Genomic DNA, 48,776 nt, shown 5'->3' on the forward strand with positions numbered 1-48,776 from the left:
AGCGGTATTCGAGCGGGAACATCAGCGGGAAGCCGCGGCGCGCGATGAACGCGCGGATCTCGCGCAGCGCATCGGCGCCGCGTTCGGCCGGCACCGACCATTCCATTTCGTTGAAGCGCACGCGGCGGCAGGGCGCGTGGTGTACGCCGGATCCGGCGTCAAGGCCTACGGGCCGCTCGTGATCCTGAAGCATGAGAACGGGCTCATCACGGCCTACGGACACAACGGCAAGCTGCTCGTCAACGAAGGCGACGCGGTGCGCCAGGGCCAGCCGGTCGCTGAAATGGGCACCGACGCGAGCGGCCGTTCGACTTTCGAGTTCGAAGTCCGCCAGAACGGCAAGGTCGTCGATCCGATGAACTTCCTGCCGCGCAACGGCGGCTGATCGTCCGCTTCATCCCGTGTGCGCCGGGCGGCGCACACGCTCCCGCCTTCATCCTTTCCTGAGCGTCACCGCACCGGATTGCCTCGCGTGATTGCCGAGCCAGCGAATACCCATTGCGAGCGCCACCGCGCCCAGCGCGATCAGCGAACACTGGATCGCGACCGGCAGATAGCCGTGCGGCCGCGGATCGACGAACGGGTAGGGATACCAGTTCTCGAATGAGCCGCGCACGAGCGTATAGCTGAGATAGACGATCGGGAAGCCGAGCCACGCGAACGCGCTGCGCCGCGGGATCGGCAGGCGCGGCTCCACATAGAGCCAGTCGCACAGCACGACGAGCGGCACGATCCGGTGCAGCACCCAGTTGTTGAACGCCGGCGTGACGTGGTGCAGCGCATCGAGCCGCGCGAGCAGGAGTTCGTAGACGATCGCGGTGATCAATACATACAGCACCGCGGCGCCGCGCATCGATTCGTAGCGGGCCGAGCCGGGGCGCGCGATGCGCCAGAGCCCGACGGCGAGCATCGCGGCCGCGTAGAGGCTGCTCAGTTGCGTGAAGTAGCTGAGATAGTTGCCGAGATGAAAGCCCGGCAGGTGCCAGTAGTCGGCGACGCTGTGCAGCGTGGTGGATACCGCGAGCAACGCGGCGGTCAGCCGATAGGCCGCAACGAAGAACGCCTTGCTCATGATGCCCGCGCGCCGTCGCACCAAAGCTTCATCGTGCCACAGCCGTTCTGGCGCGCGATGCGGACTTTCCATATGAAGCCCCGCTCGGCGCGCGCGGGCAATTCGTCGGATATTTGCGCGCGTCGTGCAAAACCGGGTGCCCGTGCGGCTACAATCGGGGCAGTTTTGCCGGGCGCCGGCCGGTGGCTGCATGCGTCCCTCCCCGCATACAACACGAGACGAAGCATGAGAAACATCCTCGCGAAACAGACGCGCTACAGCTCGCCCGCGATCTTCTTCCACTGGGCCGTCTTCCTGCTGGTGGCGCTGGCTTACCTGGCCATCGAGATCCGCGGGCCGAAAGGCAGCGACAGCCGGGTGTTCTGGATGAACGTGCATCTCACCGCGGGCACGCTCGTGCTCGTGCTGTCGGTGCTGCGCGTGCTGTGGCGAGCCGTCAGCCGGGTGCCGCAGGCCATTCCGCAAGCGGCGCTGCTGCGCTGGCTGTCGAAGCTCGCGCATGTCGCGCTCTACGTGTTCATCATCGCGCAGCCGCTGCTCGGCATCATGATGATCAACCTGGGCGGCAAGCCGGTGTCGCTCGACTGGCTCGGCATCTCGTTCACGCTGTTCGGCCCCGACAAGGCGCTGCGGCCGACGATCAAGGAAGCGCACGAGCTGATCGGCAACGCGTTCTACTTCGTGATCGGCCTGCACGCGCTGGCCGCGCTTTACCATCATTTCATCCGGCGCGACGACGTGCTGCGGCGCATGGCGCCCTGAACGGCACGTTCCGGAAGCATGCAGCAGGCGGGGGCGCATGGTTGTGTTGACAACCATGCGCCCCCGGTCCGTTTACCGTCATCCGCGCTGGCCATCGCGTTGAACATTCTGTAACATCTCGGCTGTTTTTACATTCCGCTTACTCGTTGCCGAGCATGCTGCACCGACATCGTCACCTGACCGCCTGGCTTGGCGTGCTCGCGATCTGGTTCGCGATCGCGGCGCCGCTGGTGTCGCAGTGGCGCGTCGCGCAGGCAGCCACGCCCGACGCAATCGTCTGCAGTACGGAGCATGGCGCGCACCCGTCGCCCGATGCGGGCCGCATGCACGACCATGCGCTGCATCTCGATGCGTGCGGCTACTGCGGTTTCTTCGCGCACAGCCCCGCGATCGGCGGGCCTGCCGCCGCGGCACTCGCTTCCGTTCCCGTCGTTGCCGTTTCCGCCGTCGCGCCGCCTGCCGTCGCGGCGCACGCCGACCGCTATCCGCGCGCGTACCCGCGCGCCCCGCCCGAGCGCGCCTGACGCGCTGTTTCCGTTCCATTCACCGCCGATATCCGTGCGGCCCGTCGAGGCCGCGTGGAGGGCGTCACTCGGGCTTTCGATCATGACCATTTTCCAGTTGCGTGCGCTGCGGGCGTCACGCAATGCCTGTGCGCGGCGCATGCCGCGCATGCTGAAACTCACCGTTCCCGCGCTCGCAGTCGGCGCATTGGCCGCGAGCGCCGCGGCTGCCGAAACGGCGCGCGCATCCGGCGCGCCGACCGGCGATACGGCCGCGCCGCTGCCGGCCATCGAAGTCGTCGCATCGCCGCTGTCGACGCCGCTCGTCGTCGTCACCGATCCGAAGACCCCGCGCCAGCCGCTGCCCGCCAGCGACGGCGCGGATTACCTGAAAACGATCCCCGGCTTCACGTCGATCCGCAGCGGCGGCACCAACGGCGACCTCGTGCTGCGCGGGATGTTCGGCTCGCGGCTGAACATCCTGGCGAACGGGATGTCGACGCTCGGCGCCTGTCCGGGCCGGATGGATGCGCCGACGTCGTATATCGCGCCGGAAAGCTATGACAAGGTCACCGTCGTGAAGGGGCCGCAGACGGTGCTGTACGGTCCCGGCGCGTCGGCCGGCACCGTGATGTTCGAGCGCGTGACGCCGCGCTTCGACAAGCCCGGCATGCGCTTCGACGGGAGCCTGGTCGGCGGGTCGTTCGGCCGCAACGACCAGAACGTCGACGTGACGGCCGGCACGCCGGACGTCTATGGCCGCGTGACCGCGAACCACGCGCATTCGCAGGACTACAAGGACGGCAACGGCAACACCGTGCCGTCGCAGTGGGACAAGTGGAATGCCGATGCGGCGCTCGGCTGGACGCCGGACGACCACACGCGCGTCGAGCTGACCGCCGGCACCGGCGACGGCTATGCGCGCTACGCGGGACGCGGGATGGACGGCGCGCATTTCCGCCGCGAGACGTTCGGCCTGTCGTTCGACAAGCAGCATCTCGGCGACGTGCTCGACCGGATCGAAGCGCGCGTGTACTACAACGAAGCCGATCACGTGATGGACAACTATACGTTGCGGCAACCGGACCCGACCAGCAGCATGCCGATGCGGATGGCGTCGGAAGTGCGGCGCCGCACGTTCGGCGCGCGCGCGGCCGCGACGTTCCGCTTCGCCGACGACTTCAAGCTCGTGACGGGCGTCGATGCGCAATCGAACCGGCTCGACTCGCGCTCGGCGATGGGGCGGCAGAACTACGGCGACGAGCCGTGGGATGCGCAGGCGACGATGTGGAACGCAGGCGTGTTCGGCGAGCTGACGTGGTACGCGAGCGACGTGTCGCGCGTGATCGGCGGCGCGCGTGTCGACTACGCGAGTGCACGCGACAAGCGTGCGACAACGAGCGGCATGATGATGAGCAAGCCGAACCCGACCTTCGACGACGATCGCACGCGCGTGCTGCCGAGCGGTTTCGTCCGCTACGAGCGCGATCTCGCGTCGCTGCCGGTCACGTGGTACGCGGGCGTCGGCCATACGGAACGCTATCCCGACTACTGGGAACTGTTTTCCGCGAAGCGCGGGCCGGCCGGTTCGGTCAACGCATTCTCGGCGGTGCAGCCGGAGAAGACCACGCAGCTCGACATCGGCGCGCAATACAAGAGCGAACGGCTCGATGCATGGGTGTCGGCGTATGCGGGTTACGTGCAGGACTTCATCCTGTTCAACTACGCGGCCGGCATGATGGGCCCGACCACGCAGGCAACCAACGTCAACGCGCAGATCATGGGTGGCGAAGCGGGCGTGTCGTGGAAACCGGTTTCGCCGCTGCGCGTCGAGACGTCGCTCGCGTATGCGTGGGGGCGCAACGTCGCAACCGGCGATCCGTTGCCGCAGATGCCGCCGCTCGAGGCGCGCATCGGGCTCGAATACACACGGGGCGCGTGGTCGGCAGGGGGGCTGTGGCGCATCGTTGCGCCGCAACATCGCTATGCCCTGAACGAGGGCAACGTGGTCGGCAAGGACTTCGGCCCGAGCGCCGGATTCGGTGTGCTCTCGCTGCATACGCAATACAACGTCAGCAAGACCGTGCAGATCTCGGTCGGCGTCGACAACGTGCTGAACAAGGCCTACACCGAGCACCTGAATCTCGCCGGCAACGCGGGCTTCGGCTATCCGGCGAACTCGCCGGTGATGGAGCCGGGCCGGACCGCATGGGTGCGTGTGAGTGCGAAGCTTTGACGCATCGCGCGTGTGCATTGCAGCATGCGCACGCATGAACGCGGCCCCGCCCGAACCGGTGGGCCGCGTCAACCGATTAGAGAACCGTGTCTAGTCAGGGCGCAAACGTTCGCGACTCGTGATTCACTCCCGCATTCGACGCACACGGTGGTCGCGATGTGGGCGACGCATAGTGCGTATCGATCCGGCTTCATTCGCACCGGCAGCACAATAATCAGGAGAACATGCATGGCCAATACGATGCGTTCCAGGGTGGTGGCAGGGGCAGTGGCATGCGCGATGAGCATCGCGCCGTTCGCGGGGACGACTGTGGCAATGACGCTCGCGACGACGCACGCGGCGATGGCGGCGACCGCGCCCGCCGACGGTTACGCGGCGACGCGTTATCCGATCATCCTCGTGCACGGGCTCACAGGTACCGACAAGTACGCCGGCGTGCTCGATTATTGGTACGGCATCCAGGAAGACCTGCAGCAGAACGGGGCGACCGTCTACGTCGCGAACCTGTCGGGTTTCCAGAGCGATGACGGCCCGAACGGGCGCGGCGAGCAGTTGCTCGCTTACGTGAAGACGGTGCTCGCGGCAACGGGCGCGACCAAGGTCAATCTCGTGGGCCACAGCCAGGGCGGCCTCTCGTCGCGCTACGTCGCGGCCGTCGCGCCCGATCTCGTCGCGTCGGTGACGACGATCGGTACGCCGCATCGCGGCTCCGAATTCGCCGACTTCGTGCAGAACGTGCTTGCGTACGATCCGACCGGACTTTCGTCATCGGTGATCGCCGCGTTCGTCAATGTGTTCGGCATCCTGACGAGCAGCACCCACAACACGAACCAGGACGCACTCGCCGCACTGCAGACGCTGACCACCGCACGGGCCGCCACGTACAACCAGAACTACCCGAGTGCGGGCCTGGGTGCGCCGGGCAGTTGCCAGACCGGCGCGCCGACCGAAACCGTCGGCGGCAACACGCACCTGCTGTATTCGTGGGCCGGCACGGCGATCCAGCCGACACTCTCCGTGTTGGGTGTCACGGGCGCCACGGACACGAGCACCATTCCGGTCGTCGATCCGGCGAACGCACTCGATCTGTCGACGCTCGCGCTGCTCGGCACGGGCACGGTGATGATCAACCGCGGCTCCGGGCAGAACGACGGGGTCGTGTCGAAGTGCAGCGCGCTGTACGGCAAGGTGCTGAGCACGAGCTACAAGTGGAACCATCTCGACGAGATCAACCAGCTGCTCGGCGTGCGCGGCGCGTATGCGGAAGATCCGGTCGCGGTGATCCGCACGCATGCGAACCGTCTGAAGCTGGCGGGCGTGTAATCGATGGCGGCACGTGAAGGACGCGCGCCGCTGGCGCGGCGCGCCGTGGTCTACGGTGTCGTGGGGCTGGCGGCGATTGCCGGTGTGGCGATGTGGAGCGGTGCGGGCTGGCACTGCGGGACAGGCGCCGGCGGCGAGTCGCCGGATGCGGCGGCGGTGGGTAGCGTGGCTGCTTCGCCGCCGCAGGCCGCCGTGCCGGCAAGCGCGGGCCTGCCGCCGTCGCTTGCCGGCTCCAGCGCGCCACGGCTGCCGCTCGATGCCGGCGGCCATCTCGCGAAGTTGCGTGCAGTGCGCGATTTCTTCGACTATTGCCTGACCGCGCAGAGCGACCTGAGCGCCGCCGCGCTCGATGCGTTCGTCGTGCGGGAGATTGCCGCGCAACTCGGCGGCACCGTGGCGCAGGCCGAGGCGCTCGACGTATGGCATCGCTATCGCACGTATCTCGATGCACTCGCGAAGCTGCGCGATGCCGGCGCGGTCGACAAGTCCGACCTCGGCGCGCTGCAGCTCGCGCTCGACCAGCGTGCGTCGATTGCATTTCGCACGCTCGGTGACTGGAGCGAGCCGTTTTTCGGTGCGGAGCAGTGGCGGCAGCGCTACGACCTCGCGCGGCTGAAGATCGCGCAGGATCGGACGCTGACGGATGCGCAGAAGGCAGAGCGGCTCGCGGCGCTCGAACAGCAGATACCGGCCGACGAACGCGCTGCGCAACAACGCATCGATCGGCAGCGTGCCGCGATCGACCAGATCGCGCAATTGCAGAAGAGCGGGGCGACGCCCGATGCGATGCGCGCGCAACTGACCCAGACGCTCGGTGCCGAAGCCGCCGCGCGCGTCGCACAGCTGCAGCAGGACGACGCATCGTGGCATAGCCGCTACACGGACTATGCGGCGCAGCGTGCGCAGATCGAGTCGGCGGGCCTGTCGCCGCAGGATCGCGACGCGCAGATCGCCGCACTGCGGCAGCGCGTGTTCACGAAGCCCGGCGAAGCCGTGCGCGCGGCATCGCTCGATCGCGGGGCGGGCAGCGCGCGGTAAGGTGAGAAGCGCGGGCGACGCGGCGCATGAGCGCCGCTATGCCGCGCGCGTGAGGTCCCGCGGCAGGTGTCGCTCGATGGTATTCGCGAGCGTGTCGAACGCGGGGCCGATGCCTTCGTGCGGGACGCACGCATAGCCGAGCAGCAGGCCGCGCCGCGCGGTGTCGAGGCTGCTGTAGTAGCTGGTGAGCGGGCGCACGATCACGCCGGCATCGAACGCGCTCTGCGTGACCGCGCGATCGTCGCAGGCGTCGGGCAGGCCGAGCACGAGATGCAGGCCTGCCTCATCGCCCATCACGGGCAGCGCGTCGCCGAAGCGCGCGCGGATCGCGTCGATCATCAGTTGCCGGCGCTCGCCGTACAGCGTGCGCATTCGTCTGACGTGCGAAGTCAGGTGGCCGTCCATGATGAATTCGGCGAGCACGGCCTGCTGCATCAGCTGGCCCTCGCGGTACAGCTCCGACAGCCCGGTGCGGAACGTGTCGACCAGATGCTCGGGCACGACCATGTAGCCCATCCGCAGCCCCGGGAACAGCATCTTGCCGAGGCTGCCGACGTAGATCACGCGGCCGCCGTCGTCGAGCCCCTGCAGCGATGCGAGCGGGCGGCTGCCGTAGCGGAACTCGCTGTCGTAGTCGTCCTCGATGATCCAGCAGCGGTGCTGGCGCGCGTATTCGAGCAGCATCCGGCGCCGCGCGAGGCTCATCACCATCCCGAGCGGGTACTGATGCGACGGCGTGACGAGCACGAGCCGCGGCGGATGCTGCATGTCGCTGGCACGCGGGTCGAGCCCTTCCTGGTCGACCGGCACCGGCGTCAGCGTGAGACCGGCCGCCTGCAATACGCTGCGCACGCCCCAGTAGCACGGCTCCTCGACCCATGCGCGATCGCCGATGTCGGACAGCAGCCGCACCGCGAGATCGATCGACTGGTGGATGCCCGTCGTGATGATCACCTGGTCCGGCGAGCATTTGACCGAGCGCGCAACGCGCAGGTAATCGGCAAGCGCCCGCCGCAATGGCCGGTAGCCGCCGCCCGGCGCATAGGTCAGCAACTCGGGATTCGCTTCCTTCCATAGCCGCGCCTGCAGGCGGCTCCACGTCCGGCTCGGGAATTCCGACACGTCCGGCACGCCCGGCATGAACGCGCCCCACTGGCGCCGCGACACGCCCGCATGCTCGATCAGTTGCCGGCCGCGCATCGACAGGCCGCCCTGCGCGTCCGGCAGCGGCGGTTCATCGGCGCTCGACGGCGGCGGCGCGGCGCCCGGCACGTGGATCGCGGCGGCGTCCGGCCGCGTGTCGGCCACATAGGTGCCGCTGCCGGTGGTCGTCAGCACGTAGCCTTCGGCCGTCAACTGGTCGTACACGTGCAGCACGGTATTGCGCGCGATCGACAGGTCGGCCGCGAGCGTGCGCGAACTCGGCAGCTTCGTTCCTGGCCCCAATTCCCCGGTCAGGATGGCCTGCTGCATCTGCTGCAGCAACTGCCGGTACATCGGCTCGGGCGAACCGCGGTCGAGGCGGGCGGAGAGCCAGTCGGCGAGGATCACGGTATCCAAAGTGGTCCTACTAGTAATATTGAAATGGTTCCCTATTGTAGAACCGTGGGCGCCGTATAGTGGCTCGCATCTCAAAATCAATTGTCGCGAAGCAAGGGGACAGCCACGATGAAGTCCGATGATGTGATCGTCAGCTTTCGCGGCGTGCGGAAGACCTACGACGGCGAAACGCTGGTCGTCAAATCGCTCGACCTCGATATCCACCGCGGGGAGTTCCTGACGCTGCTCGGGCCGTCGGGCTCGGGCAAGACCACCTGCCTGATGATGCTGGCCGGCTTCGAATTCCCGACCGGCGGCGAGATCCGCCTCGACGGCGAGCTGCTGAACAACGTGCCGCCGCACAAGCGCAACATCGGCATGGTGTTCCAGAACTACGCGCTGTTTCCGCACCTGACGGTCGAGCAGAACGTCGCGTATCCGCTGACCGTGCGCAAGCTGCCGGCGGCCGAGCGCGCGGAACGCGTCGCGCACGCGCTGAAGATGGTGCAGATGGAGCGCTTCGCGAAGCGCTACCCGGCGCAGTTGTCGGGCGGCCAGCAGCAGCGCATCGCACTGGCGCGCGCGCTCGTGTTCGAGCCGAAGCTGGTGCTGATGGACGAGCCGCTCGGCGCGCTCGACAAGCAGCTGCGCGAACACATGCAGTACGAACTGAAGGCGCTGCACGAAAAACTCGGCGTGACCTTCGTGTACGTGACGCACGACCAGGGCGAGGCGCTGACGATGTCCGATCGCGTCGCCGTGTTCGACAAGGGCATCGTGCAGCAGCTCGACACCGTCGACCGCCTGTACGAATCGCCGTGCAATGAATTCGTCGCGAACTTCATCGGCGACAGCAACCGGCTGCGCGGCACCATCGCGCGCGTCGACGGCGAATTCTGCGAATTCCGGCTCGACGACGGCACCAAGCTCGTCGGGCGCCGCATCGGCGATGCAGCCGAGGGGGCGCCGGCTGTCGCGTGCATCCGCCCCGAGCGCATGAGCCTCGCCGCGCACGGCGCGAACGGGCACGCGAACGGCGCGGCCGCCAACCAGCTGAGCGGCGAGGCGCGCAGCCTCATCTATTTCGGCGACCACGTGCGCATGCGCTGCGCGCTGCCCGGCCAGGACGAATGCTTCGTGAAGGTGCCGCTCGGCACCGGCGCGCTCGATGCGTTCTCGCCCGGCGCACCGGTCGCGCTCGCGTTCTCGCCCGAACACCTGCGCGTGTTCGCTTGAGCAGGGTTTCCCCGATTTTCCGTAGCACGTCGTCAACAACAACTGCCCACTTCCACCACGAGAGGAGAGGAACCACCATGAACCGAGCACGCATTACCGCACGGCGCACCGCGCTGGCACTGGCGCTCGCCGTCGTCGGCGCATCGGCATCGGCTGCCGAACTCACGGTCGTCAACTTCGGCGGCGCGAACGGCGACGCCCAGAAGGCCGCGTTCAACCAGCCGTTCGAGAAGGCGACCGGCAACAAGGTCACGGCCGTCGAATACAACGGCGAGCAGGCGAAAGTGAAGGCGATGGTCGAGGCGAAGCACGTCAACTGGGACGTGGTCGAAGTCGAATCGGGCGACCTGAACCGCGGCTGCGACGAAGGCCTGTACGAGAAGCTCGACTGGTCGAAGATCGCGAAGAAATCCGACCTGATTCCGGAAGCGCCGCAAGTGTGCGGCGTTGGCTTCTTCGTGTGGTCGACGGCGCTGTCGTACAACGCGGACAAGCTGAAATCGGCGCCGACCGGCTGGGCCGATTTCTGGAACGTGAAGAAATTCCCCGGCAAGCGCGGCATGCGCAAGGGCGCGCGCTACAACCTCGAATTCGCGCTGATGGCCGACGGCGTCGCGCCGAAGGACGTCTACAAGGTGCTCGGCACGAAGGCCGGCCAGGACCGCGCGTTCAAGAAGCTCGACGAGCTGAAGCCGAACATCCAGTGGTGGGAAGCGGGCGCGCAGCCGCCGCAGTTCCTCGTCGCCGGCGACGTCGTGATGTCGACCGCGTACAACGGCCGCATCGACGCCGCGCAGAAGGAAGGCAAGAACCTGAAGGTCGTGTGGAATGGCAGCATCTACGACCTCGACTACTGGGCAATTCCGAAGGGCTCGCCGAACAAGGCGCTGGCCGAGCAGTACATCGCGTACACACTGACGCCGAAGCCGCAGCAGGGCTACGCGCAGCACATCGCGTACGGCCCGACGAACATCGCGGCGATCAAGTCGCTTGACGCGAAGACGCTCGCGAACCTGCCGAACTCGCCGGCCAACGGCAAGAACGCGGTGCTGGAAGACATCGGCTTCTGGACCGACCACAGCGACGAGCTCGAGCAGCGTTTCGCCGCGTGGGCGACGAAGTAACCGTCGTTCAGGCATCCTGATGCAACCGGCCGCGCGACGCGTCGATCGCGTCGCGCGGCCTTCCGCCGGATCGTGCCCGGCCGGAGAGAACCGTTGAATACGATGACGATCGCGCCTTCCTCGCCGTCGAACGCCGCGCTCAAGCGCGAGCTGAAGGCCGCCGAGGCCCGCAAGCGCACGATGGCACTGCTGCTGGTCGCGCCGCTCGCGATTTTCCTGCTGCTGATTTTCGTCGTGCCGATCGGCACGCTGCTCACGCGTGCCGTGCAGAACCCCGAGATCGCCGCCGCGCTGCCGAACACGATCCGGGCGCTGTCGGGCTGGGACCGCAAGGCGCCGCCGGCCGACGCCGCGTATGTCGCGCTCGCGGCCGACATGACGAAGGTGGCCGACAGCGAGGCGATGGGTGCGCTCGCGCGGCGGCTGAATACCGAGATTCCCGGCTATCGCTCGCTCGTCGCGAAGACGGCGCGCGCGATGCCGCTGAAGGGCGACAACGACGCGGCACTGACGCCCGCGCAGACGCGCGACAAGCTGGTCGAGCTCGATGCGCGGTGGGGCGATGCCGCGTACTGGCAGGCGATCGCGAAGAACGGCGGCGCATATTCGCCGTTCTACCTGCTCGCCGCGCTCGACCACAAGCAGGACGGCTTCGGCCACATCGTGCAGGCCGACCCCGACCAGTCGATCTATCTCGCGATCTTCGGCCGCACGTTCGTGATCGGCGTCGCCGTCACGCTGTTCGCGCTGCTGCTCGGCTATCCGCTCGCGTACTGGATCTCGACGCTGTCGGAGCGGCGTGCCAACCTCGTGATGATCCTCGTGCTGATTCCGTTCTGGACGTCGGTGCTCGTGCGCGTCGCCGCGTGGATCGTGCTGCTGCAGAGCGAAGGGCTCATCAATACGGCGCTGATCGGCAGCGGGCTGATCTCGCATCCGCTGACGCTGTTGTTCAACCGCGTCGGCGTGTACATCTCGATGACGCACATCCTGCTGCCGTTCATGATCCTGCCGCTCTACAGCGTGATGAAGTCGATCCCGCCGACCTACCAGCGCGCGGCCGTGTCGCTCGGCAGCCATCCGTTCGCCGCGTTCTGGCGCGTGTACGTGCCGCAGACCTACCCGGGCGTCGGCGCGGGCGCATTGCTGGTGTTCATTCTCGCGATCGGCTACTACATCACGCCCGCGCTGCTCGGCGGGCCGAACGACCAGATGGTCAGCTACTACGTCGCGTACTTCACGAACGTGACGATCAACTGGGGCATGGCGTGTGCGCTCGGCGGGCTGCTGCTCGCGGCGACGCTCGTGCTGTACGCGGTGTATGGGCGCTTCACGCGCACCAACGTGAGCCTCGGCTGAGCGCCGCGTGCAACGAAACGGGAAGGGGAATCTGACCATGAAACTCGCCAGGCCGCTGTTCGCGCCGCACATGTCGTTCGTCGAGCGCGCATGGTACGTCGCATTGCGTGTGCTCGTCGTGCTGACGCTGCTGTACCTGATCCTGCCGGTGCTCGCGATCGTGCCGCTGTCGTTTTCGTCGAGCACGTTCCTCGTCTATCCGATCCCGGGCTTCTCGATGCGCTGGTACGAGAACCTGATCGCATCGGACGAGTGGCGGATGGCCGCGAAGAACAGCTTCATCGTCGCGCCGTCGGCAACCGTCGTCGCGACCGTGCTCGGCACGCTCGCCGCGATCGGTCTCACGAAGGCCGACTTCCGCGGCAAGGGGCTGCTGATGGCCGTGCTGCTGTCGCCGATGATCGTGCCGGTCGTCGTGGTCGGCGTCGGCATGTACCTGTTCTTCGCGCCGCTCGGGCTCGCGAACACCTACACGGGGCTGATCGCCGCGCATGCGGCGCTCGGCGTGCCGTTCGTCGTGACGACGGTGGCCGCGACACTGCAGGGCTTCAACCAGAACCTCGTGCGCGCAAGCCTGTCGCTCGGCGCGAATCCGGTGTCGACGTTCTTCCGCGTGACGCTGCCGGTGATCGCACCGGGCGTGATGTCGGGCGCGCTGTTCGCGTTCGCGACGTCGTTCGACGAAGTCGTCGTCACGCTGTTCCTCGCGGGCGCGGACCAGACGACGCTGCCGCGCCAGATGTTCACCGGTATCCGCGAGAACATCAGCCCGACGATCGCTGCGCTCGCAACGATCCTGATTATCTTCTCGACGAGCCTGCTGCTGGCGCTCGAATGGCTGCGCGGTCGCAATGCGCGGCGCGCGGTGACCTGACGCGGCGAGCCTGCGTTGCCGTGCATCCTGCGCGGCCACGCATTTGCTTTCATTTCGCTGACTGACGAGGCGGCCGCCTGCACGTTCGATACGGCTCTGCAACAATACGGGGCGCGGCGGCGCGCGTTCCGTGCGGTGCATCCGGAACGCCGCCGCGAGTCCAATCCGCGACGCGGCGCAACGCGTCGCTCGTCAGCCGAGCCTCATCTTGTCCGAATTCGCTTCCCCCGCCGGCGCGCAGGAGCCGGCCGTCAACTGGCGCGCGATGTCCGCCGTGCTGCTGGCCGTCGCGCTCGCGACGCTCGATACCGCAATCGCGAACACCGCGCTGCCCGCGATCGCCGCCGACCTGCATGCATCGCCGGCCGCATCCGTATGGATCATCAACGCGTACCAGCTCGCGATGGTCGCGACGCTGCTGCCGTTCGCGTCGCTCGGCGACATCGTCGGCCACAAGCGCGTGTATGTCGCCGGGCTCGCGGTGTTTACAGTTGCGTCGCTCGGCTGCTCGCTCGCGTCGACGCTGCCGATGCTGACGGCCGCGCGGATCGTGCAGGGCTTCGGCGCGAGCGCGATCATGAGCGTCAACGTCGCGCTGATCCGCGGCCTGTTTCCCGCGCACCGGCTCGGGCGCGGCGTCGGCTTCAACGCGCTCGTGGTCGGTGTGTCGTTCGCGATAGGGCCGACCATCGCATCGCTGATCCTGTCGGTCGCCGCATGGCCGTGGCTGTTCGCGGTGAACGTGCCGCTCGGCGTGTTCGCGCTTGCCGTGGCGATTCCGTCGTTGCCGCAGACGGCGCGCGGCAAGCATGCGTTCGATCCGGTCGCCGCATTGTTCAACGTGATTACGTTCGCCTCGCTGATCTTCGCGCTCGGTGAATTCGCGCAGCGCGGGCCGCTTTCCATCGTGTTCGCGGCGGCGGCGGTCGCGCTCACCTTCGGCTGGCTGTTGATCCGTCGCCAGGCCGGGCACCCGGCGCCGATGCTGCCGGTCGACCTGTTTCGCCGGCCGGTGTTCACGCTGTCCGCGCTGACCGCGGTGTGCGCGTTTGCCGCGCAGGGGCTCGCGTTCGTGTCGCTGCCGTTCTATTTCGAAACCGTCCTGCATCGCAACGCGGTCGAGACGGGCTTCCTGATGACGCCGTGGTCGGCGATCGTCGCGCTCGCCGCGCCGATCGCGGGGCGCTTGTCGGATCGCTATCCGCCGGGCCTGCTCGGCGCGATCGGTCTGGCCTTGCTGAGCGCGGGCATGGTGTCGCTCGCCGCGTTGCCGGCGGCGCCCGGCGTCATCGACATCGGCTGGCGGATGATGCTGTGCGGCGCGGGCTTCGGTTTCTTCCAGTCGCCGAACCTGAAGGCGCTGATGTCGAGTGCGCCGCCCGAGCGCAGCGGCGGCGCGAGCGGGATCATCGCGACCGCACGGCTGATCGGGCAGGCGACGGGCGCGGCGCTCGTCGCGCTGTCGTTCGGGATCGCCGGGCGCCACGGGCCGACGCTCGCGCTGATGCTCGGCGCGGGCTTTGCCGGCGCCGCGAGCGTCGCGAGCGGATTGCGGCTCTTTGCGCCGTCGCATCGGGCCGGCGTGCCGGCTGCGTCGGAGCGTGTGAGCGAGCGGGCGACGGAGTAGGGAGGCGCGGTTGCGGCGCAAGCCGATGGCCGAACGACCCTCGCGGGAAATTTTCGAGCCGGCGCGCAACGACCCACCGCCACGCGCCGGCCTTCACGCTTCGCTCAGAACCCGCCCGACTTGATCAGCTGGTTGAGGTTCGCGATGTTCAGGCTGCCGAAGCCGGTCGTGTAATCCCAGCCGGTGCCTGCGTTATAGCCATACCCCTGATAGCCGTTGTTCCCCGACACCACGTCGTAGCGCACGAGCGACGGGTTCGACGGAATGTCGGCGTAGAACTTGCCGGCCGGGAAGCCGAGGCCCGTGCCGTTCGCTGCGAGCAGGCGCGCCCAGAGGCCGGTGAAGATCGGTGCGGCGAGGCTCGTGCCGCCGATCTGCTGCAACTGGCCGTAGTTGTAGATATAAGCCCCCGTGCTTTGCGCGGCGTCGAACGCGACGTCCGGCAACTGGCGGTTGCTGCCCGACTGCCACGACGGCGCGGGCAGGATCGTGCTGACGCCGCCGCCCGTCGCCCACAGCTTGCCGTTGCCGTCGAGCCCTTCGTTCCACACCGTTTCGTTCGAGAACGCGCCCGACGACGTCGTGTAGAGCGTCGTGCCGCCGATCGCGAGCACGTGCGGCGACGATGCCGGCCACGATACCGTGTAGTTCGAGCCGTCCGGATAGCCGCGGTTGTTGCACTCGTACACGCCTTCGTCGCCCGACGAAACGGAGAACGTCTGGCCTTGCGCCGCGGCGGTCGTGAAGATCTGCTCCTCGGCGTCGAGCGTGCCGTCCGCGCTCGCATCGGTTTCGCACCAGCCGAGCGATACGTTGATCACCTTCGCGGTGTTGTCCGACACGGCGCGGTTGAACGCCTGCGTGAGGCCCGTGTTGCCGCTTGCATTGAGGTCGGCCATGTAGAACACGAGCTTGCCGACCTGGCCGCCGGCCGAGCCGACGATCGACTGGCTGTCGAGATCCCACTCGCCCTGGCCGTCCTGGTCGTCGGTGTAGCTGCCGCCCGAGCCATTGGTCTTGATGGCCTGCGTCGACACCGTGCCGTAACCGTTGCTCGACGTGAACTGCTTCAGATCCTGCAGCGTCTGCGACACGCCGCCGATCGTGATGATGCCGACGGTGACGCCGGCTGCGGTCGGCACGCCGGTTGCGTTGTAGAGGCCCGGGAATTCCTTCGGATAGTGGCCGGTCGCCGTGCCGGCTGCAAGCGCCTGCGGCTTCGACACGTTGCCGATGTGCAGCAGCGGCCGCGCGTGTGCGACGTTCTGCAGCCCGAGCACCGAGCCGACGACGTCGCCGAGCGCGCGCGGCACCTGCGCAGTCGACGTGTTCGCGAAGCCCGAGTGACCCGCGTAGTCGAAGTGCACGAGCGACGTGTTGAATGCGGTTTTCACCGTGGCGGCCGTGCCGCTGGCGGAGACCAGCAGGCGGTTCGGCGCAACCTCGACGTTCACGAAGCCGCTCTTGTGCAGATAGTCGACGACCGACTTGACCTGCGCATCGGTCGGCGCGTAGTTGGCGAGGAACTGCTCGTGCGTGAGGTACTGGCGGTAATGCGCGCTGCCGGGCCGGTTCACGTCGCGCGCCAGTTGCTTGAGCTGCGCGGCGTTGCGCAGTTTCAGGCTGACGACGACGTTGGTCGTTTCACCGCCTGCCAGTTCGAGCGACGGCGCCGCGCTGCGCGCCATCAACTGCGGGCCGGTCAGAAAGGCCTTCGTATGCGTATCGACCCAATCCGTCGTCGCATGCGCCGCGGCGGCGGCGAACACGAACGGTGCCACGCACGCGAGGCGGCGGGGCGACGGAAGGGGAAGGGCAAACCAGGTGTTCCTTTTCATCGGGAGTCCTTTTTTAGGAGAGGCGACGTTACTGGAACCCCCGGCCCTTGTGGGGCCGCGAGCGGTGACGAGCGTAGGGCGTCGGTGTCGTTCGGGTAGCTGCCATTTTCCATAGCTGTCAGTTCTGACATCGGCGCGGGTGCACGCATGTGCTGCGTCATGCGCGTAAGCGAATTGCGGCAGCGGCGAGCGGAACCGGTTCGCGATACGGCGGCGCGGCAAGGCGCGATGCTCGCACGCACGAGTCGCTCGTCGCGACGCCGGAACGTGCGTGATCGCGGAGCGGATCGCCGCGTGAACGCATCGCGCGCGACCGGTCGGTGTCGCGTGCCGCGTCGCACTATGTGGTCAAACGCCGCGACACGGCAGGAACGGATTCGTGCGTGCACGAAAATGGGGTCGCTCGACCGCAAACGTTTCCCGAACTGTGGAACGGTGCTTCCGGCAGTCTTGCAGGCGACTTTCGGATCGCATGCGGCAAGTGCGGATTAGAGGAAAGGCTCGAACTCGGTGGCGTGGACATCCCGGCGCGGCGGACAGCCTGCCTGCGCAAGATCGCGCGGCACCATTCGCGACATTCCGCCTTGACGTGCGTCGATCAGCGGATATGCTTCAATCCATAACCATCGGGTTATGGATTTGGACATGCAGAACGCACACGACATGCTTTTCAGGACACTGGCCGATCCCACGCGCCGCGCGCTCTTCGAGCGGCTGTGCGCGGACGGCGAGCTGACGGTTGCCGCGCTGACGGCCCATGCGGGCGTCTCGCAGCCGGCCGTCTCGAAGCATCTGGGCGTCCTGAAGCAGGCCGGGCTCGTGAGCGACCGTCACGAAGGCCGGCAGACGCACTACAGCGCGCAGCCTCAAGCGCTGGCCCCGTTGATCGACTGGACGAGCCAGATGGCCGGCTTCTGGCAGACCCGGTTCGACGCCCTCGAAGATCTTCTGAAAAGGATCGACCAGTAATGAACCAGGCCACCACCGAAACGCGCTCCGTCGTCGTCGACCGGGAGCTGCCTCATCCGCCGGAGAAGATCTGGCGCGCGCTCACGCAACCGCACCTGATCGAGGCGTGGCTGATGAAGAGCGACTTCGAGCCCGTCGCGGGCCGCGCCTTCAGCTTCCGTGCGGACTGGGGCTCGGTCGACTGTACGGTGCTGACGATCGAACCGCCGCGCACGCTGTCCTACACGTGGGCCGCGTACGGCCTCGAAAGCGTCGTCACGTGGACGCTCACGCCGACGGCGGTCGGTACGCACCTGCGCATGGAGCAGGTCGGTTTCCGCGCGGATCAGGAACAGGCGTACCGCGGCGCGCAGCATGGCTGGGTGCGGTTCTTCGAGTCGCTCGAACAGGTGCTGGCACGTCCCGACGAAGGCACGGAGGCCCGCTCATGAGCGCGGCATCCGACCCGAGCCCGTCGGCGCGCATCGACGCGCTGATCGCCGGCATCGCCGACTGGCGCGGCAAGACCTTCGCCGATCTGCGCCAGACGATCCTCGACGCGCAAGCAGGCATCGTCGAGGAATGGAAATGGATGGGCAGCCCCGTGTGGTCGTGCGACGGGATGATCGCGGTCGCGAACGCGCACAAGGGCAAGGTGAAGCTGACCTTCATGCACGGCGCGCAGTTGCCCGATCCCGACAAGCTGTTCAACGATGGCCTCGACGGCAATGCGCGGCGCGCGATCGATTTCTTCGAAGGCGACAAGCTCGACAAGCGGGCGCTGAAGAATCTGGTGCGCGCGGCGATCGACTACAACCGCACGCATCTGAAGAAGAACACCCGGCGAGCGGGCGCAGGCACGAAGGCGCGGGCCGACAAGGCGGCATGACGCGCCGCACGACTGGTCACGCGGCGTAGCGCAGGCAAAAAAAGCCCGACACGAGGTCGGGCATCCAAATCGGCCGCAACCGCCCGCGAGGCGGCTGCGGCACCTGCAAGGTGCAGGGCGCTTACGCTGCGAGCAGCGAGCGCAGCACGAACGGCAGGATCCCGCCGTGCTTGTAGTAGTCGACTTCGATCGGCGTATCGATGCGCAGCAGCACTTGCACGCGCTGCGATTCGCCGTTCTTGCGGTGGATCACGAGCGTGACGTCCTGTTGCGGCTTGAAGTCGTCGCCGAGGCCTTCGATGTCGTACGTCTCTTCACCGGTGATGCCGAGCGACTGGATGCTGTCCGCGCCCTTGAACTGCAGCGGCAGCACGCCCATGCCGACGAGGTTCGAGCGGTGGATGCGCTCGAAGCTGCGTGCGATCACGGCCTTCACGCCGAGCAGTTGCGTGCCCTTCGCGGCCCAGTCGCGCGACGAGCCCGTGCCGTACTCTTCGCCCGCGAACACGACCGTCGGCGTATCGGCGGCAACATACTGCATCGCTGCATCATAGATCGATTGCTGTTCGCCGCTCGGCTGGTGGATCGTCAGGCCGCCTTCGACACGCGTGCCGTCCGCCTTCGGCGGGATCATCAGGTTCTTGATCCGGACGTTCGCGAACGTGCCGCGCATCATCACGTCGTGGTTGCCGCGGCGCGAGCCGTAGCTGTTGAAGTCGGCCTTCTGCACGCCGTTTTCCTTCAGCCACTTGCCTGCCGGCGAGTCTTCCTTGATCGAGCCTGCCGGGCTGATGTGGTCGGTCGTGACCGAGTCACCGAAGATGCCCAGTGCGCGCGCGCCCTTGACCGTCGGAATCGATGCAGCCGGTTCCATCGAGAAGTCATTGCCGAAGAACGGCGGCTCGGCGATGTACGTCGACTTCGGCCAGTCGTAGACCTGGCCCGATTCGCCCTCGATCTTGCTCCAGAGGTCGCCCTTCTTGGTCAGCTTCGAGTAGTTGTCCTCGAACTTCTTCGGGTCGAGCGCGAACTTGAGCAGCGCGTGGATTTCTTCGCTCGTCGGCCAGATGTCGCCGAGGTAGATGTCGCGGCCGCCCTTGCCCTTGCCGACCGGTTCGGTCATCAGATCGCGCGTGATGTTGCCGGCGATCGCGTAGGCGACGACCAGCGGCGGCGACGCGAGGAAGTTCGCGCGGATGTTCGGGTGGATACGCGCCTCGAAGTTACGGTTGCCCGACAGCACGGCTGCCGCGACGATGTCGTTCTTCGTGATCGCTTCGTTCAGCTCCGGCGTCAGGTCGCCCGCGTTGCCGATACAGGTCGTGCAGCCGTAGGCCGCGACTTCGAAACCGAGCTTCGACAGGTAGGGCAGCAGGCCCGTCTTCGTCAGGTACTCGGTGACGATGCGCGATCCCGGCGCGAGCGAGGTCTTGATCTTCGGATCGACCGTGAGGCCGGCCTCGACCGCCTTCTTCGCGAGCAGGCCGGCGGCCAGCAGCACGCTCGGGTTCGACGTGTTCGTGCACGACGTGATCGCGGCGATCAGGATGTCGCCGTTCTTCACGTCGACGCCGTTGCTCGTCGTGTATTGCGCGCCGAGGTCTTCCGCCTTCTTCGCGAAGCCGTTTTCCGCGACCGGCTTCGAGAACAGGTCGGTGAACGTCGACTTGACGTGGCCGATCTCGATGCGGTCCTGCGGGCGCTTCGGGCCGGCCAGCGACGGCGCGACCGTCGTCAGATCCAGCGTCACGACCTTCGTGTAGTCGATGTCGCCGGCCTTCGGGATACCGAACAGCTTCTGCGCCTTGAAGTAGTTTTCGAACGCGGCGATTTCGGCCTTCGTGCGGCCCGTGCCTTCGAAGTACTCGATCGTCTTTTCGTCGACCGGGAAGAAGCCCATCGTCGCGCCGTATTCGGGCGCCATGTTGCCGATCGTCGCGCGGTCCGGCAGCGACAGCGACTTCGTGCCTTCGCCGAAGAACTCGACGAACTTGCCGACGACCTTCTCCTTGCGCAGCATTTCCGTGATCGTCAGCACCAGGTCGGTGGCCGTCACGCCTTCGCGCAGCTTGCCCTTCAGCTCGACGCCGACGACGTCCGGCGTCAGGAAGTACACCGGCTGGCCGAGCATGCCCGCTTCAGCCTCGATGCCGCCCACGCCCCAGCCGACCACGCCGATGCCGTTGATCATCGTCGTGTGGCTGTCCGTGCCGACGAGGGTATCCGGGTAGTACACGGTGTCGCCGCCGTCCGCCTTCTTGTGGACGCCGCGCGCGAGGTATTCCAGGTTCACCTGGTGGACGATGCCGACGCCCGGCGGCACGACCTTGAACGTGTCGAATGCCTGCATGCCCCACTTCATGAACTGGTAGCGCTCGTTGTTGCGCTGGAATTCCAGTTTCATGTTCAGGTCGAGCGCGTCCTTCTGGCGGAAGTAGTCGATCTGCACCGAGTGATCGACGACGAGATCGACCGGGACCAGCGGCTCGATCTTCTTCGGGTTCTTGCCGGTACGCTCCGCGACGCCGCGCATGGCCGCGATGTCGGCGAGCAGCGGCACACCCGTGAAGTCCTGCAGCACGACGCGCGACACCACGAACGGAATCTCGTCGACGCGCTTCTCGGTCGGCTTCCAGTTCGCGAGCTGCGCGATGTGCTCTTCGGTGATCTTCTTGCCGTCGTAGTTGCGCAGCACGGACTCGAGCACGATACGGATCGACACCGGCAGGCGTTCGATCTTCGTCTTCAGTTCCTTGCCGAGCTGCGGCAGCGAGTAGAACTTGCCTTTGCCGGAACCGCTGTCGAATTCCTTGAGGGTCTTGTGGAGATTGTGGGCCATGGTGATTTTCCTGGGTTTAAGGCTAGGAAACTACGTGTCCTGTAAATGACGGCTATATCACGTACAGATCGACGTACTCATCGACCGGCATCGCTTCGAGCTTTGCCTGGTCCAGCGACACGTCGAGAATCGCTTGTTGCTGCTTGGCCGGGAAGCGGCGGGCAAGGTTGGTCCTGAACTTCTCGACCAGGAGCGGGACGCCTTCGGCCCGGCGCCGCCGGTGGCCGAGCGGGTATTCGACCGCCACCTCGGCAAGCTTCGATCCGTCCTTGAACTCGATCGTCAGTGCATTCGCGATCGAGCGCTTGTCCGGGTCGTGGTAATCCTGCGTGAACTGCGGATCCTCGACGCATACGGTCTTCGCGCGCAGCGCGTCGATGCGGGGATCGGCGGCGGCCGAATCTTCGTAGTCGGCCGCGGTCAGCCGGCCGAACAGCAGCGGCACGGCGACCATGTACTGGATGCAGTGGTCGCGGTCGGCCGGATTGGCGAGCGGGCCCTGCTTGTCGATGATGCGGATCGCGGCCGCGTGCGTGCGGATCGTGATCCGGCTGATGTCGTCGGTCGTGCGGCCCGCGGCGGCGAGCTGCGCGTGCAGCTGCAGCGCGGCCTCGGCGGCCGTTTGCGCGTGGAATTCGGCGGGGAACGCGATCTTGAACAGCACGTTTTCCATCACGTACGTGCCGTACGGGCGCTGGAAGCGGAACGGCTTGCCGTCGAACAGCACGTCGTAGAAGCCCCAGGTTTTGGCGGTGAGCGCCGACGGGTAGCCCATTTCACCCGTTTTCGCGATCAGCGCGAGGCGCACCGCGCGGGAGGTTGCGTCGCCGGCCGCCCATGACTTGCGCGAACCCGTGTTCGGCGCGTGGCGGTAAGTGCGCAGCGCGTGGCCGTCGACGAATGCGTTGGACACCGCGTTGATCAGCTCGTCGCGCGTAAGCCCGAGCAGCCGGCCGACGACGGCCGTCGATGCGACCTTCACGAGCAGCACGTGGTCGAGCCCGACCGCATTGAACGAATTCTCGAGCGCGAGGCAGCCCTGGATCTCGTGGGCCTGGATCATCGCGACCAGCACGTCGCGCATCGTGAGCGGCTTGCGGCCGGCCGCGACGGCCGTGCGGGAAAGCCAGTCGGCCGTCGCCAGGATCCCGCCGAGGTTGTCGGACGGATGCCCCCATTCGGCGGCGAGCCAGGTGTCGTTGAAGTCCAGCCAGCGGATCATCGCGCCGATGCCGAAAGCGGCCTGGACGGGATCGAGCTGGAAGGACGTGCCGGGCACCTTCGCGCCGTTCGGTACGATCGTGCCGGGCACGACGGGGCCGAGCAGCTTGGTGCAGGCAGGGTAGGAGAGCGCCTCGAGTCCGCATCCGAGCGTGTCGATCAGGCAATGACGCGCCGTCTCCAGCGCGAGCGCGCTGTCGATGCCGGCATTCAGCACGTAGTCGACGATATCGACGAGTACCGTATCCGGAGCAGGGCGGACGGTGGAGACCGGGGCGGACATCGAGGGGCCGATGGGAACGCGCTTAGTTCGTTGCCGGCTTCAGCTCGTTCGACTGCGTCGGTGCCGGCGTGCCTTGCGCCATTTCCGGCGTCACGCATTCGTCCGCGAGGCGTTCGCCGCCGTTCGCGTCGGAGAACAGCATCGCCTTGGTCGGGATCACGACCAGCTTGAAGCCGGCGGCCGGATCGTAGAACGTGTCGGCGCCCGTCGTCGTGGCCTGACGCGGCAGCTTGTAGTTCTTCTTCGCCCAGTGAACCGTGACGACCTGGTCGCGCTTCATGTCACCGGCGAGGTCGAACGAGAGACCTTCCTTGCAGGACCACTTGACTGCGCCGTCCGGTACCGGATCGACCTTCGCCGCGGCACGTGCCTGTGCCTTCTTGCTGCGCGGGATGATGCGCTTGGCCGGCGCCGGGCGCTTGGCCGCTGCCTTCTTCGCGGTCGTCGTGGTCGTACCCTGGGCAAACGCGCTCGGAGCCGACACCAGCATCGTGGCGGACAAGGCGCCGATGGCGGTAGCGATCAGGAGTTTCTTCATGGAGTCAGAACCTTTCGATAATCAGTTGACAAGGGCCGGCAATCTGCGCCGCCGGCCGGTTTGAAACTGCACGCGCCCCGAAAGCGCGCAGCGGCCGCTATTTTCACCTATTTGGCCGCGTGTATATCAGGTTTTCGGGCTCCGTTACGTTTTTTGTCGTTTCGCAAACCTCTATCCGGTTCGCGCCTCGTCGAATGCATGAAACTCGTGTATCGGCCGGCGGCGCGCGCTTACGGCGTGCTGCCCGCGGCGGCCGGGTCGAACAGCGGCGCGGCCTCGGCCGGTACGGGCTGGCCGGTGGCCCGCGCGCGGCGCAGCACCGACCAGTAATACCGGTAACTCGCGCGATCGTGCAGCGTATCACCGTGGCGCGTCGGGCCCCAGTCGGCGGCCTGCGCGGCCAGCAGGATCTCGGCGGCCAGCGCGACCTCGTCGGTGCGCGGCGCGAATGCGTCGACGATCGGACGGATCTGCGCGGGGTGGATGCTCCACATCCGCGTGAAGGCGAATTCGTCGCGCGCGCGGCGTGCATCGGCGGCCACGATGCTCATGTCGCGCACCTCGGTCGTCACGTTGTGCGACGGCGTCTTGCCGTGCGCGTGGCAGGCCGCGGCGATTTCCAGCTTCGCGCGGCGCACGAGCGGATGCTCGAACTGGCCGGGCGAGCGCATCGCGGAATCGGGAATCGCGCCATGGTGCGCGGAGACGAAATCCATCAGCCCGAAGCTCAGCGTGCCGACCGTCGGCAGCGCGGCGAGGGCGGCCGCCTGCGCGAGCGCGCCGTGCGTCTCGACCAGCACGTCGACGGGAATCGGCTGCGCGATGCCGAGCTCGCGGCGCGTGCCTTCGATGAACGCGGTCATTTCGGCTGCATCGGCGGCACTCGCGATCTTCGGGAGCGTGATGTAGGCGGGCGGACGCGCCGCACGCAGCACGATGCGTACGTCGTCGCGCCAGTGCGGGTGGGAAAAGTCGTGGATGCGGACGCCGACGCGGCCGAAGCGGTTCTCGTCGCTGCCGAGGATATCGGTGACGAGTGCCGCGTGCGCGGCTTCCTGGCCGACGGCGGCGCCGTCTTCGCAGTCGAGCGTGATGTCGAACACGGGGCCCAGCTCGGCCTGCAGCGCGAGCGACTTGCGCATCAGCTTTTCGCTGCCCGCGTAGTGATCACAGCAGGGCAGGATCGCGGGCGGGGACGCCCCGTCGTACAGCACTTGTGCGGGAGTGAGCGCGGCCATCTCGTCTACGTCAGGGAAGCGGGTCAACGTGGAGAAAATCGGATTCGGGCGCGTTCTGGGCGGGGGCGCGGCAAGCGCGGGGCGGCAAAACGTGCGCGGATCGGATCGGTCGGCCGGGCCGGCGGCATGCCGGCCCGGGCCGAAACCGGGCTGCCCGAGGGCCGCCCGGCGAGGTGCTTGATGCTTAGTTCTTCAGCAGGTGGGCGACGCCATCGCGCTCTTCGAGCAGCTCGGCCAGCGTGCCGTCCATCTTCTCGCGCGAGAACGCGTCGATTTCCAGGCCTTCGACGCGCTTGTATTCGCCGTTTTCGCAAACGACCGGCACGCCGTAGATGATGTCTTCGGGGATGCCGTACGAGCCGTCCGACGGGATGCCCATCGTGACCCACTTGCCGTTCGTGCCGAGGACCCAGTCACGCACGTGGTCGATCGCCGCGTTCGCTGCCGACGCTGCCGACGACAGGCCGCGCGCTTCGATGATCGCCGCGCCGCGCTTGCCGACGGTCGGGATGAACGTGTCGCGGTTCCACACGTCGTCGTTGATCAGCTTCAGCAGCGATTCGCCTTCGGCGGTCGCGAAGCGGAAGTCGGGGTACATCGTCGGCGAGTGGTTGCCCCACACGGCGAGCTTCTCGATCGATGCGACCGGCTTGCCCGACTTCGCTGCGAGCTGCGACAGCGCGCGGTTGTGGTCGAGGCGCAGCATGGCCGTGAAGTTCTTCTTCGGCAGATCCGGTGCCGACTTCATCGCGATGTAGGCGTTCGTGTTCGCCGGGTTGCCGACGACCAGCACCTTCACGTCGCGGCTCGCGACTTCGTTCAGCGCAGCGCCCTGAACCGTGAAGATTTCGGCGTTTGCCGACAGCAGGTCCTTGCGCTCCATGCCCTTCGAGCGCGGACGTGCGCCGACCAGCAGTGCGACGTCGGCATCCTTGAATGCGACCTTCGGATCATCGGTGATCACGACGCCCGCGAGCAGCGGGAACGCGCAATCGTCGAGTTCCATCACGACGCCTTTGACGGCGCCTTGGGCTTGCGGGAGGTCGAGCAGTTGCAGGATGACCGGCTGGTCCTTGCCGAGCAGGTCGCCGTTCGCGATGCGGAACAGCAGGGAGTAAGCGATTTGACCTGCGGCGCCGGTGACGGCAACGCGCTTTGCGGGCTTAGCCATTGAAAATCTCCAGGACGGGTAAAGCGTTGGACACTCGCGAAAACGCCATTCTATGCGCGTTGTGCAGAGTGTTGCATTGAAGCAGGGCGGAGGACTCGCGATGGCAGACGCGGTGAACCTGGAGACGGCCGTGGCACGTAGCCGGGGACGCGCTTTTGCACCCGCGAACCCTTGCTCGACCGGGAGTGTAGGAGCCGTCCGGCTCAAAGTCAAACGGTATCATATGTCTTATATAAGACAGATGTTTTGCGGAAATTGAGTGGACTTAAAAGTGCGGTTTGTGATGAAATGCGCGCCATGACATCGAACCAGGCGAATACCGCGAATCAGACCGGCGCAGGCGGCCCAGGGCAGCCGGGCGCGAGCGATCCCGCACCTTCGCCCGCGGCGGCTCCGTCGCCGACGTTCAGCCCGTTATACCAGCAGATTAAGTCATTAATCACGCAAAGTCTCGAAACCGGCGAGTGGAAGCCGGGCGAGATCATCCCGAGCGAGGTGGAGCTGGCGGCCCGTTACAAGGTCAGCCAGGGCACCGTCCGCAAGGCGATCGACGAGCTGGCCGCCGAAAACCTCGTGGTCCGGCGGCAGGGCAAGGGTACTTTTGTTGCAACGCACAACGAAGATCGCGCGCAGTTCCGCTTCCTGCGGCTGCTGGCCGACGACGGTGCCGAGCATCCGCACGTGAGCCGCCTGCTCGAATGCCGCCGCCTGCGCGCGCCGGCCGAGATCGCGCGGCAGCTCGACCTGAAGCCGGCCGACCCGGTCGTGCAGGTGCGCCGCCTGCTGGAGTTCGAGAACGAAGTGACGGTGCTCGACGAGATCTGGCTGCCGGGCGCGATGTTCCGCGGGCTCACGTTCGAGCGGCTGAGCGAGTACAAGGGGCCGCTCTACGCGATGTTCGAGACGGAGTTCGGCACGCGGATGATCCGCGCGACGGAAAAGATCCGCGCGGTAGCGGCGGAGCCGGCGGTGGCCGACCTGCTGCACGTGCCGGCAGGTTTCCCTTTGCTGTCGGTCGAGCGCGTGTCCTATACATACGGAGACCGGCCGGTGGAAGTGCGTCGCGGCTGGTATGTCACAACCGGGTACTACTATCAGAATGACTTGAGCTGACGGTGTATCGGCTCAAGCCGAGTGCGTTCGCGTTCCCCACGTTCGCGAAGCACGTTTCGGGCCGCCTTTGTTCTTGTTCGCGCAACTATCCAGAGCAGACTTTCGCTGCAGCGCGATATAAAAAGGCGCTAAAATCGCGGATTAGTGTGACAACATAGTAGGGGTCTAGCATGACTGATGCAGTAAGAAAGCCGAGGCCGGAATACCGGAACATCGGACTCGCCGATATCACGATGAAATATCGCATGCCGCTGGCAGCGACTTTGTCGATTCTCCACCGAGTCAGCGGCGCGCTGCTGTTCTTGTTCCTGCCGTTCCTGCTGTTCCTCTTCGACCAGAGTCTCACGTCCGAGCTCAGCTTCGAAGTCTTCAAGGCTTTCCTCTCCAACATCATCGTCAAGCTGATCGTCCTCGCACTGTCGTGGGCCTTCTTCCACCATTTCTGCGCCGGCATTCGCCACCTGCTGATGGACGTCAACCACGACGCCGTCACGAAGGAAGGCGGCAAGCGGACGGCAGTCGTCGTCTTTGTCGTCTCGATCGCGCTGACGATCGCCATGGCACTCAAACTGTTCGGAGCATTCTAAGAAAATGGCAGCCAATAACCGAATCGGCTCGAAGCGCCTCGTCGTCGGCGCCCACTACGGCCTGCGCGACTGGCTTGCGCAGCGCATCACCGCCACGATCATGGCGGTCTACACGGTCATCCTGCTCGTCCTGTTCTTCGGCGCGCACGATTTCTCGTACGAAGGCTGGGCGTCGATCTTCGCCGCGCAATGGATGAAGCTCGCGACCTTCGTGATGCTGCTTTCCCTCTTCTACCACGCATGGGTCGGCGTGCGCGACATCTGGATGGACTACGTGAAGCCCGTCGGTGTGCGCCTGCTGCTGCAATCGCTGACCATCGTCTGGCTGCTCGCATGTGCGGGCTACGCCGCGCAGATTCTCTGGAGAGTGTAAAGAATGGCTGCAATCAAAACTAACCTCCCGCGCCGCAAATTTGACGTCGTGATCGTCGGCGCAGGCGGCTCCGGCTTGCGCGCAGCGCTGCAACTGTCGCGCGCGGGCCTGTCGGTCGGCGTGCTGTCGAAGGTGTTCCCGACGCGTTCGCACACGGTGGCCGCGCAGGGCGGTATCGGTGCGTCGCTCGGCAACATGAGCGAAGACAACTGGCACTTCCACTTCTACGACACGATCAAGGGCTCCGACTGGCTCGGCGACCAGGACGCGATCGAATTCATGTGCCGTGAAGCGCCGAACGTCGTGTACGAACTCGAGCACTTCGGCATGCCGTTCGACCGTAACGCGGACGGCACGATCTACCAGCGCCCGTTCGGCGGCCATACCGCGAACTACGGCGAGAAGCCGGTCCAGCGCGCCTGCGCGGCCGCCGACCGTACCGGTCACGCGCTGCTGCACACGCTGTACCAGCAGAACGTCGAAGCGAAGACGCAGTTCTTCGTCGAATGGATGGCGCTCGACCTGATCCGCGACGCGGAAGGCGACGTGCTCGGCGTGACGGCCCTCGAGATGGAGACGGGTGACGTCTACATCATGGAAGGCAAGACGACGCTGTTCGCGACGGGCGGCGCAGGCCGGATCTTCGCGGCATCGACCAACGCGTTCATCAACACCGGCGACGGCCTCGGCATGGCTGCGCGTTCGGGCATCGCGCTGCAGGACATGGAGTTCTGGCAGTTCCACCCGACCGGCGTGGCCGGCGCGGGCGTGCTGATCACCGAAGGCGTGCGCGGCGAAGGCGGTATCCTGCGCAACGCGAACGGCGAGCGTTTCATGGAGCGCTACGCGCCGACGCTGAAGGATCTGGCGCCGCGTGACTTCGTGTCGCGTTCGATGGACCAGGAAATCAAGGAAGGCCGCGGCGTGGGTCCGAACAAGGATCACGTGCTGCTCGACCTGTCGCACATCGGCGCCGAGACGATCATGAAGCGTCTGCCGTCGATCCGCGAAATCGCGCTGAAGTTCGCGAACGTCGACGCGATCAAGGAACCGATCCCGGTCGTCCCGACGATCCACTACCAGATGGGCGGCATCCCGACCAACATCCACGGTCAGGTCGTCGGCACGACGCGCGGCGGTCACAAGGATCCGGTCAACGGCTTCTACGCAGTGGGCGAATGCTCGTGCGTGTCCGTGCACGGCGCGAACCGCCTCGGCACGAACTCGCTGCTGGACCTCGTGGTGTTCGGCCGTGCGGCCGGCAACCACATCGTCGAGCACGTGAAGAACCAGAAGGAACACAAGCCGCTGCCGGCCGATGCAGGCGAATTCTCGCTGGCGCGCCTGAACAAGCTCGACAAGTCGAGCTCGGGCGAGTACACGCAGGACGTCGCGAACGACATCCGCTCGACGATGCAGAAGCACGCAGGCGTGTTCCGCACGTCGGAACTGCTGAAGGAAGGCGTCGACCAGATGGCCGGCCTGAAGGCACGCGTGGAAAACATCCACCTGAAGGACAAGTCGAAGGTGTTCAACACCGCGCGCGTCGAAGCGCTCGAGCTGGAGAACCTGATCGAAGTTGCTCGCGCAACGATGGTGTCGGCGGAAGCACGCAAGGAAAGCCGTGGCGCGCACGCCCACAGCGACTACGAACACCGCGACGACGAGAACTGGCTGCGCCACACGCTGTGGTACAGCGAAGGCGATCGCCTCGACTACAAGCCGGTTCAAATGAAGCCGCTGACGGTCGAATCCGTGCCGCCGAAGCCGCGCACGTTCTAAGCCGAGTCAAAGGAATCCGAAATGGCAAAACGCATTTTTGAAGTCTACCGCTACGATCCGGACAAGGACGCAGCGCCGCGCATGCAGACGTACGAGCTGGAGCTCGAGCACGAGCGCATGCTGCTCGACGCACTGGTCAAGCTGAAGGCCGTGGACGAGACGCTGTCGTTCCGCCGTTCGTGCCGTGAAGGCGTGTGCGGTTCGGACGCGATGAACATCAACGGCAAGAACGGTCTCGCGTGCCTGACGAACCTGAACGACCTGCCGCAGAAGATCGTGCTGCGTCCGCTGCCGGGCCTGCCCGTCGTGCGTGACCTGATCGTCGACATGACGCACTTCTTCAACCAGTACCACTCGATCAAGCCGTACCTGATCAACGACGCGCCGCCGCCGGAGAAGGAACGCCTCCAGTCGCCGGAAGAGCGCGACGAGCTCGACGGCGTGTACGAGTGCATTCTGTGCGCGAGCTGCTCGACGTCGTGCCCGAGCTTCTGGTGGAACCCGGACAAGTTCGTCGGCCCGGCCGGCCTGCTGCAGGCTTACCGCTTCATCGCGGACAGCCGCGACACGGCCACCGGCGAGCGTCTCGACAACCTGGAAGACCCGTACCGTCTGTTCCGTTGCCACACGATCATGAACTGCGTCGACGTTTGCCCGAAGGGCCTGAACCCGACGAAGGCGATCGGCAAGATCAAGGAACTGATGGTTCGCCGCGCGGTTTAAGGTCGGCATGAGCGACGATTCGCATCAATCCGACCCGCACCGTCGCGCACGCCTCCGCTGGCGTGCGCGGCGGGGTCTGCTGGAGAACGACATCATTTTCGAGCGTTTCTTCAGCAGATACGAGCATGACCTCACCGATGCAGACGTAGGCGCGTTGTCGCGCCTGCTCGATCTGAGCGACAACGACCTGATGGACTTGCTCCTCGCGCGCAAGGAACCAGAAGGCGACCTAGACAGCCCGGATATTCACCGGCTGTTGGAGATGCTGCGCAACGTGTAACGCCAAGGCGTAACACGCTGTGCCCGTTATCGAATCCCGTTTCTTTATTTCGATTGAGGATGTGCCATGACTCCGTCTGATGTTAAAGCCACGCTATCGTTCAGCGACAACTCGCCGAGCGTCGAACTGCCGATCTACAAGGGCACGATGGGCCCGGACGTGATCGACATCCGCAAGCTGTACGGCCAGACCGGCAAGTTCACGTACGACCCGGGCTTCATGTCGACGGCAGCTTGTAATTCGGCGATCACGTACATCGACGGCGACAAGGGCGAGCTGCTGTACCGCGGCTACCCGATCGACAACCTCGCGCAAAACGCGGACTTCCTCGAAAGCTGCTACCTGCTGCTGAAGGGCGAACTGCCGAACGCAGCGCAGAAGAAGGAGTTCGTCGACACCGTCACGAAGCACACGATGGTGCACGAGCAGATGCACTTCTTCTTCCGTGGCTTCCGTCGCGACGCGCACCCGATGGCGATCCTGGTCGCTGCAGTCGGCGCGCTGTCGGCGTTCTACCACGACTCGCTCGACATCAACGATCCGCGTCACCGTGAAGTGTCGGCGATCCGCATGATCGCGAAGCTGCCGACGCTCGTCGCGATGGCGTACAAGTACAGCATCGGCCAGCCGTTCGTGTATCCGAAGAACTCGCTGTCGTACAGCGCGAACTTCATGCACATGATGTTCTCGAACCCGTGCGAAGAGTACAAGGTCAACGACGTGCTCGTCCGCGCACTCGACCGTATCCTGATCCTGCACGCAGACCACGAGCAAAACGCATCGACGTCGACCGTCCGCCTGGCCGGCTCGTCGGGCGCGAACCCGTTCGCCTGTATCGCTGCCGGTATCGCCTGTCTGTGGGGCCCGGCGCACGGTGGTGCGAACGAAGCCGCGCTGAACATGCTCGAGCAGATCGGTTCGCCGGACAACATCCCCGAATTCATCAAGCAGGTGAAGGACAAGAATTCGGGCGTGAAGCTGATGGGCTTCGGTCACCGCGTGTACAAGAACTACGACCCGCGTGCGAAGCTGATGCGCGAAACGTGCTACGAAGTGCTGAACGAACTGGGCCTGCACGACGACCCGCTGTTCAAGCTCGCGATGCAGCTCGAGAAGATCGCGCTGGAAGACGAATACTTCGTGTCGCGCAAGCTGTACCCGAACGTCGACTTCTACTCGGGCATCGTCCAGCGCGCGCTGGGCATCCCGACGTCGATGTTCACGTGTATCTTCGCGATGGCACGTACGGTCGGCTGGATCGCACAGTGGAACGAAATGATCGGCGATCCGGAACAGAAGATCGGCCGTCCGCGTCAGCTGTTCATCGGCGATACGCCGCGCGAAGCGAAGCCGCTCAACGCACGTTAAGTCGTGCGCGGCGCGAACGGCCGGCAGGCCGCTCGCGTCGGGCGATCGCAACGCCACGACACCCCGACGGGTCATCCCGTCGGGGTGTTTTCATTTGTGCGGCCGAGGTTCGCCCGGGCCGGCGCGGCGCTCAAGCGACGGCGGGCGCGTGTCGAGTGCGGGTGCGTCGTGATCGGGCGCGTGGCCGTGCTGCACGAAGAATTGCCGGTATGCGCCGGGCGTCATCCTGCGCGCGGCGAGGAACTGGCGGTTGAAGTTCGCGGTATTCGGAATGCCGCAGCGCGCAGCCACGGTCGCGATCGGCCAGTCGGTGCCGACGAGATGACGGCACGCGTGCGCGAGCCGCAGCCGCTGCACGTAGCGGCCGACGCTTTCGCCGAGATGCCGGACGAACAGGCGCTGCAAAGTGCGTTCGGATAGGTGCGCGGCGGCGGCGAGCGCGTCGATGCGCAACGGCTCGTGGAAGTGCCGGTCGATCGCGTCGAGCACGCGGTCGAGGCGTTCGGCTTCGGGGGCGGCTGCGTTGGCACGCGGTGTCGTGCCGCCGGCCCGGTCGTACGCGTGCGCGGTGGCGAGCGGTTCGCCGCCGGCTTCCGCGAGATCGACGAGCGTGTCGAGCACGGCTGCGAGCCGTGTGCGCGGCGACGGATCGAGCAACCGCGGCAGCCGTGCGCGCATCGCGCGGGCTGCATCCGTATCGAAGCGCAGGCCCGGCGCGGCACGCCGCAGCAGCGAGCGCAGCGGCGCGTATTCGGGGCAACAGTCGGCCAGACGCCTCGCCCAGTCGCCGTCGAACCAGATGACGAGCGCGACTTCAGGCGCATCGCGATCGATGCGTGCGTTCGACGACCAGGTATGCGGCAGGTTGGGCGGCACGAGCACCAGGTCGTCGTCCGCGTAGTGCGCGACGTGATCACGGATGAAGCGCCGGCCGCGGCTGTTGAGCGTCAGCGTCAGTTCGTACTCGGGATGGCGATGCCACTCGAACGGGATGCGCGCGAGTTGGCGGTGATAGACGCGGACCGAACAGCCGGGGGCGAACGTCACGTGCTCGTACTGCGGTTTCATTGCGGCCTCCGGGGGAGCGCCGGCATCGCGCCGTGGCATGATCGTGAGCGATCGTCACGACGGAGCGATGCCATGTTTTCACATGTTTGCGTGGGGGTGGCCGACACCGCGCGCGCCTACGATTTCTACGCGCCGCTGTTCGCGGAACTCGGGCTGCGCCTGAAATTCCGCGAGCCGGACGGCTGGTCGGGCTGGATGCCGGCCGACACCGACCGGCCGCTGTTCTTCTTCGGCCAGCCGCTCGACGGCCGCGCGCCCGAACCGGGCAACGGCCACACGATCGCGTTCGATGTGCCGACCCGTGCGCAGGTCGATCGCTGCCACGCGCTTGCGCTGCGGCACGGCGGCACCTGCGAAGGGCCGCCCGGACTGCGGCCGGACTATCACCGCGACTACTACGGCGCGTATTTCCGCGATCCGGACGGCAACAAGCTGTGCGTGGTCTGCCATCGTCCCGAGTGATGTACGGTTGTCAGGATTGTATCGATAGTTGACCGGATAGTGGTGATGGCGGCGATGCACAGGCCGTACGCTGACAGCACATCACGACACCTGTCAGCGAGGAGACCACGATGCAACTGACGATTGACGACCTGCCTGCCGCGATTCGCGACGCGAAAAGGGCGTTGCGCGCCGACTTGCCCGGTTATGCGGCCGCGTTCCGCGAACTGGAGGGCGATATCGCGCGGCAGGTCGACGCGATTCGGCGTGCGCATGCGCATGGCCATGACGTGATTCCGGTGGTGCCGTTCGCGGACATCGCGGGCGGGGCCGTCGATCCGCAAGCGATTGCCGCGATCCGCACGCATGGCGCGGTCGTGATCCGTGGCGTATTCGATGCGCAGCAGGCGCGCGACTGGAACGACGAGATTGGTGCCTACCTGGACGCGAACCGCTTCAACGACCGGCTGCACGCACGTGCCGAGGACCGCTATTTCGGCAATCTCGCGTCGGGCAAGCCGCAGATCTACGGCGTCTACTGGTCGAAGCCGCAGGTGGCTGCGCGCCAGTCGCCGGCACTGACTCAAGCGCGCGTGTTCCTCAACCGCCTGTGGCGGCACGCGGATGGCGGGCGCACGCACTTCGATCCCGACCAGGTGCCGGCCTATGCGGACCGGATTCGCCGCCGCCCGCCCGGCTCGACGTCGCTCGGGCTGTCGCCGCATGTCGACGGCGGTTCGGTCGAACGCTGGCTGGGCGCGAATTTCCGGCAGGTCTACCGTCACGTGCTGGCCGGCCGCTGGCGTGATTACGACCCGTTCGATGCGGCGTTCCGTCCCGATGTCGAGGAGATTCCGTCGCCGGCCGTATGCTCGATGTTCCGCACGTTCCAGGGCTGGACCGCACTGACGCCGCAGGGGCCCGGCGACGGCACGCTGCAGTTGATCCCGGTGGCGAACGCGATGGCCTACGTCGTGCTGCGTGCGCTGCAGGACGATGTCGCCGACGACGACCTGTGCGGCGCGCGTCCGGGCCGCGCGCTGTCGATCCGGCCCGAATGGCACGCGCTGCTGCTCGACGCGCTGGTGCCGATCCCGCACATGGAGCCGGGCGACGCGGTGTTCTGGCACGGCGACGTCGTGCACGCGGTCGAGGATGCGCACCGCGGGAGCGGCGACAGCAACGTGATGTACATCGCGGCCGCGCCCGGTTGCGCGAAGAACGACGCGTACCTGCAGCGCCAGTGCGCTGCGTTCCTGCGCGGCGAGAGCCCGCCCGATTTCCCGACCGATCATTTCGAGGTCGAATTCGACGGACGGGGCGGGGAGGGTGATCTCACGGCGCTCGGCCGTTCGCAGATGGGGTTCGGGGCGGGCGAGTCGCAAGCATGTCGCCCGTGAAAGCGGCGGCTCGCCGGGTGGCGAACGGCGGGCTGCCGAATCCGCTGCGTGTCGCGCGCAATTCGACGCAATCGGCTGTCGGCGCAACTGAAATCGACGCGAATTGCGCAATTTGGCTTCCGATAATGGTCCGGACACAACGCAGCCGCCCCGTGTGAAGCACGGGTGTGGCGCTGACCATGGAGGAGTCGATGCAATTCACGCAAGCGATCGTTCGCCGCCCCGCGCCGTCCTGTGGCGCGGGCCTGACCACCGCCGAACTCGGCGCGCCCGATTACGACAAGACGCTCACCCAGTTCCACGCTTATTGCGAAGCGCTGCGCACGCTCGGCGTCGCGCTGACCGAACTGCCGCCGCTGGAGGCATTCCCCGATTCGCACTTCGTCGAGGACACCGCGGTCGTGACGCCGGAATTCGCGGTGATCACGCGCCCCGGTGCGCCGGCGCGGCGTGGCGAGACGGTGCACATCGAAGCGGCGCTGGCCGCGCATCGCGACCTGCTGCCGATGCAGGACGGCCGGCTCGACGGCGGTGACGTGATGCAGGTCGGCAAGCGCTTCTACATCGGCCTGACGGGCCGTACCGACGCCGACGGCATCGCCGCATTCGACTCGCTCGTATCGCGCTACGGCTATTCGGTCGTCGCGGTGCCGGTGGGCGCCGGCCTGCATCTCAAGTCGGTCGTCAACGCGCTCGGCGACGACACGCTGCTCGTGACCGAAGCGTTGGCCGCGCATCCGGCCTTCGCCGGCTATCGCCGGATCGCGATCTCGGCCGCCGACGAATACGCGGGCAACACGCTGCGCGTGAACGGCACGCTGATCACCCCGGCCGGCTACCCGCGCGTGCACGACGCGATCGCGTCGCTCGGGCTGCCGCTGCACGTGATCGATACGAGCGAGTTCCGCAAGATGGACGGCGGCCTGACCTGCCTGTCGCTGCGGTTCTAGCCGATTGGCGCGCGGCCGCTTCGGCCGGATAATGTGGCCCCCGCGCTGAACAGGAGACGTTCCGCGCACCAGCCACGACCCGACCGGAGCGAACGCGGATGACCGACAAGAAGATGCAGCTCGACAAGATCGATCTCCGGATCCTCGACATCCTGCGCACCGACGGGCGGATTTCCTACCGGAAGCTGTCCGAGCTCGTGAACCTCACGCCGCGGCCGTGCCAGGCGCGCGTGGAGCGGCTCGAGGCGCTTGGGGTGATCGAAGGGTACCGCGCGGTGATCAAGGCGCCGCGCGCGACCAAGCCGATCGTCGTGATCGCGCAGATCACGCTGGCCGACCACGGGCGTTCGCAGGCGCCGTTCGAGGACGACATGCGGACGAATCCGGCCGTGCTCGATTGCTGGCTCGTCAGCGGCACGTTCGATTTTCTCGTGCGGCTCGCGTGCGAGGATCTCGACGAGTACCGGCGGATCGCGAACCTGTGGCTGGAAAGCCCGCGGTTCCGGATTGAGAAGATCGTGACGACGGCCGAACTGCAGGCGATCAAGCGCAGCGTCGTGTGATGCGGCCGGGAAGGACCGGCTTCGACGCGAATGACCCGGCCTGACGATTTGCATTCCGAATCAAATTCGTCGGGCCTGAATCCAATCAGGGTGAACACTATGGATGCTTTGCAAGCGGCAGCGGAGACGGCCGCACCGTCCGGAACGACGCTGAAGCGCCGTCTGCAGGGCCGCCACATCGCGATGATCGCGATCGGCGGCTCGATCGGCACGGGGTTGTTCGTCGCGTCGGGGGCGTCGGTTGCCCAGGCGGGGCCGGGCGGGGCGATCGCCGCGTATATCGCGATCGGGCTGATGGTGTACTTCGTCGTCACGGGCCTCGGCGAGATGGCCGCGCTGATGCCGGTATCGGGCTCGTTCGCGATCTACGGCGAGAAGTACGTCGACGAAGGCTTCGGCGTCGCGCTCGGCTGGACCTACTGGTACAGCTGGGCCGTGACGATCGCGATCGAGCTGGTCGCCGCGCAGATCGTGATGCGCTACTGGTTTCCAACCCTGCCCGGCATCTGGTGGGGCGCGGGTTTCCTCGTGCTGATCTTCCTGCTGAATACGCTGTCGGTGCGCGGTTTCGGCGAATCGGAATACTGGTTCTCGCTGATCAAGGTCGTCACCGTGGTCGCGTTCATCGCGGCCGGGCTGCTGATCGCCGCCGGCCTGATCGGGAACGGGCATCCGGTCGGCTTGCGCAACTTCACGACGGGCGATGCGCCGTTCGTCGGCGGTGTGCACGCGATGATGAGCGTCGCGCTGATCGCGGGCTTCTCGTTTCTCGGCACCGAGCTGGTCGGGATCACGGCCGGCGAATCGGAAAACCCGCGCAAGACGATCCCGCGTGCGGTGAAACAGATCTTCTGGCGGATCATGCTGTTCTACGTGTTCGCGATCTTCGTGATCGGCCTGCTGGTGCCGTACACCGACCCGAACCTGCTGAAGAGCGACGTGACCGACATCGGCGTGAGCCCGTTCACGCTGGTGTTCAGCCACGCGGGTTTCCGGCTCGCGGCCGGCGCGATGAATCTCGTGATCCTGACGGCCGTGCTGTCGGCCGGCAATTCCGGGACTTACGCGGCGACGCGGATGCTGTACAACCTCGCGGCGGAAGGGCGCGCGCCGGCGATGTTCGCGAGGCTGTCGCCGGGCGGCGTGCCGCGCAACGCGCTGTACGCGACGATGGCCGTCGGCGGGCTGTGCTTCCTCACGTCGCTGACCGACAACCAGAGCATCTATCTGTGGCTGCTGAATACGGTCGGCATCACCGGCTTCATCGCGTGGCTCGGCATCGCGGTCTGCCATTACCGGTTCCGCAAGGGGTTCCTGAAGCAGGGCTACCGGCTCGAACAACTGCCGTACCGCGCGAAATGGTTCCCGTTCGGGCCGCTGTTCGCGATCGCGATCTGCATCGTGATCTCGCTCGGGCAGGATTACCAGGCGCTCTTCGCGGCCCGCATCGACTGGATGGAAGTGCTGTCGATCTACGTGTGGATTCCGCTGTTCGTCGCGATCTGGTGGGCGTATCGCCGTGCACGCAAGAGCCGGCTCGTGCGCTACGAGGAGATGGACATCGGGCCGTGGCTGACGCGTTCGGTCGAGGCCGTCGATGCAGCGGCCACGCAGCGGGGGCAGTCGCACTGACTGCGTGGTACGGATAGCGCGATAACGGGAGCCGGCATGTTTTGTCCGGCCGGCTCCGATGCATGCGGCTGGCGTGCGGCGTCATCTGCACGAGACGCCGGTCGCCGCGTGAGCAGGGGGGAGGGGGCATCTGCCACTTTGCAAGAAGCGATGCGGATCCCGTGCCTGCGTTACTTGTCCAGCTCCGGATAGTGTCGGAAGATGCCCATGTCGTTGAACGGGATGCGGCGTTCCGACTCGAGATAGAGCGCAACGGGCGTATGCAGTGCAACGCGGTCGTGCAGTGCAACCAGCGCCGCGATCTGCCGCTCCGCACGCTTCATCGCTTTCGGAAACGCGTAGCGCAGGCCCTCGATCAACTGGAATAACGACAGGTCCGCATAGCTGAGTGCGTTGCCGACGAGGTAGCCGCTCCTGTGCGGATTCTGTGCGAGTACACGCTCGAAGTATCCGAGGAATTTCGGCAGCCGGTTTTCGAGGAAATCGGCGGCACGCTCGGCGGCTTCCGCCTGCTGATCCTCGTAGTAGAGGCCGCTTGCGATCGGATGGTGCGTGTCGTGGATCTCGGTGACGAAATCGGCGACGGTCAACTGAAGCTGGTGCACCCACAGCCGGCCGGCTTCGTCGTCGGGCGCGAGCCCCAGCCGCGCGCCGAGAAACAGCAGGATGTTCGCGGTCTGCCCGATGACGACGTCGCCGGCCTTCAGGAAGGGCGGCGCGAACGGCACGCATTCCGCCTTCGAGCTGTCCATCATCCGCATCATTGCCGGCACGCCCATGCCGCGCCCCGATTCACGCGCGACGTCGACATAGTCGGCTTCGGCCGCTTCGAGCGCGAGCCGCACGTACTCGCCTCGGCCCTGGATCTCGGGCCAGTAATACAGTTCGTATCGCATGCTGTCTTCCCGTTCGTTGAACCGGCTGCCGCCGGCATCGTGACGACCGGGCGGCCACGCGTCGCGCGCCACCCGCTGCGAATAGACAGTCTAGGCGATCGCGTAGACCTCGTCGCGCGCATGCGGCTTCTGCTTGTCCTCGATGCGCGGCCGGTACAGCTCGACGTCGAGCGTGCCGTGGCGGAACAGCGTCGTGAACAGCGTGCCCTCTTCGTCGAGGCGGGCGAGCGATTCGTTCAGGCCGAGCTTCATGGGGAGGGCTCCGGGTCTGGATCGTTTGGGGGACATGCGCGTTGCGCCATCGTATCTCGAAATCAGGAGCGCGATGTTCAGCGCCCGAGGAGGCGGCCGAATCACTCGCCACCGATGAAACGGTGGCCGCACATGCTTGCCATGGATGAAACGTGTGCGTCCATCGATGAAACAGCGTGACGATCGTTCGCATTCGATCGACAGGTTCACCGCGATTTAATAAACGCCCACTACGATCCCGCATCGTCGATCGACCGATGCGCAGCGATTCGATTCGAGCGTCGACCCTGCCATCCATCGCCGAACCGCGCGACGCATCAGGTTGTCATTCCCGTGAACCCGCGATTTGCAACGTCGTGACCGGCTGCCGGCGTTGCTCGCATCATTTCGTATTTCTCATGAATCGAACCCCGTCGGCTTCTTTACGCAGAAAATTCCTGGCTGCCGCACCCGCGGTTGCCGTGGCGCCGCTGCTGAGCGCATGCGGCGGTGACGACGTCACGTCGGCGCCCGTCACCGATGCGGCGCTGGCCGCGCAGATGTCCGCGAAGCTCAACGCGCAGCTCGGCGACGCGGCGACGGTCAACGCGATCGTGCCTGCGCTGACCGATGTCGGCTTCACGTGGGACCTGCCGACGGTGCCGGCCGCGCAAATCGGCGCGATCGTCGCATACAGCTTCGGCAATCGCCCGAACGCGGCAAGCGGCAATACGTCGAGCACGGGCGGCAACCAGTCCGCGCTGCCCGATCCGGGGCCCGTCAACGAAGCGCTCGCGGACGCCGTCTACCGTATTCGGCAACTGAAACCGGTCAAGGTCTACGCGCAGTGGGAGATTGCGCGCTTTCTCGTGTCGAAATACGGGATGGGCGCCGACGTGCTGTCGTCGATCGAGCCCGTGATCGCGAGCGACGGCACGATCGTGTACCTGAGTACGGCGGGTGTGGCCGCCGAGGCCGTCTCGCGCGCGGGCGGCGCGGCCGCGATGGGCAGCGTCGCGGTGGTCGGTCATCGGGATCACGCGAAGCGCTGCATCCAGACCTCGCAACAGGCGGGCATGAAGGCGGCCGCGGTTGCCGAGGTGTCGTTGCCGACGCTCTACGACCCGCAGTCGGGCCAGCCGTGGACGCGTAACCGCAGCCTGTACCTCGTGCACGACATGTATGCGCAGATGCTCGGCCGTGCGATCGGCGCGACGATGCAGGCGTTCCCGAAGGGCTGACGCACTTTCTCTTTCCCGATTCCGATGACCATGCAGACCCGCCGCCATTTTCTCGTTTCCGCTTCCGCGCTGGCCGCGACCGGTGCCGCCGGTACGCCTGCCTTCGCGAGCGACGCGCCCGTTTCAGACGCCGAACTGCAACGCCAGATGCTCGGCAAACTGACGAACGAACTGAACGACCGCGCAGCCGCCACCGACGAGACCGGCTACCTGTTCGAACGGTTTTTCTCGTGGCTGCCGCCGACCGTCCAGAACACGGCCATCAACACGATTGTCGCCTTCGGCTTCGGCAGTCGCGCCGCGGCGGTGCCGGGCCCGGTGAACGAGGCGATTGCCGACGCCGTGTTCCTGCTGCGCCAGAAGGTTGCCGTGCGGATTTTCGCGCAGCAGGAGGTCGCGAGCGTGCTCGCGTCGAAATACGGGCTGACGGCCGGCGTGACGTCGATCGCGACCCCGGCCCAGGCCGCCGGCAGCCCGATACCGACGCCAGACGGCGTCGCTGCCGCGATCGTCGAGCAGGCCGGCTCGGCTGCGGCACTCGGCAACGTCGGTGTCGTCACTCATACGGATCAGGCGTCGCTTGCCGTGCGCGTGTCGAATGCCGCCGGGATGCCGGCCGCGCTGCCGGCGGGCCTGACGCTACCGTCGCTTTACGACGCGTCCGCGCAGATGCCGGCATTGCGCCGCCGCGATCTCTACCTGCTGAGCAACGTCGGCGTGCAACTGGGCATGCTGCGGCTCGACCTGATCAACCGCGAGTACCCGAACGGCTGACGCTGCCGGGCGCTCGCGGAACATCTCCCGTTCATCGACCTCTTCCATTCCGGAACCGTCATGTCCTTTCGCGTGTCGTCGTGACATGCGCAGCGCGGTGGCGGTCGTGGCCGCCGCGCCGTGGTGCCCGCGTTGCCGGGTAATGCTTATCCGGGTATCGCGTGTACTACCCAACTCACTGTTTTTATTCACTTTTTTCGTTATCGTGGTACTCCATGGGCCGATTTTGCGTGGCATAATCGATCACATCCGCAAGGCTTGTAGTCACAACGACCCCGCATACCCATGGCACAGACTCTCTACGACAAACTGTGGAACACCCACGTGGTCCACACCGAGGAAGACGGCACGACCCTGCTGTACATCGACCGTCAGCTGCTGCATGAAGTCACGAGCCCGCAGGCGTTCGAAGGGCTGAAGATGGCGCAGCGTCCGGTGTGGCGCATCAGCGCGAACCTGGCCGTGTCGGACCACAACGTGCCGACCACCGATCGCAGCCACGGCATCGCCGATCCCGTCTCGAAGCTCCAGGTCGACACGCTCGACGCGAACTGCGATGCGTTCGGCATCACGCAGTTCAAGATGAACGACGTGCGCCAGGGCATCGTCCACATCATCGGGCCGGAACAGGGCGCGACGCTGCCGGGCATGACGATCGTGTGCGGCGATTCGCATACGTCGACGCACGGCGCGTTCGGTGCGCTCGCGCACGGCATCGGCACGTCGGAAGTCGAGCACGTGCTCGCCACGCAAACCCTGCTGCAGAAAAAGAGCAAGAACATGCTCGTGAAGGTCGAGGGCACGTTGCCGCGCGGCTGTACCGCGAAAGACATCGTGCTCGCGATCATCGGCAAGATCGGCACGGCCGGCGGCACGGGCTACGCGATCGAATTCGGCGGCTCGACGATCCGCGCGCTGACGATGGAAGGCCGCATGACCGTCTGCAACATGGCGATCGAGGCTGGCGCGCGCGCGGGCATGGTCGCGGTGGACGACACGACGATCGATTACCTGTTGGGCCGCCCGTTCGTGCCGACCGGTGCGGAATGGGACCAGGCCGTCGAATACTGGCGCCAGTTCAAGTCGGACGACGGCGCGCAGTTCGATCGCGTGGTCGAGCTGAACGCAGCCGAAATCGTCCCGCAGGTCACCTGGGGCACGTCGCCGGAAATGGTCACGTCGATCGACGGCCGCGTGCCGGACCCCGAGCGCGAGAAGGATCCGGTCAAGCGCGATGCGATGGAGCGTGCGCTGGCCTACATGGCGCTCGAGCCGAACACGCCGATCGAATCGATCAAGGTCGACAAGATCTTCATCGGCTCGTGCACGAACGCGCGAATCGAAGACATCCGCGCAGCCGCGTATGTCGTGAAGAAGCTGAACCGTCGCGTCGCGTCGAACGTGCGGCTCGCGATGGTCGTGCCGGGCTCGGGCCTCGTGAAGGCACAGGCCGAGCGCGAAGGCCTCGACAAGGTGTTCACGGACGCCGGCTTCGAATGGCGCGAGCCGGGCTGCTCGATGTGCCTCGCGATGAATGCCGACCGGCTCGAGCCGGGCGAGCGCTGCGCGTCGACGTCGAACCGCAACTTCGAAGGCCGGCAGGGCGCGGGCGGTCGCACGCACCTCGTGAGCCCCGCGATGGCGGCAGCCGCGGCCATCGAAGGTCACTTCGTCGACATTCGCCAGCTGGGGTAACGCATGACGGCATCGAAGGTCATTGCGCGGCTGGTTGCCGCGCTGGCGCTGGCGGGGCTGGGTTTCGGCCTCGCGGGCTGCAATACCGTCCAGGGCTTCGGGCAGGACGTCAACGCTGCCGGCAGCGCGCTGAAGCGCGCCGCGGAGTGACGTTCCCCACCGAGAATTTGTCGATGTGCGCCGGCTGAACGCCGGCCCTTCAACCGGATAGACGGATCATGGAAAAATTCACAGTGCATACCGGCGTCGTGGCGCCGCTCGATCGCGAGAACGTCGACACCGACGCGATCATCCCGAAGCAGTTCCTGAAGTCGATCAAGCGTACGGGCTTCGGTCCGAACGCGTTCGACGAATGGCGTTATCTCGATCACGGCGAGCCGGGCCAGGACAACTCGAAGCGTCCGCTGAACCCCGACTTCGTGCTGAACCAGCCGCGCTACCAGCGCGCATCCGTGCTGCTCGCACGCAAGAACTTCGGCTGCGGTAGCTCGCGCGAGCATGCGCCGTGGGCGCTGCAACAGTACGGCTTCCGCGCGATCATCGCGCCGAGCTTCGCCGATATTTTCTTCAACAACTGCTACAAGAACGGCCTGCTGCCGATCGTGCTGACCGAGCAGCAGGTCGATCACCTGTTCAACGAGACGGTCGCGTTCAACGGCTTCGAGGTGACGGTCGATCTCGACGCGCAGGTCGTGCGCACGGGCGACGGCCGCGAGTATCCGTTCGAGATCGCCGCGTTCCGCAAGTACTGCCTGCTGAACGGCTTCGACGACATCGGCCTCACGCTGCGCCACGCGGACAAGATCCGCCAGTTCGAGGCCGAGCGCCTCGTGAAGCAGCCGTGGCTCAACACCAAGCTGGTCGGCTGAGATCGCCTTTCGGGCGGGCGCGCCGGCGGCGCGTTCGCCGGCCTGCCTCCATAAAAACCTACCCAGTCAGGAATTTCGCATGAAGATTGCAGTGCTGCCCGGCGACGGCATCGGTCCGGAAATCGTCAATGAAGCCGTGAAGGTGCTGAACGCACTCGACGAGAAGTTCGAACTCGAACAGGCGCCGGTCGGCGGCGCGGGCTACGAGGCGAGCGGCCATCCGCTGCCCGACGCGACGCTGCAGCTCGCGAAGGACGCCGACGCGATCCTGTTCGGCGCCGTGGGCGACTGGAAGTACGACTCGCTCGAGCGCGCGCTGCGCCCCGAGCAGGCGATCCTCGGGCTGCGCAAGCATCTCGAGCTGTTCGCGAACTTCCGCCCGGCAATCTGCTATCCGCAGCTCGTCGATGCGTCGCCGCTGAAGCCCGAGCTGGTCGCGGGCCTCGACATCCTGATCGTGCGCGAACTGAACGGCGACATCTACTTCGGCCAGCCGCGCGGCGTGCGCGCTGCACCGGACGGCCTGTTCGCGGGCGAACGCGAAGGCTTCGACACGATGCGCTATTCGGAACCGGAAGTGCGCCGCATCGCGCACGTCGCGTTCCAGGCAGCCCGCAAGCGCGCGAAGAAGCTGCTGTCGGTCGACAAGGCGAACGTGCTCGAAACGTCGCAGTTCTGGCGCGACATCATGATCGACGTGTCGAAGGAATACGCGGACGTCGAGCTGTCGCACATGTACGTCGACAACGCGGCGATGCAGCTCGCGAAGGCGCCGAAGCAGTTCGACGTGATCGTCACCGGCAACATGTTCGGCGACATCCTGTCGGATGAGGCGTCGATGCTGACGGGCTCGATCGGCATGCTGCCGTCGGCGTCGCTCGACAAGAACAACAAGGGCCTGTACGAGCCGTCGCACGGTTCGGCGCCGGACATCGCGGGCAAGGGCATCGCGAACCCGCTCGCGACGATCCTGTCGGCCGCGATGATGCTGCGCTATTCGCTGAATCGCGCGGAGCAGGCCGATCGCATCGAGCGCGCGGTGAAAACGGTGCTCGAACAGGGCTATCGCACGGGCGACATCGCGACGCCGGGTTGCCAGCAGGTCGGCACGACGGCGATGGGCGACGCGGTGGTCGCGGCGCTGTAACGCGATCATGTAGAAAGGGCGCGAACAGGCCGCGAAATCGGCCGGTTCGCATGCGGTTGGCCGTTGTGCGGGCCACCGGCTTTGTGTAGACTCGAACGATGGCGCATCTTTCCCTGATCTCCCCGGTCTTGAAACTCCACGGCAACACAGCCCGTGCGGGTGCGCGCGCCATCGTCATCACGAAAACCATTACCACGAAAACGATCATTAAACGCTGATCGTCCGTCGTGCCCGCCTATTTCCCCGCGCGGTCACACCGGGGACGGAATGGCGGGGAAGCTCCATCAAAGGGTTAGTCATGAACGTAGGTCTCGTAGGTTGGCGCGGCATGGTCGGCAGCGTCCTGATGCAGCGCATGCAGGAAGAGGGCGATTTCGACCTGATCGAACCGGTGTTTTTCAGCACCAGCAACACGGGCGGCAAAGCGCCGTCGTTCGCGAAAAACGAGACTACGCTCAAGGACGCGACCAACGTCGACGAGCTGAAGAAGTGCGACGTGATCATCACGTGCCAGGGCGGCGACTACACGAACGACGTGTTCCCGAAGCTGCGCGCGGCCGGCTGGAACGGCTACTGGATCGATGCGGCATCGTCGCTGCGGATGAAGGACGACGCGGTCATCATCCTCGATCCGGTCAACCTCGACGTGATCAAGGACGCGCTCGTCAAGGGCCAGAAGAACTTCATCGGCGGCAACTGCACGGTCAGCCTGATGCTGATGGCGCTCGGCGGCCTGTTCAGCGAGAACCTCGTCGACTGGATGACGGCGATGACCTACCAGGCCGCATCGGGCGCGGGCGCGCAGAACATGCGCGAACTGCTGGCGCAGATGGGCACGCTGAACGGCGCGGTTCAGGCGCAACTCGCCGATCCGGCTTCCGCGATCCTCGACATCGACCGCCGCGTGCTGGCCGCAATGAACAGCGACGCGATGCCGACGAGCAACTTCGGCGTGCCGCTCGCCGGGTCGCTGATCCCGTGGATCGACAAGGATCTCGGCAACGGGATGTCGAAGGAAGAGTGGAAGGGCGGCGCGGAAACCAACAAGATCCTCGGCAAGCCGGCGATGGGCGAGCCGGGTTCGATCCCGGTCGACGGCCTGTGCGTGCGAATCGGCGCAATGCGCTGCCATTCGCAGGCGTTGACGATCAAGCTGAACAAGGACGTGCCGCTCGACGAGATCAACGGCATCCTCGCATCGGCGAACGACTGGGTGAAGGTCGTGCCGAACGAGCGTGAAGCGTCGATGCGCGACCTGTCGCCGGCGAACGTCACGGGCACGCTGACGGTGCCGGTCGGCCGCCTGCGCAAGCTCGCGATGGGCGGTGAATACCTGTCGGCATTCACGGTCGGCGACCAGCTGCTGTGGGGCGCTGCCGAGCCGCTGCGCCGCATGCTGCGCATCCTGCTCGACAAGTAAGTTGCGTGTCCGGCCCGCGAGATGCGGGCCGCGGTGCACGAGATTGCGCGCCGCGTCGGCCTTGACGATATCAAGGCGGGCGCGGCGCGTTTTTCATGTGCGGGTCAGCGCATGTTCAGGAGCGTCTGGTCGACGGCCTGCTGGGTCTTGATCGTCTGCGCATTCGCCTGGTAATCGCGCTGCGCCTTGATCAGGTTCACGAGCTCGGTCGTCAGGTTGACGTTCGAGTTTTCCAGCGCGCTCCCCTGCAGCGTGCCGTGGTTCGTGCTGCCCGGCGCGGAGATCTGCGGCACGCCCGACGCGGTGGTTTCCACATACTGGTTGCCGCCGATGTTCTCGAGCCCGTTCGGGTTGTTGAAGTTCGCGAGCGCGATCAGGCCGAGCACCGCGCTCTGGCCGTTCGAGTAATTGCCGGTGAGCTTGCCGTCGGTGCCGATCGAGAACGTCGTCAGCGTGCCGCTCGCGAAGCCATCCTGTGCGAGGTTGTTCACGCCGCTTTTTCCGCCGAACTGCGTCGTGCCGGTCAGGTCGAGCGTCAGGTTCTGCGGATTGGCGCCGCCCGACGCGTTGGGGATCGAGAACGCGAACTGGCCGAGGCTCGGCGTCGGCTGGCCGGTTGCGGCCGACGTCGTCGAGCTGATCCGGCCCGATGCGTCGAACGTGATGGTGCCGAGATTCGTCGGCGTCTGGCCTTGCACGCCCGCGTAGGCCTGCCAGGTACCTGCCGCGTTCTTCGCGAAATACATCGACACCTGTTGCGAGCCGCCGAGCGTGTCGTACACCTGGATCGACGAATTGTAGTTGTACGTGGTGTTGTCGCCCGCGTTGAACGGTGTCTTGGCCGGCACCTTGTCCTGCGAGTTCAGGTTGAACTGGCCGGTGATCTTCGTCGTCGCCTGAGGCGCGATGTTGGTGGTCGGCGCTTGCAGCGGCACGGTCGCCGCGGTGTTGATCGCGCCGCCCGGCCCCGCCGCATAGCCCATCAGGTTGCGGTTCTGCGCGTCGACGATGGCGCCGCTCTTGTCGCGGTGGAATACACCGTCGCGCGAGTACGTCGTCACGCCGTTGTTCGACATCTGGAAGAAGCCGTTGCCGTTGATCGCGATGTCGAGCGACGACTTCGTCGAGTTGATCGTCCCCTGGCCGAATTGTTGCTGCACCGACGTGAGCCGCGTGCCGATGCCGATCTGCGTGTTGGTCGACGTCGCGACCGAATTCGCGTACATGTCGGCGAAGTTCGCGCGCCCCTGCTTGTAGCCAACCGTGTTTGCGTTCGCGATGTTGTTGCCGATCACGTCGAGATGGTTCGCCGCGCCGGCCAACCCGCTCAAGCCTTGTTGATAGCCCATGTTCGATCCCCGTAACGAGCTGGTGAGTAAATGCAGTCGTGCGACTGCGCGATGCCTCCCTGGCACCTCACGGCGTCAGCCAGGCCGACCGCGTTCCCGCATTTACGCAGGTGCGGGCGCGATGGTCGAACTGCGCCGATTCTTGTTTGAAGGCGATCCTAGCGACGGCAATTATTTGATCTGTGTAATTTTGTGTAATGTAATTGAATTGTTGTCGAAATGATTGGTTTCGTATGAGCAATGAAGCTGAGGTGAGGCGGGAAAGCGTTGTAGGACGGGGGTTTGGCGGCGGGGGTGTTCAATTCGGCGATCAGAGAGGGGAATTGGCCTCTTATCGATCAATTGAAATTCATTTGAATGGGGTGATGGCCGACTGGATTTATTTTGATTGGCGCTTGTTAATCCATTAACGGCAAGCAGCGCGAATTATTGAGCAAACGTACTTGATTCCCGGTCGTGGTTCCGTGTCGGACACCGGGTCGTGCGAACCGCATCGTCGAGTGAGCAAAGGCATGCGGGATGCGCTCGGCAGGCGATGCGACCGGATGGCTTTGCATCCGAGAGAGGCGCACTTCCGGTCGATCGGGGGCGCCGGTCGCAGCGTGCGCAACCGGACACCTCACACGGCCCGATCACGGGGCGCACCGACGCGCGCACGCATATCGGTTGCACCTGGCGGCGATGAATTCGGCCCGAACCTGATCACGTGAAGTAAACTACGCGGTTACGACGCACAGACCCGCCGAAAGCGTCGCGTTCCGCGCGACGCTTTTGCATTTCTGCGGCAACTTTATTGACGCTTTCAACCGCGAATCCGAGCCGCGCCCGCGCGCGGCGATAGAGCCAACGATGTCCCGAATTTCCTTGTTTCCGCGTCAGTCCCGTCTGTCGCGCGCCGTGCGTGGCGCGCTGGCGATCCTGGCGCTCGGCGCAACCGCATCGGCCTGGGCGGCCGGCACCGGCGAACTGCCGGCATCCGCTGCCGACAGCGCAGTCCCGCTTACCGTGACGGTCCAGCCGGGCCAGTCGCTGAACGACATCGCGAAGGCGGCCACGCAGTCGCGCGATCCCGGGGTGCTCGCGCGCGCCGGCCGCTTGACGTACCGCCGGCCGGGCCCGCCCGCCGGTAGAATGCAGGCTTCTTCCCGACCGCCGCCCGCCGCGCCCGCCTGCATGGAACTGAAATGGCTCGAAGACTTCGTTTCGCTCGCGGAAA

At 66.0% G+C, this 48,776-nt stretch carries 46 protein-coding genes and 2 pseudogenes; 35 read left to right on the plus strand and 13 right to left on the minus strand.

Annotated elements, in window-relative coordinates:
* The coding region (locus G3N96_RS39870) for a D-arabinono-1,4-lactone oxidase (protein ID WP_346778899.1) at positions 1–193 on the minus strand (193 nt) is incomplete at its 3' end.
* Between G3N96_RS39870 and G3N96_RS18305 the strand changes: the two are divergent.
* Positions 122–385: pseudogene (locus G3N96_RS18305) on the plus strand (M23 family metallopeptidase); the annotation flags it as partial. The gene G3N96_RS39870 and the pseudogene G3N96_RS18305 sit on opposite strands and share 72 nt — an antisense overlap.
* A 48-nt stretch (positions 386–433) precedes the next feature.
* On the opposite strand, the gene G3N96_RS18310 reads toward G3N96_RS18305, so the two are convergent.
* Entirely contained in the window at positions 434–1,072 is a 639-nt protein-coding gene (locus G3N96_RS18310) for a Pr6Pr family membrane protein (RefSeq protein ID WP_124576341.1), read from the minus strand.
* A gap of 225 nt (positions 1,073–1,297) precedes the next feature.
* Here G3N96_RS18310 and G3N96_RS18315 point away from each other — a divergent pair, with 225 nt between their 5' ends.
* The 5 genes from G3N96_RS18315 to G3N96_RS18335 all read left to right on the plus strand — a co-directional run bounded on the left by G3N96_RS18315 (position 1,298) and on the right by G3N96_RS18335 (position 6,934).
* On the plus strand, positions 1,298–1,834 hold the full coding sequence (locus tag G3N96_RS18315; RefSeq protein ID WP_046549930.1) for a cytochrome b: 537 nt from the start codon (positions 1,298–1,300) through the stop codon (positions 1,832–1,834).
* Positions 1,835–1,989: 155 nt separating this feature from the next.
* A complete protein-coding gene (locus G3N96_RS18320) occupies positions 1,990–2,358 on the plus strand; it encodes a DUF2946 domain-containing protein (protein WP_124576343.1) in 369 nt (122 codons plus the stop codon).
* Positions 2,359–2,440: 82 nt separating this feature from the next.
* Positions 2,441–4,573, plus strand: a complete 2,133-nt coding sequence (locus tag G3N96_RS18325; RefSeq protein ID WP_206138030.1) for a TonB-dependent copper receptor — start codon at positions 2,441–2,443, stop codon at positions 4,571–4,573.
* Between the two features lie 228 nt (positions 4,574–4,801).
* Entirely contained in the window at positions 4,802–5,896 is a 1,095-nt protein-coding gene (locus G3N96_RS18330; protein WP_206138031.1) for a triacylglycerol lipase, read from the plus strand.
* Between the two features lie 3 nt (positions 5,897–5,899).
* Positions 5,900–6,934, plus strand: a complete 1,035-nt coding sequence (locus G3N96_RS18335) for a lipase secretion chaperone (protein WP_206138032.1) — start codon at positions 5,900–5,902, stop codon at positions 6,932–6,934.
* A 36-nt stretch (positions 6,935–6,970) separates the two neighbouring features.
* Here the strand turns inward: G3N96_RS18335 and G3N96_RS18340 are convergent, their stop codons facing one another.
* A complete protein-coding gene (locus G3N96_RS18340; protein WP_089474458.1) occupies positions 6,971–8,494 on the minus strand; it encodes a PLP-dependent aminotransferase family protein in 1,524 nt (507 codons plus the stop codon).
* A gap of 108 nt (positions 8,495–8,602) precedes the next feature.
* On the opposite strand from G3N96_RS18340, the gene G3N96_RS18345 reads away from it, so the two are divergent.
* The 5 genes from G3N96_RS18345 (at position 8,603) to G3N96_RS18365 (ending at position 14,693) form a co-directional block, all read left to right on the plus strand.
* On the plus strand, positions 8,603–9,709 hold the full coding sequence (locus tag G3N96_RS18345; RefSeq protein WP_089427971.1) for an ABC transporter ATP-binding protein: 1,107 nt from the start codon (positions 8,603–8,605) through the stop codon (positions 9,707–9,709).
* A 77-nt stretch (positions 9,710–9,786) separates the two neighbouring features.
* The gene (locus G3N96_RS18350) at positions 9,787–10,833 is read left to right on the plus strand and encodes an ABC transporter substrate-binding protein (protein WP_089427970.1); all 1,047 of its coding nucleotides are present in this window, start codon (positions 9,787–9,789) and stop codon (positions 10,831–10,833) included.
* A 102-nt stretch (positions 10,834–10,935) separates the two neighbouring features.
* Entirely contained in the window at positions 10,936–12,192 is a 1,257-nt protein-coding gene (locus G3N96_RS18355) for an ABC transporter permease (RefSeq protein ID WP_206138046.1), read from the plus strand.
* 37 nt (positions 12,193–12,229) lie between these two features.
* On the plus strand, positions 12,230–13,066 hold the full coding sequence (locus G3N96_RS18360) for an ABC transporter permease (protein ID WP_047901362.1): 837 nt from the start codon (positions 12,230–12,232) through the stop codon (positions 13,064–13,066).
* 208 nt (positions 13,067–13,274) lie between these two features.
* Positions 13,275–14,693, plus strand: a complete 1,419-nt coding sequence (locus G3N96_RS18365; protein ID WP_206138033.1) for an MFS transporter — start codon at positions 13,275–13,277, stop codon at positions 14,691–14,693.
* A 104-nt stretch (positions 14,694–14,797) separates the two neighbouring features.
* On the opposite strand, the gene G3N96_RS18370 is transcribed toward G3N96_RS18365, so the two are convergent.
* Complete coding sequence (locus G3N96_RS18370) at positions 14,798–16,531, minus strand: S53 family peptidase (RefSeq protein WP_124576351.1); 1,734 nt, start codon at positions 16,529–16,531, stop codon at positions 14,798–14,800.
* Positions 16,532–17,176: 645 nt separating this feature from the next.
* Here G3N96_RS18370 and G3N96_RS18375 point away from each other — a divergent pair.
* From G3N96_RS18375 to G3N96_RS18385, 3 genes are read left to right on the plus strand one after another with little or no spacing between them, the layout of a single operon-like run.
* On the plus strand, positions 17,177–17,500 hold the full coding sequence (locus G3N96_RS18375; protein WP_124576352.1) for a metalloregulator ArsR/SmtB family transcription factor: 324 nt from the start codon (positions 17,177–17,179) through the stop codon (positions 17,498–17,500).
* Positions 17,500–17,931 carry an SRPBCC domain-containing protein gene (locus tag G3N96_RS18380; protein ID WP_124576353.1) on the plus strand — a complete coding sequence of 144 codons (432 nt, stop codon included), beginning with the start codon at positions 17,500–17,502 and terminating at the stop codon, positions 17,929–17,931. Before G3N96_RS18375 ends, G3N96_RS18380 begins: the two co-directional genes overlap by 1 nt.
* Positions 17,928–18,368 (plus strand): DUF1801 domain-containing protein, encoded by a 441-nt coding sequence (locus tag G3N96_RS18385; protein ID WP_124576354.1) that lies wholly within the window; start codon positions 17,928–17,930, stop codon positions 18,366–18,368. Before G3N96_RS18380 ends, G3N96_RS18385 begins: the two co-directional genes overlap by 4 nt.
* Positions 18,369–18,489: 121 nt before the next feature.
* On the opposite strand, the gene acnA is transcribed toward G3N96_RS18385, so the two are convergent.
* From acnA to G3N96_RS18410, 5 genes are all read right to left on the minus strand, one after another.
* Complete coding sequence (gene acnA, locus G3N96_RS18390; protein ID WP_206138034.1) at positions 18,490–21,207, minus strand: aconitate hydratase AcnA; 2,718 nt, start codon at positions 21,205–21,207, stop codon at positions 18,490–18,492.
* 52 nt (positions 21,208–21,259) lie between these two features.
* Entirely contained in the window at positions 21,260–22,711 is a 1,452-nt protein-coding gene (locus G3N96_RS18395) for a bifunctional 2-methylcitrate dehydratase/aconitate hydratase (protein ID WP_206138035.1), read from the minus strand.
* A 22-nt stretch (positions 22,712–22,733) separates the two neighbouring features.
* Positions 22,734–23,249, minus strand: coding sequence for a hypothetical protein (locus G3N96_RS18400; protein WP_089442945.1), 516 nt, complete (start codon positions 23,247–23,249; stop codon positions 22,734–22,736).
* 230 nt (positions 23,250–23,479) lie between these two features.
* The gene (locus G3N96_RS18405) at positions 23,480–24,487 is read right to left on the minus strand and encodes an aldolase/citrate lyase family protein (protein WP_206138047.1); all 1,008 of its coding nucleotides are present in this window, start codon (positions 24,485–24,487) and stop codon (positions 23,480–23,482) included.
* Positions 24,488–24,671: 184 nt separating this feature from the next.
* Positions 24,672–25,658: a malate dehydrogenase gene (locus tag G3N96_RS18410; RefSeq protein ID WP_046549914.1), complete on the minus strand. Its 987-nt coding sequence runs from the start codon at positions 25,656–25,658 to the stop codon at positions 24,672–24,674.
* Positions 25,659–25,946: 288 nt separating this feature from the next.
* Here G3N96_RS18410 and G3N96_RS18415 point away from each other — a divergent pair, with 288 nt between their 5' ends.
* The 7 genes from G3N96_RS18415 (at position 25,947) to gltA (ending at position 31,884) form a co-directional block, all read left to right on the plus strand.
* Entirely contained in the window at positions 25,947–26,771 is an 825-nt protein-coding gene (locus G3N96_RS18415; RefSeq protein WP_039358249.1) for a GntR family transcriptional regulator, read from the plus strand.
* Between the two features lie 170 nt (positions 26,772–26,941).
* Positions 26,942–27,358, plus strand: a complete 417-nt coding sequence (gene sdhC / locus G3N96_RS18420) for a succinate dehydrogenase, cytochrome b556 subunit (protein WP_206138036.1) — start codon at positions 26,942–26,944, stop codon at positions 27,356–27,358.
* 4 nt (positions 27,359–27,362) lie between these two features.
* Complete coding sequence (gene sdhD, locus G3N96_RS18425) at positions 27,363–27,731, plus strand: succinate dehydrogenase, hydrophobic membrane anchor protein (protein WP_011355745.1); 369 nt, start codon at positions 27,363–27,365, stop codon at positions 27,729–27,731.
* A 3-nt stretch (positions 27,732–27,734) separates the two neighbouring features.
* Entirely contained in the window at positions 27,735–29,513 is a 1,779-nt protein-coding gene (gene sdhA / locus G3N96_RS18430; protein WP_124576359.1) for a succinate dehydrogenase flavoprotein subunit, read from the plus strand.
* A 21-nt stretch (positions 29,514–29,534) separates the two neighbouring features.
* Complete coding sequence (locus G3N96_RS18435; protein WP_011355743.1) at positions 29,535–30,236, plus strand: succinate dehydrogenase iron-sulfur subunit; 702 nt, start codon at positions 29,535–29,537, stop codon at positions 30,234–30,236.
* A gap of 7 nt (positions 30,237–30,243) precedes the next feature.
* Positions 30,244–30,516 (plus strand): succinate dehydrogenase assembly factor 2, encoded by a 273-nt coding sequence (locus G3N96_RS18440; protein WP_011355742.1) that lies wholly within the window; start codon positions 30,244–30,246, stop codon positions 30,514–30,516.
* A gap of 66 nt (positions 30,517–30,582) precedes the next feature.
* Complete coding sequence (gene gltA / locus G3N96_RS18445) at positions 30,583–31,884, plus strand: citrate synthase (protein ID WP_011355741.1); 1,302 nt, start codon at positions 30,583–30,585, stop codon at positions 31,882–31,884.
* Positions 31,885–31,974: 90 nt separating this feature from the next.
* Here the strand turns inward: gltA and G3N96_RS18450 are convergent, their stop codons facing one another.
* The gene (locus G3N96_RS18450; RefSeq protein ID WP_206138037.1) at positions 31,975–32,952 is read right to left on the minus strand and encodes an AraC family transcriptional regulator; all 978 of its coding nucleotides are present in this window, start codon (positions 32,950–32,952) and stop codon (positions 31,975–31,977) included.
* A 72-nt stretch (positions 32,953–33,024) separates the two neighbouring features.
* On the opposite strand from G3N96_RS18450, the gene G3N96_RS18455 reads away from it, so the two are divergent.
* From G3N96_RS18455 to G3N96_RS18475, 5 genes are all read left to right on the plus strand, one after another.
* Positions 33,025–33,414 (plus strand): VOC family protein, encoded by a 390-nt coding sequence (locus G3N96_RS18455; RefSeq protein ID WP_124576361.1) that lies wholly within the window; start codon positions 33,025–33,027, stop codon positions 33,412–33,414.
* 110 nt (positions 33,415–33,524) lie between these two features.
* Complete coding sequence (locus tag G3N96_RS18460; protein ID WP_206138038.1) at positions 33,525–34,793, plus strand: DUF1479 domain-containing protein; 1,269 nt, start codon at positions 33,525–33,527, stop codon at positions 34,791–34,793.
* 191 nt (positions 34,794–34,984) lie between these two features.
* The gene (locus tag G3N96_RS18465; protein WP_206138039.1) at positions 34,985–35,743 is read left to right on the plus strand and encodes an arginine deiminase family protein; all 759 of its coding nucleotides are present in this window, start codon (positions 34,985–34,987) and stop codon (positions 35,741–35,743) included.
* A gap of 98 nt (positions 35,744–35,841) precedes the next feature.
* Entirely contained in the window at positions 35,842–36,306 is a 465-nt protein-coding gene (locus G3N96_RS18470) for an Lrp/AsnC family transcriptional regulator (RefSeq protein WP_206138040.1), read from the plus strand.
* Between the two features lie 99 nt (positions 36,307–36,405).
* Positions 36,406–37,938 carry an amino acid permease gene (locus G3N96_RS18475; protein ID WP_206138041.1) on the plus strand — a complete coding sequence of 511 codons (1,533 nt, stop codon included), beginning with the start codon at positions 36,406–36,408 and terminating at the stop codon, positions 37,936–37,938.
* Between the two features lie 170 nt (positions 37,939–38,108).
* Here G3N96_RS18475 and G3N96_RS18480 read toward each other — a convergent pair whose 3' ends face one another.
* Together G3N96_RS18480 and G3N96_RS18485 are read right to left on the minus strand one after the other, a co-directional pair.
* Positions 38,109–38,834 carry a glutathione S-transferase gene (locus G3N96_RS18480; RefSeq protein WP_206138042.1) on the minus strand — a complete coding sequence of 242 codons (726 nt, stop codon included), beginning with the start codon at positions 38,832–38,834 and terminating at the stop codon, positions 38,109–38,111.
* Between the two features lie 90 nt (positions 38,835–38,924).
* Positions 38,925–39,086, minus strand: coding sequence for a hypothetical protein (locus G3N96_RS18485; protein ID WP_241022705.1), 162 nt, complete (start codon positions 39,084–39,086; stop codon positions 38,925–38,927).
* A 398-nt stretch (positions 39,087–39,484) separates the two neighbouring features.
* Here G3N96_RS18485 and G3N96_RS18490 point away from each other — a divergent pair, with 398 nt between their 5' ends.
* The 8 genes from G3N96_RS18490 (at position 39,485) to asd (ending at position 46,211) form a co-directional block, all read left to right on the plus strand.
* Positions 39,485–40,306 carry a hypothetical protein gene (locus G3N96_RS18490; RefSeq protein ID WP_206138048.1) on the plus strand — a complete coding sequence of 274 codons (822 nt, stop codon included), beginning with the start codon at positions 39,485–39,487 and terminating at the stop codon, positions 40,304–40,306.
* 30 nt (positions 40,307–40,336) lie between these two features.
* Positions 40,337–41,080, plus strand: a complete 744-nt coding sequence (locus G3N96_RS18495; protein ID WP_206138049.1) for a Tat pathway signal protein — start codon at positions 40,337–40,339, stop codon at positions 41,078–41,080.
* 285 nt (positions 41,081–41,365) lie between these two features.
* Positions 41,366–42,775 (plus strand): 3-isopropylmalate dehydratase large subunit, encoded by a 1,410-nt coding sequence (leuC, locus tag G3N96_RS18500; RefSeq protein WP_089427948.1) that lies wholly within the window; start codon positions 41,366–41,368, stop codon positions 42,773–42,775.
* A 3-nt stretch (positions 42,776–42,778) separates the two neighbouring features.
* Entirely contained in the window at positions 42,779–42,925 is a 147-nt protein-coding gene (locus tag G3N96_RS18505; protein WP_089442934.1) for an entericidin A/B family lipoprotein, read from the plus strand.
* A 68-nt stretch (positions 42,926–42,993) separates the two neighbouring features.
* Positions 42,994–43,644: a 3-isopropylmalate dehydratase small subunit gene (leuD, locus tag G3N96_RS18510; RefSeq protein ID WP_206138043.1), complete on the plus strand. Its 651-nt coding sequence runs from the start codon at positions 42,994–42,996 to the stop codon at positions 43,642–43,644.
* Between the two features lie 79 nt (positions 43,645–43,723).
* Complete coding sequence (gene leuB, locus G3N96_RS18515; protein ID WP_124576367.1) at positions 43,724–44,791, plus strand: 3-isopropylmalate dehydrogenase; 1,068 nt, start codon at positions 43,724–43,726, stop codon at positions 44,789–44,791.
* A gap of 98 nt (positions 44,792–44,889) precedes the next feature.
* A complete protein-coding gene (locus tag G3N96_RS39875) occupies positions 44,890–45,009 on the plus strand; it encodes a hypothetical protein (RefSeq protein WP_047850271.1) in 120 nt (39 codons plus the stop codon).
* Between the two features lie 80 nt (positions 45,010–45,089).
* Complete coding sequence (asd, locus tag G3N96_RS18520; RefSeq protein WP_206138044.1) at positions 45,090–46,211, plus strand: aspartate-semialdehyde dehydrogenase; 1,122 nt, start codon at positions 45,090–45,092, stop codon at positions 46,209–46,211.
* A gap of 104 nt (positions 46,212–46,315) precedes the next feature.
* On the opposite strand, the gene flgE is transcribed toward asd, so the two are convergent.
* Positions 46,316–47,560: a flagellar hook protein FlgE gene (gene flgE / locus G3N96_RS18525; RefSeq protein ID WP_206138045.1), complete on the minus strand. Its 1,245-nt coding sequence runs from the start codon at positions 47,558–47,560 to the stop codon at positions 46,316–46,318.
* Positions 47,561–48,409: 849 nt separating this feature from the next.
* On the opposite strand from flgE, the pseudogene G3N96_RS18530 reads away from it, so the two are divergent.
* Positions 48,410–48,776: pseudogene (locus G3N96_RS18530) on the plus strand (hypothetical protein); the annotation flags it as partial.

It is taken from the genome of Burkholderia sp. Se-20373, assembly GCF_017104705.1.
Classification (GTDB): domain Bacteria; phylum Pseudomonadota; class Gammaproteobacteria; order Burkholderiales; family Burkholderiaceae; genus Burkholderia.

Coding starts and splice junctions, on each gene's coding strand:
- G3N96_RS18310 (WP_124576341.1), bottom strand. CDS start 1,072: ATGAGCAAGGCGTTCTTCGTTGCGGCCTATCGGCTGACCGCCGCGTTG.
- G3N96_RS18315 (WP_046549930.1), top strand. CDS start 1,298: ATGAGAAACATCCTCGCGAAACAGACGCGCTACAGCTCGCCCGCGATC.
- G3N96_RS18320 (WP_124576343.1), top strand. CDS start 1,990: ATGCTGCACCGACATCGTCACCTGACCGCCTGGCTTGGCGTGCTCGCG.
- G3N96_RS18325 (WP_206138030.1), top strand. CDS start 2,441: ATGACCATTTTCCAGTTGCGTGCGCTGCGGGCGTCACGCAATGCCTGT.
- G3N96_RS18330 (WP_206138031.1), top strand. CDS start 4,802: ATGGCCAATACGATGCGTTCCAGGGTGGTGGCAGGGGCAGTGGCATGC.
- G3N96_RS18335 (WP_206138032.1), top strand. CDS start 5,900: ATGGCGGCACGTGAAGGACGCGCGCCGCTGGCGCGGCGCGCCGTGGTC.
- G3N96_RS18345 (WP_089427971.1), top strand. CDS start 8,603: ATGAAGTCCGATGATGTGATCGTCAGCTTTCGCGGCGTGCGGAAGACC.
- G3N96_RS18350 (WP_089427970.1), top strand. CDS start 9,787: ATGAACCGAGCACGCATTACCGCACGGCGCACCGCGCTGGCACTGGCG.
- G3N96_RS18355 (WP_206138046.1), top strand. CDS start 10,936: ATGACGATCGCGCCTTCCTCGCCGTCGAACGCCGCGCTCAAGCGCGAG.
- G3N96_RS18360 (WP_047901362.1), top strand. CDS start 12,230: ATGAAACTCGCCAGGCCGCTGTTCGCGCCGCACATGTCGTTCGTCGAG.
- G3N96_RS18370 (WP_124576351.1), bottom strand. CDS start 16,531: ATGAAAAGGAACACCTGGTTTGCCCTTCCCCTTCCGTCGCCCCGCCGC.
- G3N96_RS18375 (WP_124576352.1), top strand. CDS start 17,177: ATGCAGAACGCACACGACATGCTTTTCAGGACACTGGCCGATCCCACG.
- G3N96_RS18380 (WP_124576353.1), top strand. CDS start 17,500: ATGAACCAGGCCACCACCGAAACGCGCTCCGTCGTCGTCGACCGGGAG.
- G3N96_RS18385 (WP_124576354.1), top strand. CDS start 17,928: ATGAGCGCGGCATCCGACCCGAGCCCGTCGGCGCGCATCGACGCGCTG.
- acnA (WP_206138034.1), bottom strand. CDS start 21,207: ATGGCCCACAATCTCCACAAGACCCTCAAGGAATTCGACAGCGGTTCC.
- G3N96_RS18395 (WP_206138035.1), bottom strand. CDS start 22,711: ATGTCCGCCCCGGTCTCCACCGTCCGCCCTGCTCCGGATACGGTACTC.
- G3N96_RS18400 (WP_089442945.1), bottom strand. CDS start 23,249: ATGAAGAAACTCCTGATCGCTACCGCCATCGGCGCCTTGTCCGCCACG.
- G3N96_RS18405 (WP_206138047.1), bottom strand. CDS start 24,487: ATGGCCGCGCTCACTCCCGCACAAGTGCTGTACGACGGGGCGTCCCCG.
- G3N96_RS18410 (WP_046549914.1), bottom strand. CDS start 25,658: ATGGCTAAGCCCGCAAAGCGCGTTGCCGTCACCGGCGCCGCAGGTCAA.
- G3N96_RS18415 (WP_039358249.1), top strand. CDS start 25,947: ATGCGCGCCATGACATCGAACCAGGCGAATACCGCGAATCAGACCGGC.
- sdhC (WP_206138036.1), top strand. CDS start 26,942: ATGACTGATGCAGTAAGAAAGCCGAGGCCGGAATACCGGAACATCGGA.
- sdhD (WP_011355745.1), top strand. CDS start 27,363: ATGGCAGCCAATAACCGAATCGGCTCGAAGCGCCTCGTCGTCGGCGCC.
- sdhA (WP_124576359.1), top strand. CDS start 27,735: ATGGCTGCAATCAAAACTAACCTCCCGCGCCGCAAATTTGACGTCGTG.
- G3N96_RS18435 (WP_011355743.1), top strand. CDS start 29,535: ATGGCAAAACGCATTTTTGAAGTCTACCGCTACGATCCGGACAAGGAC.
- G3N96_RS18440 (WP_011355742.1), top strand. CDS start 30,244: ATGAGCGACGATTCGCATCAATCCGACCCGCACCGTCGCGCACGCCTC.
- gltA (WP_011355741.1), top strand. CDS start 30,583: ATGACTCCGTCTGATGTTAAAGCCACGCTATCGTTCAGCGACAACTCG.
- G3N96_RS18450 (WP_206138037.1), bottom strand. CDS start 32,952: ATGAAACCGCAGTACGAGCACGTGACGTTCGCCCCCGGCTGTTCGGTC.
- G3N96_RS18455 (WP_124576361.1), top strand. CDS start 33,025: ATGTTTTCACATGTTTGCGTGGGGGTGGCCGACACCGCGCGCGCCTAC.
- G3N96_RS18460 (WP_206138038.1), top strand. CDS start 33,525: ATGCAACTGACGATTGACGACCTGCCTGCCGCGATTCGCGACGCGAAA.
- G3N96_RS18465 (WP_206138039.1), top strand. CDS start 34,985: ATGCAATTCACGCAAGCGATCGTTCGCCGCCCCGCGCCGTCCTGTGGC.
- G3N96_RS18470 (WP_206138040.1), top strand. CDS start 35,842: ATGACCGACAAGAAGATGCAGCTCGACAAGATCGATCTCCGGATCCTC.
- G3N96_RS18475 (WP_206138041.1), top strand. CDS start 36,406: ATGGATGCTTTGCAAGCGGCAGCGGAGACGGCCGCACCGTCCGGAACG.
- G3N96_RS18480 (WP_206138042.1), bottom strand. CDS start 38,834: ATGCGATACGAACTGTATTACTGGCCCGAGATCCAGGGCCGAGGCGAG.
- G3N96_RS18485 (WP_241022705.1), bottom strand. CDS start 39,086: ATGAAGCTCGGCCTGAACGAATCGCTCGCCCGCCTCGACGAAGAGGGC.
- G3N96_RS18490 (WP_206138048.1), top strand. CDS start 39,485: ATGAATCGAACCCCGTCGGCTTCTTTACGCAGAAAATTCCTGGCTGCC.
- G3N96_RS18495 (WP_206138049.1), top strand. CDS start 40,337: ATGCAGACCCGCCGCCATTTTCTCGTTTCCGCTTCCGCGCTGGCCGCG.
- leuC (WP_089427948.1), top strand. CDS start 41,366: ATGGCACAGACTCTCTACGACAAACTGTGGAACACCCACGTGGTCCAC.
- G3N96_RS18505 (WP_089442934.1), top strand. CDS start 42,779: ATGACGGCATCGAAGGTCATTGCGCGGCTGGTTGCCGCGCTGGCGCTG.
- leuD (WP_206138043.1), top strand. CDS start 42,994: ATGGAAAAATTCACAGTGCATACCGGCGTCGTGGCGCCGCTCGATCGC.
- leuB (WP_124576367.1), top strand. CDS start 43,724: ATGAAGATTGCAGTGCTGCCCGGCGACGGCATCGGTCCGGAAATCGTC.
- G3N96_RS39875 (WP_047850271.1), top strand. CDS start 44,890: ATGGCGCATCTTTCCCTGATCTCCCCGGTCTTGAAACTCCACGGCAAC.
- asd (WP_206138044.1), top strand. CDS start 45,090: ATGAACGTAGGTCTCGTAGGTTGGCGCGGCATGGTCGGCAGCGTCCTG.
- flgE (WP_206138045.1), bottom strand. CDS start 47,560: ATGGGCTATCAACAAGGCTTGAGCGGGTTGGCCGGCGCGGCGAACCAT.